At 47.9% G+C, this 49,211-nt stretch carries 52 protein-coding genes; 8 read left to right on the top strand and 44 right to left on the bottom strand.

The annotated features are described in order from the left end of the window. Positions 1-66: 66 nt before the first annotated feature. From glf to ACI32D_RS01810, 14 genes are all read right to left on the bottom strand, one after another. Entirely contained in the window at positions 67-1,182 is a 1,116-nt protein-coding gene (gene glf / locus ACI32D_RS01875; protein ID WP_439774963.1) for a UDP-galactopyranose mutase, read from the bottom strand. Positions 1,183-1,280: 98 nt separating this feature from the next. Continuing rightward, positions 1,281-2,441: a hypothetical protein gene (locus ACI32D_RS01870; RefSeq protein ID WP_439774962.1), complete on the bottom strand. Its 1,161-nt coding sequence runs from the start codon at positions 2,439-2,441 to the stop codon at positions 1,281-1,283. 30 nt (positions 2,442-2,471) lie between these two features. Continuing rightward, positions 2,472-3,218, bottom strand: coding sequence for a DUF4422 domain-containing protein (locus ACI32D_RS01865; protein WP_439774961.1), 747 nt, complete (start codon positions 3,216-3,218; stop codon positions 2,472-2,474). 29 nt (positions 3,219-3,247) lie between these two features. Beyond that, on the bottom strand, positions 3,248-3,892 hold the full coding sequence (locus ACI32D_RS01860; protein WP_439774960.1) for a DUF1919 domain-containing protein: 645 nt from the start codon (positions 3,890-3,892) through the stop codon (positions 3,248-3,250). A gap of 114 nt (positions 3,893-4,006) precedes the next feature. Further along, complete coding sequence (locus tag ACI32D_RS01855; RefSeq protein WP_439774959.1) at positions 4,007-5,002, bottom strand: glycosyltransferase family 2 protein; 996 nt, start codon at positions 5,000-5,002, stop codon at positions 4,007-4,009. A gap of 3 nt (positions 5,003-5,005) precedes the next feature. Next, complete coding sequence (locus ACI32D_RS01850) at positions 5,006-6,085, bottom strand: glycosyltransferase family 1 protein (RefSeq protein WP_439774967.1); 1,080 nt, start codon at positions 6,083-6,085, stop codon at positions 5,006-5,008. 31 nt (positions 6,086-6,116) lie between these two features. Continuing rightward, the gene (locus tag ACI32D_RS01845) at positions 6,117-7,223 is read right to left on the bottom strand and encodes a polysaccharide pyruvyl transferase family protein (RefSeq protein WP_439774958.1); all 1,107 of its coding nucleotides are present in this window, start codon (positions 7,221-7,223) and stop codon (positions 6,117-6,119) included. Between the two features lies 1 nt (position 7,224). After that, positions 7,225-7,728: a glycosyltransferase gene (locus tag ACI32D_RS01840; protein ID WP_439774957.1), complete on the bottom strand. Its 504-nt coding sequence runs from the start codon at positions 7,726-7,728 to the stop codon at positions 7,225-7,227. An 8-nt stretch (positions 7,729-7,736) separates the two neighbouring features. Further along, positions 7,737-8,186 carry a PssD/Cps14F family polysaccharide biosynthesis glycosyltransferase gene (gene pssD, locus ACI32D_RS01835; RefSeq protein WP_439774966.1) on the bottom strand — a complete coding sequence of 150 codons (450 nt, stop codon included), beginning with the start codon at positions 8,184-8,186 and terminating at the stop codon, positions 7,737-7,739. A 63-nt stretch (positions 8,187-8,249) separates the two neighbouring features. After that, on the bottom strand, positions 8,250-8,918 hold the full coding sequence (locus ACI32D_RS01830) for a sugar transferase (RefSeq protein WP_439774956.1): 669 nt from the start codon (positions 8,916-8,918) through the stop codon (positions 8,250-8,252). A gap of 30 nt (positions 8,919-8,948) precedes the next feature. After that, positions 8,949-9,725, bottom strand: coding sequence for a tyrosine-protein phosphatase (locus ACI32D_RS01825; RefSeq protein ID WP_439774955.1), 777 nt, complete (start codon positions 9,723-9,725; stop codon positions 8,949-8,951). Positions 9,726-9,728: 3 nt separating this feature from the next. Then, positions 9,729-10,508 (bottom strand): CpsD/CapB family tyrosine-protein kinase, encoded by a 780-nt coding sequence (locus tag ACI32D_RS01820; protein WP_439774954.1) that lies wholly within the window; start codon positions 10,506-10,508, stop codon positions 9,729-9,731. 9 nt (positions 10,509-10,517) lie between these two features. Continuing rightward, a complete protein-coding gene (locus tag ACI32D_RS01815) occupies positions 10,518-11,405 on the bottom strand; it encodes a YveK family protein (RefSeq protein ID WP_439774953.1) in 888 nt (295 codons plus the stop codon). Then, on the bottom strand, positions 11,405-12,445 hold the full coding sequence (locus tag ACI32D_RS01810) for an LCP family protein (RefSeq protein ID WP_439774952.1): 1,041 nt from the start codon (positions 12,443-12,445) through the stop codon (positions 11,405-11,407). The genes ACI32D_RS01815 and ACI32D_RS01810 overlap by 1 nt, the downstream gene beginning before the upstream one ends. A 329-nt stretch (positions 12,446-12,774) precedes the next feature. Here ACI32D_RS01810 and hflX point away from each other — a divergent pair, with 329 nt between their 5' ends. Continuing rightward, a complete protein-coding gene (gene hflX, locus ACI32D_RS01805) occupies positions 12,775-14,055 on the top strand; it encodes a GTPase HflX (protein WP_439774951.1) in 1,281 nt (426 codons plus the stop codon). Positions 14,056-14,103: 48 nt separating this feature from the next. Here hflX and ACI32D_RS01800 read toward each other — a convergent pair whose 3' ends face one another. Together ACI32D_RS01800 and ACI32D_RS01795 are read right to left on the bottom strand one after the other, a co-directional pair. Further along, the gene (locus ACI32D_RS01800; RefSeq protein WP_439774950.1) at positions 14,104-14,895 is read right to left on the bottom strand and encodes a C40 family peptidase; all 792 of its coding nucleotides are present in this window, start codon (positions 14,893-14,895) and stop codon (positions 14,104-14,106) included. Positions 14,896-14,940: 45 nt separating this feature from the next. Further along, positions 14,941-15,699: a C40 family peptidase gene (locus ACI32D_RS01795; protein ID WP_439774949.1), complete on the bottom strand. Its 759-nt coding sequence runs from the start codon at positions 15,697-15,699 to the stop codon at positions 14,941-14,943. Between the two features lie 450 nt (positions 15,700-16,149). Between ACI32D_RS01795 and ACI32D_RS01790 the strand changes: the two genes are divergently transcribed. Then, on the top strand, positions 16,150-16,353 hold the full coding sequence (locus ACI32D_RS01790) for a hypothetical protein (protein ID WP_439774948.1): 204 nt from the start codon (positions 16,150-16,152) through the stop codon (positions 16,351-16,353). Positions 16,354-16,768: 415 nt separating this feature from the next. Here ACI32D_RS01790 and ACI32D_RS01785 read toward each other — a convergent pair whose 3' ends face one another. The 6 genes from ACI32D_RS01785 to ACI32D_RS01760 form a co-directional block, all read right to left on the bottom strand. Then, positions 16,769-17,482, bottom strand: coding sequence for a C40 family peptidase (locus ACI32D_RS01785; protein ID WP_439774947.1), 714 nt, complete (start codon positions 17,480-17,482; stop codon positions 16,769-16,771). Positions 17,483-17,634: 152 nt separating this feature from the next. Next, positions 17,635-18,417 carry a C40 family peptidase gene (locus tag ACI32D_RS01780; protein ID WP_439774946.1) on the bottom strand — a complete coding sequence of 261 codons (783 nt, stop codon included), beginning with the start codon at positions 18,415-18,417 and terminating at the stop codon, positions 17,635-17,637. 188 nt (positions 18,418-18,605) lie between these two features. Then, the gene (locus ACI32D_RS01775; RefSeq protein WP_439774945.1) at positions 18,606-19,079 is read right to left on the bottom strand and encodes a C40 family peptidase; all 474 of its coding nucleotides are present in this window, start codon (positions 19,077-19,079) and stop codon (positions 18,606-18,608) included. Positions 19,080-19,248: 169 nt separating this feature from the next. Then, positions 19,249-20,295: a 2-hydroxyacid dehydrogenase gene (locus ACI32D_RS01770; protein WP_439774944.1), complete on the bottom strand. Its 1,047-nt coding sequence runs from the start codon at positions 20,293-20,295 to the stop codon at positions 19,249-19,251. Positions 20,296-20,577: 282 nt separating this feature from the next. Continuing rightward, positions 20,578-21,063: a C40 family peptidase gene (locus ACI32D_RS01765; RefSeq protein WP_439774943.1), complete on the bottom strand. Its 486-nt coding sequence runs from the start codon at positions 21,061-21,063 to the stop codon at positions 20,578-20,580. A 107-nt stretch (positions 21,064-21,170) separates the two neighbouring features. Then, positions 21,171-21,713 (bottom strand): guanylate kinase, encoded by a 543-nt coding sequence (locus ACI32D_RS01760; RefSeq protein WP_439774942.1) that lies wholly within the window; start codon positions 21,711-21,713, stop codon positions 21,171-21,173. A gap of 90 nt (positions 21,714-21,803) precedes the next feature. Here ACI32D_RS01760 and ACI32D_RS01755 point away from each other — a divergent pair, with 90 nt between their 5' ends. Both ACI32D_RS01755 and ACI32D_RS01750 read left to right on the top strand, forming a co-directional pair. Further along, positions 21,804-22,139 (top strand): hypothetical protein, encoded by a 336-nt coding sequence (locus ACI32D_RS01755; RefSeq protein WP_439774941.1) that lies wholly within the window; start codon positions 21,804-21,806, stop codon positions 22,137-22,139. A gap of 65 nt (positions 22,140-22,204) precedes the next feature. Next, positions 22,205-23,743: an O-antigen ligase family protein gene (locus ACI32D_RS01750; RefSeq protein ID WP_439774940.1), complete on the top strand. Its 1,539-nt coding sequence runs from the start codon at positions 22,205-22,207 to the stop codon at positions 23,741-23,743. A gap of 64 nt (positions 23,744-23,807) precedes the next feature. Here ACI32D_RS01750 and ACI32D_RS01745 read toward each other — a convergent pair whose 3' ends face one another. From ACI32D_RS01745 to ACI32D_RS01730, 4 genes are all read right to left on the bottom strand, one after another. After that, entirely contained in the window at positions 23,808-24,434 is a 627-nt protein-coding gene (locus ACI32D_RS01745) for an LVIS_2131 family protein (RefSeq protein WP_439774939.1), read from the bottom strand. 2 nt (positions 24,435-24,436) lie between these two features. Further along, positions 24,437-24,952 carry a hypothetical protein gene (locus ACI32D_RS01740; protein ID WP_439774938.1) on the bottom strand — a complete coding sequence of 172 codons (516 nt, stop codon included), beginning with the start codon at positions 24,950-24,952 and terminating at the stop codon, positions 24,437-24,439. 317 nt (positions 24,953-25,269) lie between these two features. Beyond that, positions 25,270-25,464 (bottom strand): helix-turn-helix transcriptional regulator, encoded by a 195-nt coding sequence (locus ACI32D_RS01735; RefSeq protein WP_439774937.1) that lies wholly within the window; start codon positions 25,462-25,464, stop codon positions 25,270-25,272. A 2-nt stretch (positions 25,465-25,466) separates the two neighbouring features. Then, complete coding sequence (locus ACI32D_RS01730; protein ID WP_439774936.1) at positions 25,467-25,964, bottom strand: hypothetical protein; 498 nt, start codon at positions 25,962-25,964, stop codon at positions 25,467-25,469. 177 nt (positions 25,965-26,141) lie between these two features. Here ACI32D_RS01730 and ACI32D_RS01725 point away from each other — a divergent pair, with 177 nt between their 5' ends. Both ACI32D_RS01725 and ACI32D_RS01720 read left to right on the top strand, forming a co-directional pair. Further along, the gene (locus tag ACI32D_RS01725; RefSeq protein WP_439774935.1) at positions 26,142-26,579 is read left to right on the top strand and encodes a cupin domain-containing protein; all 438 of its coding nucleotides are present in this window, start codon (positions 26,142-26,144) and stop codon (positions 26,577-26,579) included. A 117-nt stretch (positions 26,580-26,696) separates the two neighbouring features. Beyond that, positions 26,697-27,131: a hypothetical protein gene (locus tag ACI32D_RS01720; protein WP_439774934.1), complete on the top strand. Its 435-nt coding sequence runs from the start codon at positions 26,697-26,699 to the stop codon at positions 27,129-27,131. Between the two features lie 55 nt (positions 27,132-27,186). Here ACI32D_RS01720 and ACI32D_RS01715 read toward each other — a convergent pair whose 3' ends face one another. The 11 genes from ACI32D_RS01715 to ACI32D_RS01665 all read right to left on the bottom strand — a co-directional run bounded on the left by ACI32D_RS01715 (position 27,187) and on the right by ACI32D_RS01665 (position 37,616). Continuing rightward, entirely contained in the window at positions 27,187-27,318 is a 132-nt protein-coding gene (locus tag ACI32D_RS01715; protein WP_439774933.1) for a prevent-host-death family antitoxin, read from the bottom strand. A gap of 276 nt (positions 27,319-27,594) precedes the next feature. Beyond that, positions 27,595-28,086 (bottom strand): threonine/serine exporter family protein, encoded by a 492-nt coding sequence (locus ACI32D_RS01710; RefSeq protein WP_439774932.1) that lies wholly within the window; start codon positions 28,084-28,086, stop codon positions 27,595-27,597. Positions 28,087-28,088: 2 nt separating this feature from the next. Continuing rightward, positions 28,089-28,844 carry a threonine/serine exporter family protein gene (locus ACI32D_RS01705; protein WP_439774965.1) on the bottom strand — a complete coding sequence of 252 codons (756 nt, stop codon included), beginning with the start codon at positions 28,842-28,844 and terminating at the stop codon, positions 28,089-28,091. A gap of 53 nt (positions 28,845-28,897) precedes the next feature. Then, on the bottom strand, positions 28,898-30,442 hold the full coding sequence (locus tag ACI32D_RS01700) for an ABC-F family ATP-binding cassette domain-containing protein (RefSeq protein ID WP_439774931.1): 1,545 nt from the start codon (positions 30,440-30,442) through the stop codon (positions 28,898-28,900). 14 nt (positions 30,443-30,456) lie between these two features. Beyond that, positions 30,457-30,834, bottom strand: a complete 378-nt coding sequence (locus ACI32D_RS01695) for a hypothetical protein (RefSeq protein ID WP_296227260.1) — start codon at positions 30,832-30,834, stop codon at positions 30,457-30,459. Between the two features lie 112 nt (positions 30,835-30,946). Continuing rightward, on the bottom strand, positions 30,947-31,318 hold the full coding sequence (locus tag ACI32D_RS01690) for a hypothetical protein (RefSeq protein ID WP_439774930.1): 372 nt from the start codon (positions 31,316-31,318) through the stop codon (positions 30,947-30,949). A gap of 20 nt (positions 31,319-31,338) precedes the next feature. Beyond that, positions 31,339-32,088 carry a LytR/AlgR family response regulator transcription factor gene (locus tag ACI32D_RS01685; protein ID WP_439774964.1) on the bottom strand — a complete coding sequence of 250 codons (750 nt, stop codon included), beginning with the start codon at positions 32,086-32,088 and terminating at the stop codon, positions 31,339-31,341. Positions 32,089-32,102: 14 nt separating this feature from the next. Beyond that, on the bottom strand, positions 32,103-33,446 hold the full coding sequence (locus tag ACI32D_RS01680; protein ID WP_439774929.1) for a sensor histidine kinase: 1,344 nt from the start codon (positions 33,444-33,446) through the stop codon (positions 32,103-32,105). 248 nt (positions 33,447-33,694) lie between these two features. Further along, positions 33,695-36,184 (bottom strand): class III lanthionine synthetase LanKC, encoded by a 2,490-nt coding sequence (gene lanKC, locus ACI32D_RS01675; protein ID WP_439774928.1) that lies wholly within the window; start codon positions 36,182-36,184, stop codon positions 33,695-33,697. Between the two features lie 2 nt (positions 36,185-36,186). Further along, entirely contained in the window at positions 36,187-36,330 is a 144-nt protein-coding gene (locus ACI32D_RS01670; protein ID WP_201330044.1) for a hypothetical protein, read from the bottom strand. 146 nt (positions 36,331-36,476) lie between these two features. Continuing rightward, the gene (locus ACI32D_RS01665) at positions 36,477-37,616 is read right to left on the bottom strand and encodes an LCP family glycopolymer transferase (protein WP_439774927.1); all 1,140 of its coding nucleotides are present in this window, start codon (positions 37,614-37,616) and stop codon (positions 36,477-36,479) included. A 178-nt stretch (positions 37,617-37,794) separates the two neighbouring features. Here ACI32D_RS01665 and pepF point away from each other — a divergent pair, with 178 nt between their 5' ends. Beyond that, positions 37,795-39,597 (top strand): oligoendopeptidase F, encoded by a 1,803-nt coding sequence (pepF, locus tag ACI32D_RS01660; RefSeq protein WP_439774926.1) that lies wholly within the window; start codon positions 37,795-37,797, stop codon positions 39,595-39,597. Between the two features lie 69 nt (positions 39,598-39,666). On the opposite strand, the gene ACI32D_RS01655 is transcribed toward pepF, so the two are convergent. From ACI32D_RS01655 to ACI32D_RS01630, 6 genes are all read right to left on the bottom strand, one after another. Beyond that, positions 39,667-40,893, bottom strand: coding sequence for a lactate oxidase (locus tag ACI32D_RS01655; RefSeq protein WP_439774925.1), 1,227 nt, complete (start codon positions 40,891-40,893; stop codon positions 39,667-39,669). A 119-nt stretch (positions 40,894-41,012) separates the two neighbouring features. Continuing rightward, positions 41,013-42,551, bottom strand: a complete 1,539-nt coding sequence (locus tag ACI32D_RS01650; protein WP_439774924.1) for an L-lactate permease — start codon at positions 42,549-42,551, stop codon at positions 41,013-41,015. A gap of 252 nt (positions 42,552-42,803) precedes the next feature. Next, the gene (locus tag ACI32D_RS01645; RefSeq protein ID WP_439774923.1) at positions 42,804-44,255 is read right to left on the bottom strand and encodes a zinc-ribbon domain-containing protein; all 1,452 of its coding nucleotides are present in this window, start codon (positions 44,253-44,255) and stop codon (positions 42,804-42,806) included. Positions 44,256-44,392: 137 nt separating this feature from the next. Further along, the gene (locus tag ACI32D_RS01640; RefSeq protein WP_439774922.1) at positions 44,393-45,190 is read right to left on the bottom strand and encodes a metal ABC transporter permease; all 798 of its coding nucleotides are present in this window, start codon (positions 45,188-45,190) and stop codon (positions 44,393-44,395) included. After that, the gene (locus tag ACI32D_RS01635) at positions 45,190-45,843 is read right to left on the bottom strand and encodes a metal ABC transporter ATP-binding protein (RefSeq protein ID WP_439774921.1); all 654 of its coding nucleotides are present in this window, start codon (positions 45,841-45,843) and stop codon (positions 45,190-45,192) included. Before ACI32D_RS01635 ends, ACI32D_RS01640 begins: the two co-directional genes overlap by 1 nt. Before the next feature lie 19 nt (positions 45,844-45,862). After that, positions 45,863-46,663 carry an HAD family hydrolase gene (locus tag ACI32D_RS01630; RefSeq protein ID WP_439774920.1) on the bottom strand — a complete coding sequence of 267 codons (801 nt, stop codon included), beginning with the start codon at positions 46,661-46,663 and terminating at the stop codon, positions 45,863-45,865. A gap of 159 nt (positions 46,664-46,822) precedes the next feature. Between ACI32D_RS01630 and ACI32D_RS01625 the strand changes: the two genes are divergently transcribed. Beyond that, a complete protein-coding gene (locus ACI32D_RS01625; protein ID WP_439774919.1) occupies positions 46,823-47,197 on the top strand; it encodes a hypothetical protein in 375 nt (124 codons plus the stop codon). Positions 47,198-47,493: 296 nt separating this feature from the next. On the opposite strand, the gene ACI32D_RS01620 is transcribed toward ACI32D_RS01625, so the two are convergent. Further along, complete coding sequence (locus tag ACI32D_RS01620; protein ID WP_439774918.1) at positions 47,494-49,089, bottom strand: NERD domain-containing protein; 1,596 nt, start codon at positions 49,087-49,089, stop codon at positions 47,494-47,496. Positions 49,090-49,211 lie beyond the last annotated feature (122 nt).

The raw sequence follows: 49,211 nt of genomic DNA, 5'->3' as shown, positions 1-49,211 counted from the left end.
GTTACCAAGCATTTAAAAGCACCTGACCTCTGAGAATTATCAGAAGCAAAAAAAGCTACTTTCATCTTACTCTCCGAATTCTTCGCTAACTGCTTGCAAAGCACTAGCAATAACTTGATCCATATTGTAATACTTATATTGACCAAGACGACCACCGAAAATCACCTTAGCATTTTCATTAGCAGCTAATTCTTTATATTTAGTGTACAAGTTATTATTCTTCTCATCATTGATTGGATAGTACGGCTCATCGCCACGCTTCCATTTAGCTGGATACTCACGAGTAATAATTGATCTGTTAGGATCACCCTTGCCAAACTCAAAATGCTTGTGCTCAATCAAACGCGTATATGGCGTTTCAGCATCAGTATAATTGATTACCGCGTTTCCTTGATAGTTACCAACGTTAACCTCCTCAGTTTCAAAACGCAGTGATCGATATTCGAGTTCCCCTAACTTATAATCAAAGAATTCATCGATGGGACCAGTGTAAACAATCCTGTCAAAGCTCTTCAAGTATTCGCTTTTGTTTTTAAAGAAGTTCTTACCTGTTTCAACTTTGATATTATTATCCTTCATCATATTTTCAATCATCTTTGTATAACCACCTTTGGGAATTCCCTGATAGTCATCACTAAAATAATTATTATCATAAATTAAGCGCACCGGAACACGCTTAATAATGAACGGAGGTAATTCTGTCGCTTTTCGTCCCCATTGCTTTTCAGTGTAACCTTTAATCAACCTTTCGTAGATATCACGACCGATCAATGAAATAGCTTGTTCTTCAAGATTCTGAGGTTCCTTACCAAACATTTCTGCGCGCTGCTCATTTATTTTTTCCATTGCTTCTTGTGGGGTTCGAATACCCCACATTTCTGTAAAGGTATTCATATTAAATGGTAAGTTGTATATCTTCCCTTTATAATTTGCAACAGGAGAATTAGTGTAGCGGTTAAAATCAGCAAATTTTTGTACATAGTCCCATACTTCTTTGTTAGAGGTATGGAAAATATGAGCACCATACTGGTGGACTTGGATGCCATCTACTTCCTTAGTATAGGCGTTCCCACCAATGTGGTCACGTTTGTCAATAACTTTAACCTGATTCCCGCGAATAGCTGCTTCATGGGCAAAAACTGCACCAAAAAGACCTGCACCAACTACTAAATAATTTGGCATTTTTGCACTCCTAACGTTTTTTTAAAATTCTAAATTTCTTTACAATAACCACTTATTTACAAATAGAATTTCTGCTAAAAATATTAGCTTGAATACTCTTAACTAACATTAAGAGTATTCCTAAGCGAAATAATACTTGGAACGATTAACATGATAAAAGGATTATTTCTAATATCTACTAATTGCGGATCTGTCACACTATGCAGAGCTAATACAAATAATGCAATAAGCAAAAAGTAATTTTCGCTTGTTATTGCTTGCTTACTAACTTTATTTAAGAGCCAACATATACTTACCAATGCAATTATGCCACCAGTAAAAAGAATATATATATATGATGAGTCAAGATAAAAATAATTGCGACCAGTTTGATTAAATACTATTTTTTGTCCGAATATGGTTATTCTATAGTTGCTAAACGCTAACGCATTTAGGCCGAGTCTGTAATTTAAGGCCAAGTTTGCTTCTTTCATTATGCTCAAATTTGGATGAGAGTTATAAAATAATTGAAAAATAATAGTAAAAGCACATACTATTGAAAAAATATGAGTAGCAAGTTTCTGTACCACCCTATTCTTTAAAATTATTGATCTTACTGTGTTACTTTTACCGATAAGATCTAATATCAACGCCAAGTTTACGGTTAGATAAACAGCTGTAGTATTAGTTTTCAAATTAAACCAATAATTTATTGCAAAAAGAGTCAATAATTCCCACGCTTTTATGTTTTTATCTTTAATAACTATAAAAGCCATAATTGCACCAAAAAGCATATTTGGTCCAAACGTTGTCCAATTGAATCCTAAATATTCCCTTGTTTCTCCAGTTAAAATATTATGATAAACTATGTTCTGCAATATTCCTATCTTACAAAGAAAAATTATTAGAAAAATCGCACAAAACATAGATAAACAATACCTTCTCAAGATTTCTTTCTGATTATATCTATGTGTAACAAAGCTAAACGGAATCATTAAATAGAAACCGTTATCCCATCCATCTTTAAGGACTAAATACGATATAATCAAAAACATTCCAATCCATATTGATATTGCTACTTTCTTTATTTTTACCTTTTTAAGTACTTCCATAAGTACTGCCAAAAAAGATAGTGAAAATAAAGTAGTCATTATTATCGTTTTCACCGTCGGATATTGAATTGAAATTTCAGATTGAACAATTGCGTATAGAAAAACACATATCATGTATATATCTATTGATTTTATTGTTTTCACTCTCGGAGCTACAGCTGCTTCCATTTTTCTCCACTAATTCTTTACACTAAGTAGCTAATTAAATCGTTTCTTCTCACTTTTTAATATTGATTTCAATTTAGTATCCAATACAAAATATATTGGTAACTCTCTAACCTCTGAATTATATTCATTGTGCTTTAGCCAGACGTCCTCCAGTCTTTCTGACATAAACCCATACATACGTTGCTGATACTTACTTCTATCAGACAAGTCAGTTTCTTTTTCTAACTTGAATAAAATGTTAAACAGCCACTCACAATATTCATCAAAGATTGCCTTAGGCAAAACCATCATATTCAATCCATGCTGATCTCTACCGTTCATCACTTGATTAAAATCTGCCACATATTCAGGTTGCTCTTTAGCAATAATATTTGCCACATTATCTAAATCTTTACCAACGTGCCTTTCTCGATAAATATCACCTACAGACATGTGCCATTTTGTAATTGAGGGTAGGACTATTTTGCCTTTTTCTAGATACCCTTCAATTTTTTCTTTTGGGCATACCTTAGGAACCAATGCATTAGGATCCATAAAAAAGCGGCGATAGTGCTCAATAGAAATATACTTAGATGAACTATCATTTTTCCAGATCCAATACATAGCAGTCAATTCACAATAATATGGATTTTTCTCTGAGATGTTGTCACCAGTATTATCTCGTAGATAATCATGTATGTTGTCGCCATTTCCTACAAATATAGGCGTCCTACCTTCTGGTATAAAATCAACTGGTTTATGAGTTACCATATACATAGTTAAGTTATTTGAATTCATCGGATATCAAACCTCGGCGCATAATCACTTTAAATATTTTTTAAATAAAAATTTTGCAAGTAAGTGGCAATATTTTGGATATCATAACCACTTTCACGAACCTTGTTTGCGTATTTGAGACTTCTCGAAATACACTGCTTTTCCTTAATCATATGTTCAACCCATAGATTATCACTTGTCAATGATAATCTAGTAACTAAATCCACAACGTCTTTACGAGTACAGCCATTCAGGTCATTAAACTTAACCAACAGTCTGTCCCAATTAATTCTTTTGATTCTTCTATGCCACTTAGCCATAACTTCTTCTTCACTATGATAGTGTAGAAAGAAAATTTCTACATCTTTCAATTTGCCAACTGGATAATTTCCATAACGTTTATCCACAGAAACTTGACTATACCATTTTGAAGCTTTTGGATCAATAAAAGTTAACTCACTGTCCAAATATTCCTTCAAATCTTTCAAAAACTTGATATAGTCATCAGCCATAATGAACAGGCCGACTGTTGGAGATTCCTTCGGGAGATCATAACTTTCATACAACATTCCTCCCCAACAATTATTTGAAATTATCGTAAATTTCGTATCTATTAAATTTTGTTTGCGTTTAGCAGCAAACTTTTCTCTTCGGAACTTAAGAACCTTTAATCTCAATCCTTCATAAGTAGGCATACTGTACTCCTTTTTATTTCAGATATTTTTCAGTAGGCTACATGCACGCCAATGCTGACAATTTTTCAGTCAAACTTTGCCACCAGCTTTGTTTTGATGAATCCAAATAGCACCTCATTTTTGGGATTTTCTTGCTCTATATTTCATTGCCCATGGTATTAATCTAGGAAACAGCATCATTACTGTTGCTCGCAACCTATCTTGTTTACCTACAGGTGCATGAAATGCGGCTAATGCTTTAGCATGCACTACATGTTTACATTTCCTGTAATTGTCTGGATATTCTTTTTCAGCACCAGCTAAAGTCATCACATCATAAACATCAGAATAGGTACGCCAGTATGCATAATCCCATGCTTTACGCAATTCCTTAGAATTTCTTGGGTCTTGATCTAAATGTTCCTTCATCAAGTCAATAGCCTTTAACCCGTTAACCCATTTATCCATAGAAAATTTAGTGGTTGCACTAGTAGGATTATCCCGACGATAAAAATAAATTTTTTTATTGGATTCAACTACTTTCCCTGCCTTCATAAACGAGTCAAAATTAAAGTTAAATCCCTCACCAATATACAACTCCGTATTGAATTTTATTTTATTCTTCTTCAAAAATGAACTGGAAAACATTTTGCTGTAAACGCCTATTGGAATTTGGTAAGAAAGGATTCCAACAGCTGCATCTGTTCCTGAGACAATGCGTTCGGTTACTTTGTCTACTTGTTTCCCATCAAATGTACCAAACATACGAGTTGTTAGCGAGATATCAGCATTATTTTTTACGATTAAGTCAAGCAAGTATTCCACATATTCTGGAGTCAGCTTGTCATCGGCATCTGCGAAGCAAATATACTCACCAGTTGCTAATGCAATCCCAACATTTCTGGTATCACTTACTCCGGTATTTTTCTTATGATGAACCTTAATTCGTTTATCTTTGGATTGGTACTGGTCTAATATCTCAGATGTGCCATCAGTGGATCCATCATCTACAATAATGATTTCTATATTTTTATATGTTTGTTTGATTGCCGAATCCAAACACATAGAAATAAAATCCACGTCATTATATGCCGGAATTACCAATGATACCAATTTGGTTGCGTTGCTCATATATCAAATTCCTTCTCGATCCAAAATCTTTTCGTACGCTTTTTCTAAAAGCTCAACATCGTTTTTTACGTAATAATGCATAATTTCCTTCTGATGATTTTCGTAAAAAGAATTTCTGTCTTCAGGCCTAATGTCCAATAATTTTTGAGCCCAGTGCGCAGGCGTATCTTTTAGTGAACAGAATTCCAAATTATCAGAAAGCTTAACTTCCTCAGTGATAACATCCGATACCAAACATTTTAATCCTGTTATCTGACCTTCTATTAGAGTAACAGGCAGCCCTTCAAATCTAGATGGAAATAAAAATGAGTCCATTGCCATATACAGATCTGAAGGTTTGTTTGTTTCTCCATACAGTATAACTTTATCAGCTGCCGGACTTTCTTTAACCTTCTCCTTAAAATCCTCATAATCAGGGCCATCTCCAACCAAGAGCAATTTACTATCTGGCCTCTTATTCACTACTTCTTCAAAAACCTTTAGAATAAACTCATGGTTTTTTTGGTAGTTAAATCTACCTATATGGCCTACAATGTACTCTTGACTTAATCCCAAATCCTTTCGCACCTTTTCTCTAACTAGCTGATCGAATTTGAAATTTTCTACTTCAACACCATTTGGAATTACAACAAACTTTTTGTTTCCAAAAAGCCATTGTCCTGCTTTTTTTCCACAAGCAAAACCATCAGTATATGACATATTGAAAACTGGCTTCATAAGTTTATGAATTTTCATACTTGTGCTTGTCGTATTATGGCTGTGAGCTATTCGGATTTTAATTCCAGCAATTTTAGCTAAAAATAATTCTAAGCCAATAGACGCATTACTGCCATGGACATGAGCTATATCATATTTTCCTTTGCGAAACGCCTTAAGTAGTCCTAGATAAAAACCTTTTGAATCTTTTTTTCGATGAGGAAGTATTACTACCTTTATCCCCTTTTCATTGCAGATTCTCTGATACTTTGGTGCTACACTTTCACCAACAATAATCGTAATCTTAAAGCGATTTAAATCTAGGTATTGAACGTAGTTCATGATAACTGAACTAATCCCATTAAGTTCGAGGTTTGTTGCAACCATTGCCACGCTTACTACGCTCTTTTTTTTAGAACTATGCATCCATTTGTTCCTTCAAGTATTCTCTAGTTTTTACTCGTTCACTTTTTATGATATTATCAGTCTCTACATAATCAATGGGCTCTTTTAGTGTTGAGCCCAATGTGTTCAAGTTCAAAAGCTTTCTACTATTTAGGTGTAATCTGTCAAGCAAATCAGTTAATTTTTCACTATTACCATATCCACTACTTCTTACCACACTAGCAAACTGTCTATGAGTAATAATGCTCATAATTGTACCATGGAATGTATCAGTCACAACACACTTAGCATGCTCAAAATAAGCAATGACTGTAAACGGGTCGCAATCAATAAATTTATCACAACAATCCTGAACGCCACCAATACAGTAAACTTTCAAGTTATTTGCATCTGCATACGCCCGTATTTTCTGACATTCCGAAGCTGAAAATCTGCCAGAATAGCCATACAAAAGCATATAATCATTCTTTTCGTTTACTTTGCTAGGTATCTTACCACTGTGTTTGAAATCATACATCAAAACAGGATCCAAATTAATTTGCGGTTTTTGTCCTATCAGCTTTTCAACAGTATTTGAACTGTTATTATCTCTAACTGAAATTGAATCGAAAGACTTCAACCAACCCGCTACTTTATCAGCAACACCATACTTTTCCAATTTTTGATAATTGGTATTTCCAAAAGATGCTGCATATGAAATGATTCTATTTGCATTAGAATCTTGTCCAAATAGTTCTGGTGAAAATCCAACATTAGCATTACTTTGCACGCAGTTGAAGACTTCATCGCTTCCTATTATCAATAGATCAAGCTTAGGACTATAATTCATTTCCTCAGAAATTCCAAGGTACGGGTAATAGTTCTTAGCATAATTCTTCTTATACCAAATGAAACGAATCTTTTCTGACAAAGGTGCCTTACCATGAAACGCCTCTAATGCCTTTGAAAGCTTACGCTTAAAGCCTCTTCCACCATCAACAGGAATTAATGTTTTCCCGGGGTGATAATCAACAAATTGAACTTCTGCACCTAATTCCTCCATAATGCTTTTTAACCCATATGCTTGCAAAAAAGAGCCATAGTTCTTAATTCGTTGCATTGAAAGGATTCCTACTCTCATACTATTTTTCCCCCATTAGTTGATCCACAATCTTCTCTAGATTTGCATTGAATTTCTTATTATTGCTACTTTCACCGCTATTTTTAGTCTTAACAATATTATCGTAATTAGCAATTGTAGCAGCTAGATCAGCAATATCATAAATAGGAATGATGTTGTTCATTCTTTCAGCAATCAATTTGGTAAAGTCAACTTGGTGATTATTAACGTGTTCATTGAATTCCAACTGTCTTGGTACTACGATTGGTACTTTACCATACTGAAGAGCTTCAACAAAGCTAGATGGACCACCGTGAGTAATAACAATACGCGCATCTTTAAAAGCTTGCTGCATTTCATCAAAACTCATCATTTTGTGCATCTCACAGTGCTTGGCTTCATAAGTACTGAACCCGTACTGAATAACAACTTTTTCCTTAATTTCACCGCTTGCAACCAGTTCGTCCATCTTCTCAATTAGACGGTTAAAAGGCTGCTCGTGCGTTCCTACTGTAACAAAAATCATACAATCCTCTAGAAAATACTACCAAGGTTAATCGCTTTAGGGTAAACCTTCTTCATTTCTTCCCATTCAACAATAAACTTATCGGTAATCGGGTAGACAAGTTTCCCTGTTACAGTCGGCTTATCATAGCGGTCAAACACTTCAATGTAAACCAATTTTGCACCCATTAATTTCCCAATATAGAAGAACGGCGCCGCAACTGCAGCACCACTGGAAATGATTAGATCAGGTCTTTCTTTCCGAAGCACTTTTATTGCTAGAAAGGTATTCTTGATCAAATTCTTTAAATTACGGTTAGTAGGATAATAGCAGGGATAGAATTGCTCACCTTTAAGCTTGCTTCTAGCATCTTCTTTATCAAAAGTTACCCAGAAACGATCCTTGTTTTGCCAAAACGGCTTTAACATATACAAGTGTGTCAAGTGACCGCCACTTGATCCAACCAAACAAACTTTGATATTTTCTTTAGACATTGCTTGCTTCCTAATAAAAAAGCGAGGTTCTTTAATCCTCGCTAACTCTTACTCTTCATATATCCCGTTCGGGTGGAAGATAACACCGATTGTCTTAAAAATGATCCACAGATCAAAGAAGACGCCACTCCGGTTGATGTACTCAATATCGAGCTGCACCATATCCGCAAAATCAGCCGCATTCCGGCTAGTTGCTTGCCAAAGGCCACTGCATCCCGGCTTAACCAGCAATCTCTGTTTGTCATAGTCGGTATACTGGTCAACCTCATTTGGCAGAGGCGGCCGAGGCCCCACCAGTGACATATTCCCAATCAGCACATTCCAAAGCTGAGGCAGTTCATCCAAGCTGTGCGCTCTGATGAACTTGCCAATCTTAGTGATCCGCGGGTCGTCATGCATCTTAAACATGGCCCCTTCGACTTCATTTTGCTCCAACAGATCCTTCTTCAGCTTCTCAGCATTGACCACCATGGACCGAAACTTGTAAATCCGAAATGGTTTCTCATCTTTGCCAATTCGGATCTGTGAGTAAAAGACTGGTCCGCCGTCTTCGCCATGAATCTTGATCGCCAGCCACAGAAAAAGCGGCGACAACAGAATCAAAGCAACCGCAGAAGCCAGAAAGTCAAAGAGACGCTTGATCCCATGGTAGAGAGGACGGCCCTTGACTTTGGACTGCTTAACATATGCTGGACTACTGCTATATCCCATATCCATTTTTTCCTCTCCTTCATCCAAATTTCTACTTTAAAACAGTCCTAAGAATTTCTTCCGCTTCTTAGGCAATGGCTGCCAATTTAGGTAAACTGGATCGCCATTGATTACCGCTTGCGCATTGTCCAAGTACTTCTGCTTCTTTTCTTCACCAAATTCTTTCGCCAACTTGTCTAGCGCCTCACCCAATTGGTATTGCCGTCTTGGCAAGTCATGAGCATCGCTGGCAAAGAAGGCGCATTGTCCAGCCTTGATAAACTCCCGGCTGCAGTCTTCAATTTCTTTGCCAAACAAGCCGGTGTATGAGCTGGCAGTGATCTGTACCAAAACTCCCATTTCCAAGAATTCCTGCAGCTTCTGCGGATTTGCCAGAATTTCTTTATTCCGCTCTGGATGAACAATGATTGGCGTAATCCCCCTTCTAGTTAGTTCATACACCATATTCTTGGTGTAGTGCGGTACTTCATTGCTTGGCAATTCCAAGAGCATATAGTGACCATCTTCGTCGCAAAAGAGGATGTCATCATTATCAAGGGCTTCAGTTAAGCCACCTGACAATCTGACCTCTTGTCCTGGAAAGACCGTCAGCGGAATACCCGCTTGGTCAATCCGGTCTTGAAACTCTTCCGTCAACTTGATCACATCTTGTTTATGGTTGGTGTAGCGGCCATTCAATGTGTGTGGAGTACACAAGGCGTGGGTTACGCCATCAGCAACCGCGGCTCTAGCGAGATTGAGCGAAACCTCCCAGGACTTCGAGCCATCGTCGATCCCTGGCAAGATGTGACAGTGTAAATCAACTACCGGCATGAGCTACTTCTTTCTGCCGAAGAGGCCCTTCTTCTCCTCTTCTTCACCGTAGCCATAGCCGTAACCGTATCCATAACCATATCCATAGCCGTCATCCCCATCGGCATCAACATCGTTCATAACATAACCCAAGATTGGTGAGTTAGTCAGCTTAAGCAACTCAACTGCCCGCTTAACCGCTGACTTCTGTGACTTAGCCTGCCGCACAACCAAGATCGTTCCGTCCAAAGAACTAGTCAGTTGCTGGGTTTCAGCCGCGTCCAAAATTGGCGCCAAGTCAAGCACAACCATGTCGTATTCTTGCTTCAGGTCTTCAATCAAATCCAACATGTGCTTGGAAGACAGAAGTTCTGAAGGGTTCGGCGGGATCGGACCTGCCGTCAAAATTGACAGATTCTCTACGCCACTTTCCCGAATCACACTGTTTGCGTCCATTTCCTTTGCCCGGCTAGTCAACAGAGTCGTCAAGCCGTTGCTATTAGATACATTGAAAGTGGAGTGCAAGGTTGGCCGGCGCAAGTCCGCGTCGATCAAGATCGTCTTCTTGCCAGCTTGTGCCATGGTAATAGCTACATTAGCGCTGACCGTTGACTTGCCGGCGCTAGCCATAGCTGAAGTAAAGGCAATCGTCTTTACTTCCTTATCAACGTTCATGAAGTTGATGTTGGTCCGGATGTTTCTGAACTGTTCTGAAATGACACTTTGCGGGTTAGCCAGAGTAATCAGCTTGGCCCCGTTCTTCATCGTTTCGTTGTCTAAATGCTTCTTTCTACCGAATGCCATGCTAACCTCCTAAACCCGTCTTCTGGAACTGCCGCGCTTTTCAGCCGTATTAGCCGTAAAGGTCCAGTCCTTCGGCATCGTGATGCTTGAAATCTCACCCAAGTTGGTCAAACCAAGTTCGTTAGTCATAAATGAATCTTCCCGAACAGTCGTGTCTGACAAGTCCTTGATGATGATGATCAACAAGCTGATTACCAAACCGGCCAAAACACCAACCATAGTAATCATCTTTACCTTTGGGTATGACTTAGTCCCCTTAGAAGCTTCCGCAACGATAGTCACGTTGTTAACGTCCATGATCTTTGGAATCTGTTCTTTGAATTCCTTGGCAACCGCATTGGCAATTGCCTGTGACTTGGCTGGAGTTTCAGCCGTGGCTGACAAGGTGAAGACCTGAGAAGAAGTCGTAGTGGTTACTGAAACCGCACTGGACAATTCACTGGCTGAAACTGAGTAGCTCTTGCTTTCACGCTTGTAAACCGCTGGCTTGGCCTTAACAGCCTTCTTAACCAGGGTTCTAGTCCCATCATCATTGGTCTTGTAGACGGCCTTCTTGGCTGGAGTAGCCTTCTTAACCAGGGTTACTGGGTTGGCCAGGTACTTGGAGGCACCCTTTAAAATGACGTTACTAGTGATAATGTCCTTGTAAGTGGTAACGGCATTAACGTCAGCTTGTTGGTTGGCATAAGCCTGGTTGGCATCTGTTGACTTACGGTTGACCAGGAGCTGAGTGCTGGCTGTGTACTTTGGCACCAGAACATATTCTGAAACCCCATAAGCGATCAAGCCCAGACCAATCATCCAAATCAAGATGCTGATGATGTGCTTTCTGATTAAGATGAAGAGCCTGCGCAGGTCAATGGTTACTTCTTCATTATTCTGTTGTTCAGCGCTCACTAGTTGTCCTCCTTATAAACGTTGACATTCTTAATTCCTAAAGTTTGCCGGATGTTGTTGGAAATCCGCTGTCTTTCCTTGGTAGACATGATTTCAACTTCCATGTTGCCAAATCTTTGATTGTTGACGCTGCTGCTCGTCCCTTGAGCGTAGTCTGACTTAACATTGTCAGTCGCGCCTTGGTAATTCATGGCCAACTTGATCATATCGTTCAGACTCAAGTCGGTCTGCAGGCTGTCACCCAATGACTGCATGAATGAGCTGTTCAAGATAGTCTTGTAGGACACGCTCTTCTTAATCGCAGCCATCATCACCAGACGCTCACGCTCCTGGCGGCCGTAGTCTTGCCGCGGGTCACCGTGGCGGAGCTGAACGAAAGCCAAAGCCTTCTTGCCGGAGATGTGGTATGCTTGCCCCTTCTTAAAGGAGTAGCCCATATTGTCAAAGGTCAATGGGGAGATGACATCCACCCCGCCCATCTTGGTAATGATCTTCATGGTGCTTTCCCAGTTGACCAGGACATAACCATCAATTGGCACGCTGTAGTACTTGTCCAAGGTCTTGATTGACTCGCTGACCCCGCCCAAAGAGTAGGCACTGTTCAGCTTGATCGGTGAAACCTCCGGGTAGTCCGGCAGGTTGACCTTAGAGTCCCGGGCAATAGTGGTTACCCGCGTCTGTTTCTTGCTTGGGTTGACCGTAATAAACATCATCAAGTCAGTCAAACCGTGATATTTCTTCACGCTCCGGCCTTCAGCCCCGGTGTCAGTCCCCAGAATTAAGAGGTTGACTGGCTTCTTGGCATCCAAGATCTTGTCTAAGCTAGACCGGTTCTTGTTTGACTTGGTGTTCTTCGAGACCGGCGTGTACATCGTCGTCGCTGCATCCCTGGCATTCTTATAAGCATAACCAGCTACTAATAATATTGCAAGTAGCAGCACTCCAACAATCCCCGCGATCCAGCGGCCGATATGGCGCTTGCGGCGGCGGTGATGGTGGTGATGATGATGATGAACATGCTGTTGATCAGGTTCCGTCATAATACTCTTTTCTTACTCTCCTTACATTCCATACCCATTTTTTATCTCTATCTTTTCAAGAAATTAATTATTCTTGTAGGATAAGCTTCGCTACTAAACCAAGCACAATCCATGATATTGTCCTATTATACATCACATCTCGTTCACAAAAAAGGTCTAAACCGTTTCCAATCTATTTCCATGAATCAAATTTTCTTAACATTTATCTTGTTGATCAGTCTCTGCCTAAATTTAGGCAAATTCAGCGATTTTTCTTGTCAGCTTCTTTACAATAGATAGTAAATAGATGGACAAATTCTAAGTCTTGCAATATAGAAAGGAAGCTATAGATGATCGACAATCAAAATCATACAGTCAAGGCCTATTTGGCCGGAGTCAACCTTGACGATCCCAACTTTGACTACTCCATGACCGAACTGGCCAATTTAGCAGAGGCCAATAATTTCACCGTCGTTGGCTCTAGCCAGCAGAAGGCGGAAAACATCGTCGCCTCCAGCTACCTGGGCAAGGGCAAGGTGGCGGAAATCAAAGACCTGGCCCAGGGACTCGGGGCCTCCGTCCTCATCGTCAACGATGAACTGACCCCAGTCCAGATCCGCAACCTGGAACACATGACCAAACTCCGCGTCATCGACCGGACCGAACTAATCTTGGAAATTTTCTCTTCCCGGGCCCGAACCAAACAAGCCAAGCTGCAGGTCCAATTGGCGCGCCTGCAGTATGAACTGCCCCGCCTCCACCCTTCTGAGAACAGCCTCGACCAGCAACGCGGCAGCGGCGGTTCCACCGGCGGGGGCTTCGCCAACCGCGGGGCCGGGGAATCCAAACTGGAAATGAACCGGAGAACCATCGGCAAGCAGATCTCCGCTATCAAGCATGAATTAAAGGAAATCTCGGGCCAGGAGGAAATCAAGGCCGCCCGCCGCAACCAAAGCCACCTGCCTAAGGTTGCCCTGGTCGGCTACACCAACGCCGGCAAGTCCACCACCATGAATGGCCTGCTCAAGGCCTTCGGGGCTGGCAATGAAGACAAGCAGGTCATGGCCAAGGACATGCTCTTTGCGACCCTGGACACGTCGGTGCGCCGGATCGACCTGGACGGCTTCTCCTTTATCTTGTCCGACACAGTCGGCTTCGTCTCCAAGCTCCCTCACAAGCTGGTCGACTCCTTCAAAGCGACCCTGCAGGAAGCCAAAGACGCTGATCTCTTGATCAATGTCGTTGACGCCGCTGACCCGAACATGAACCAGATGATCAAGACTACCCTAGAAGTCTTAGACGAAATCGGGGTCAAGGACCTGCCAATGATCACCGCCTACAACAAGGCTGACCTGACAGACCGGAACTACCCGCAGATTGAAGGGGGCGACCTTCTTTACAGCGCGGTTAACCCAGCCTCAATCCAGGCCCTGGCCAAATTGATCACGACCCGCCTCTTCAGCAATTACCAGATCACTGACCTCCGCCTGCCACTGACAGCTGGTAAAGACCTAGCCTACCTGCACCAGCACTCCCGGGTCTTAAAGGAAGACTACCAAGCTGACGGAATCGAAGTTTCCGCCCGCCTGTCACCCCAAGACCGGGCCCGTTTTTCCGCTTACCAAATCTAGACCGCATAAAAAGCCAGACTCTATCTCTAGAGCCTGGCTTTCCTATTGCTAGAGGACTCTTCTTGCCCGACTAGGCCAGAAGTAGGTGGACAGGCTGGCTTGTACGACCCCTTGCTGGTCTCCAGCAGCGGTAACATACTTCCCGTCCCCCACGTAAATAGCTACATTGTATGGTTTGTTCTTGGAACCCCAAAAGAGCAGGTCCCCTTCCGCAAAGCCAGAACTTGGATCTACCGCGATCCCCTTCTTGACCTGGCTCTTGGTGCTGGAACCTGTGTTGACGCCAGCTGCCTGCTTGTAGACGTAAGCAACCAAACTGGCATTGTCAAAGGCATTTGGGCCCTTGGAACCCTTGACATAGGCCTTGCCGACCTGCTGCTTGGCTAAGGTTACGACTGCCTTAGCCCGGGCCTTAGACCCCATCGGAGCAGACCAAGAAGCTGCCAGACTGGCAGCACTGCGGGCCTTCTTGACCGTCTTTTTCTTGGTTTTGGCCTTGGTCTTCTTGACCTTCTTTGCCTTCACGGCCTTCTTGGCAGACTTGACCTGGTTAAAGTACTTGGCCATGACCCATTCCTTCTTGCCAATCCGGTACCACAGATTGCCCATGGAGTCAGTTGCCGTCTGGTAGACAAAGTGGCTGCTGCCCTTCTTTAAATGAGTCGCAACATGCCGTCCCTTCTGGTAGTTGGTCCAGACGGTGACGTATTGCTTGCTGATAACTTTGATCCGCTTGCTGGCGGCCTGGGCCGGCTGCTTGACCGGCTTGACCCCTGTCGCTGAGATCCCTAAGAAAGTCAGCGCTGCAGCAGAAAATTTGATCATATTAGACTTCTTCATGCTCATTTCCTCCCTTACACCGCTAACTCTATTTTAACACGGAAACTAGAGAATCCGCCGGGCCGTTGACGGCCAGAAGTAACTGCTGATGGTTGCCAAGATGACCCCTTGCTGCTCATCAGCGGCGGAAACATATTGACCATTGCCCACGTAAATTGCAACGTGATATGGCGCTGCCACATCCCCCCAGAAGAGGAGGTCGCCTGGCTGCAGGCTGGCCGTTGATACCGGCACAGCCACGCCTTCATTAACCTGGGTATAAGTAGTCCGGGAAACGGTCTGCCCGATCGCGGTCTTGTAGACCCATTGGACTAAGCCGGAGCAGTCAAAGCTGGTCGGGCCAGTCGCACCCCAGACATAAGCCTTGCCGACTTGCGCCTTGGCTAAGGCTACCACGGCATTCTGCCGCCAAGATGAACCAACGGGTGCCTGAGAAGAAGCAGCTTGCGTCAATTGATTGGTGTTTAAGACCGGGTTGGAAGGAGTCTTGGATGCAGTCTGCTTGGTCGTCGTCAAGACAACCGTGTACTTGCTGGCAATCCACTTTTTATTTCCAACCTTCAGCCAGACCTTGTGCTTCTTGTCAGTAGCTGAGGCCTTGACCTGCTTGACCGTACCCTTCTTAAGGTACTTGTGGGTCTTCTTGCCCTTCTTGTAGTTGGTCCAAACCGGAGCCTTCTTGACTACCTGGACCTTGGAAAGGTGACCCTTAACTTGCGCGTTAGCTGGCTGGCCGCCTAGGCCCAGTCCCCCGAAAAAGAGCGCCGCCGCGCCCATGAATTTAATCCATCTTGCATTACCCATATTTTTTCCTCCAGCGGAAGCAAAATTTATACCTAATATTAATAATAAGCGCTTGCCCCCCTGGCCCGCAAGCCCCCTGATGATTACAAAATGATTACAAAAACGGGGAAGGCGCTGTCGCCCTCCCCGCTGGAAATATGCAAGTGTTGAATAATCGCTGTAGCTTGTCCTAGTGGAACAAAAAAGCCGTCGTAATGACGGCTAAATAAAAACCAAAAATTTTAAAATCGGCCGTCACCGGCTCAATTTTGGGTGTTCCAGCACAAGTTCATTCTACGCAGTTTGAGAGAAAATAGCAAGCAAAGTTGCTAGTTAATACTAGCCTTTTGCCAAACACACGTGCTATAATATTTCCGATTGAGCATAACGGTGGCGGCCTCTACGGAGGGAGTGATGCCCTTGATCTTTTCATCGGCTCCTTCCTATCATTACGGAAAGGAGCCACCGGTAATGGTTTATGCGATCGAAATCGTAAACGAGCTTACCGTGTTTCTGTTAGGCCTTGGCTGTCTATTTGAAGCCGGTGCTTTTGCGTCAGCGAAAGCTTGCAAGTTTATTGATAGCCTACGAGGACTGCGTGGAAAGTTTCACCGGAAGAAGCGCCGGAAGAACAAGAAGCGTAAGAATCAAAAAAGCCGTCGTAACGACGACTAATTTCTTAATTTAACTAAATTGAAAATTGGCCGTCACCGGCTCGATCAATGAAAGGATGGGTGTTCCCGCACTCGTCCTTTTTCTATTGCCTATTTTACGCAGTTTAGCGGAAAAATGCAAGCAAAGTTGCCGGCAAACAAAAAACCGTCGTAACGACGGCTAATTCAAACGTGTAAACTTTTAAATTGGCCGTCACCGGCTCAATCAACGAAAGGATGGGTGTTCCCGCACTCGTCCTTTTTCTATTGCCTATTTTACGCAGTTTAGTGGAAAAATGCAAGCAAAGTTGCTGGCAATCAAAAAAGCCGTCGTAACGACGACTAATCAAAAGATTTAAATAATTTTAAAATTGGCCGTCACCGGCTCAAGTTCATTCTACTTAGACTGAAGGAAAATAGCAAGATAAGAACACGGCTTAAATTACTCTCCGCGCGCTGGATGGGTAGAAAGCACTGGAGCGGTTCGTGCTTACCTTGGACTTGATCACCCCAACCGTCGGGCTGGAGGCGTGGACGAACTTGCCCCCGCCCACGTAAATCCCGACGTGGCTTGGAGCTGACTTGGAACCAAAGAAGAGCAAGTCACCCTTAGCCAACTTCTTGGTTGATACCGCCTTGCCGTAGTAGAGCTGGCTGACTGAGTAGTGCGGCAATGACAAGCCAGTTGCCTTCTTGTACACGTACATAGTCAAGCCTGAGCAGTCAAAACTGTAAGGGCCAGTTGCCCCCCAGACGTAAGCCTTGCCGACTTGCGCGTTTGCCAATGCAACTACCTTCTTTTGCTTAGCCGTCTTAGCCGCGGCTGCCTTGATTGAAGCGTACTTGCTAGTAGACACCGTGTTGGTGCCCAGAATCCACTTGTTGCTCTTGATCCGGTACCAGGTCCGCCCCTTGTACTGGGCTTGACCCGTGGCCGTAAACTTGTAGCCGGACTTAACCTGGCCAACATTCTTCTTGCCGGTCCCGTAAGTATTCCAAGTGTTGACCTTGTTGCCCTTATTGTAAGCAACCATGGTCTTCTTCACGATCGTAATATTGCTGTCCTGGCTGTCACTTGCCGCGTAAGCCGGCTGCGCCCCGCCCAGCCAAGCTGCCAATAACAAAAGCACTAAACTGAATTTCCGTTTCATCTTTCTTTTTCCGCTCCTAAATTGAATTCGCTTTTTCTAGTTTAAGCAAGTTGTGTTACAGAAAGGTTACAGAAAAAATACAGTTGTTTTTTAATCGCCAGGCAAAAGAAAAAGGACGCCAGCTGGCGTCCCATATAAAGGATATTTCTCGATTAAATCAAGCGCTTGGCGGTTGATGGCCAGAAGTAGTAGCTCAGGCTCTGCTTGATCACGCCCTGGCTTGGAGTAGCCGCGTGAACAAACTTGCCGCCGCCCACGTAAATCCCGACGTGGTATGGGGAAGACTTGGAACCCCAGAAAAGCAGGTCCCCCTTCTTCAAAGTTGCAGTAGAAACAGCAACCGTCTTGCCTTGGTGCACTTGCGTGTAAGTGGTCCGGGTAATGTACTTGCCCAGAGCGTGGCTGTAAACATAGCTGGTCAAGCCTGAGCAGTCAAAGCTGTAAGGACCAGTTGCGCCCCAAACGTAAGGCTTGCCTACTTGCGCCTTGGCCAAGGCAACAACCTTGTTTTCCTTAGCCTTCTTGCTCTTGGACAGCTTCTTAGCCGCCGCAGCCTTCTTAGCTGCCTTGGCAGCGGCCTTCTTAGCTGCGGCTGCCTTCTTGGCCCAAGCTTCAGGACTCAAAGTGTAAGAAGCCAGAACCCATTCGTTGTCAGCGATCTTGTACCAGGTTTGCTTCTTGTACTTGACTTCGCCGATTACCGTCAAAGTGGTCCCGTGCTTGAAGCTGATGCCAGTATCATTGGCCGCGCCGGTCTTGACCTTGTAATTCTTCCAGGCCTTAACGCTGTAGCCGGCCACGTAGTTGATCACTACTTGCTTGTTGACAGCCTTAACAGTAGCTGCCTGGGCTGCCGGAGCTTGGGCAGTAGCTGCTGCAGGAGCAACCAGGGCCAGGGCCAGTAAAACTTTGACTAATAAACTCTTGAACTTCAAAACTTTGATATCCTTTTCTATTCTGATTTTTTACGCAAGATCTATAATAGGTTACCAATGTTACAAGAATGTTACAAAAAGAATACTAGACTGTTAAAATTAAGCCCATTTTAAAAAGGCCAGCGATTTTTGCCTCGCTGACCTTCTTTTTTATCGTTGTTATCGTAATTTTAGCAGGTAATGGTAATTTAGATGACCCGCTTGGCGGTTGATGGCCAGAAGTAGGAGCTCAGGTACTGCTTGCGGACCCCTTGGCTTGGAGTAGCCGCGTGCACGTACTGGCCGCCGCCCACGTAAATCCCAACGTGGTATGGAGATGACTTGGAGCCCCAGAAGAGCAGGTCGCCCTTCTTCAGCTTGGCAGTTGAAACCTTAACGGTCTTGCCCTTCTTTACCTGGGTGTAAGTGGTCCGGGAAATGGACTTCTTGATCGCCTTCTTGAAAACGTACTGGGTCAAGCCTGAGCAGTCAAAGCTGTAAGGGCCGGTAGCGCCGTATACGTAGCGCTTGCCAACTTGCTTCTTGGCCAAGGAGACAACCTTGTTCCGCTTGGTCGTCACACTGGCTGCCTGGGCTTGGTGGCTGTTTGCCTGGATTGCGACAGGAACAACCAGGGCCAGGGCTAAGGTTAATTTTGCTAAGATCTGCTTAAACTGCTTCATTACGTTGTAACTCTCTTTCTCTTTTCTCGATGCTTATATCATAGCCGATGAGTGTTACAGGAAATTTACAGACCGTTTGCAGTTTCTTTAATAAGCCTTTGCAGTTTTTTAACATCCGGCAATTTTTCCGTAAAAAAAGGCCCTGGCAAAGAGCCAGAACCTTAATTTATTAAGCCCGCAGCTTCTCAGAAGCAGCTGAAGAGCTTTCAGGCGCGGCCACGACTTCATTGCGGGCATCAACTGCCCCCTCAGTGGCCATGTTGTGGAAATTGTTAAAGGACAAAGAGATCATGTCTTCCAGGGCTGGTTCAGTAAAAGAGCCCATGTGCGGAGTCAAAAGCACCCGCGGGTAAAGGTCCATCAAGGACTGAACTTCTGAGTCCGGCACGTCGCTTTCAGAGGCGAAGTTGTGGCCCATGATCTTCTTTTCATTGGAAACCACGTCAGCGCCGTAGCCAGACAGGTGGTTGCTGGAGACAGCAGCGGCAATAGCGGCTTCATCAGCCAGTTCGCCCCGGGCCGTGTTGACCAGAACTGCTCCTTCCTTCATCTTAGCGATGAATTCAGCGTTCATCAGCTTGTCGTTCTTGCCTGGGAAGTATGGCACGTGAACAGAAACGATGTCACAAGTTGCCAGTAATTCGTCTTCACTTACAAAAGTGCAGTATTGCTTGGCAAAGTCAGATGGGAATGGGTCATAGGCGTAAACTTCAGCGCCCAGAGCCTGCCACATCTTGCCTTCTACCGCCCCGATCTTGCCGGCCCCGTAGATGCCAACCTTCAAACGGTTGAATTCCGTAGCGAAGTAGTCCGGGTGCATCCCAAAGTCCTGTTCATGGACATGATGGGCAGCTTCACCAACGTGTCTTGACAAAGTCAAGCCCAGGGTAAAGGCCAGGTTGGCTACAGCGTATGGGGAATAGTTTGGCACGCGGGCAACGGAGATCCCCAGGTCTTTAGCAGCTTCCAAATCAAAGTGGTCCACGCCGACTGACCGGGTAAAGACCCAGGAGATCCCGTAGTCCTTGAACTGCTGCAGGTTGGTCCGGTCACAGAGGCAGTTGCCCCGGACCAGAACAGCGTCGCAGTCAGCAGCTTGCGTGACGTTTTCCCGGTTCAAGTATTCAGGAATGAGCTTCAAGTCGTAGTCGTACTTGTTCAGTTTTTCAAAATAGCTTCTTTCAAGCGGCCTAACGCCGTAACATGCAATTCTCATCTTGAATACCTTCTTTTCTAGGACTTCACTTTACTTGTTTCAATAATTGCCCCTATTTTATTTAATTCCTTTCTCATTTACAAGCCCTTAGCTTAACTTCTTAACTATTTAATTTTCTCCCGCCTCCTTAAGGCAGGTAAGGGCTGACAGACTTTGCTTTCCGTAAATTCTTCCCTTAAAAGTCCAACTTTTCTTTTTAATCTAGCAGAAAAAAGGCAAAGAAAAGCGCCCCTGAGGCGGGTGCCTCAAGGACGCTGATTTGGTCATTTTGAAGTTTGCTAATTAGATGATCCGCTTGGCAGTTGATGGCCAGAAGTAGGAGCTCAAGTATTGCTTACGCACGCCCTGGCTTGGAGTAGCGGCGTGAACGTATTGGCCGTTGCCGATGTAGATACCTACGTGGTATGGGGAGCTCTTGGAACCCCAGAAGAGCAGGTCGCCCTTTTGCAGGCTGGCAGTTGAAACGGCAACCGTCTTGCCTTGGCGAACCTGGGTGTAGGTGGTCCGGGTGATGTACTTGCCAATAGCGTGGCTGTAAACGTAACTAGTCAAGCCGGAGCAGTCAAAGGAGTTAGGACCGGTTGCCCCGTAAACGTAGCTCTTGCCGACTTCCTTCTTGGCCAGGGATACGACCTTGTTGCGCTTAGTGGTCTTAGAAGCAGCTTGCACAGTGCTGTTTTGAGTATTTACAGTGTTGACTACAGCGAAACCGGCGAAGGCCAGGGATACGGCTGCTAAAACTTTGGCTAATGACTTCTTGAACTTCAAAATGATTTACTTCCTTTTCTTAACTTGATGTTTAACATCTTACAGGAGAAATATTTCAATTCTGTTTCAAAAAGGTCACGCCTTTTTTACAGTTTATGAGAAAAAGCTTAATCTTGCATTTTTTTGACCAAGGCAGCCAAGCTGGCATAGGTCGCTTCCAGGTCGTCGTTGACCAGGACATGGGCGCGATTTTCCAGGTCTGCCGGTAATTCGTTTAGTTCGCTGCCGGCCAGGCGCTTCTTGATCTGGTCACTTGAATCGCCTCTGTCAGCCATTCTTTTGGCCAAAGTATCCAGGCTGCAGGTCACATAAAGGAAGTAAACCTGGTCACCTAAGGCCTTTATGTAGGACCTGGCCCCCTCGATGTCCACGATCAAGCTGACCAGGTCGCTTTTTGCCCAGGCTCTTTCCAGCCCTTCTTTACTGGACCCGTACTGGTAGTCCCCGTATTTGACATGTTCAAAAAAGTGCAGCTTGGCAAAAGAGGCATCGTCTTCAAAGTAGTAAGCTGACTCGCTTTCCCCAGGCCGCCTTGGCCGGGTGGTGTGGGTAATCACCCGGGGGATCTGGTAGCGGTCAGCCAGGTATTCAGATATGGTTGTCTTGCCAGCCCCGCTGGGACCGGCGATCAAGATAATTTTTTTAGCCAAAAAGAGAGTCTCCTAACTTGAATTTTTTCGCTCTATACTATATCATAGCCTAGTTGAAATTTTAACCGTTTGAGAATTAAGGAGATTGCCATGAAGAAAGCCGATGTTGAATTAGGTGCCGTCGTTAACGCCAAGTCAGAAGAAGAACTGAAGAAGCAGTTCCAAGGCACGGTGGAAAAGATCTATGAAAACTCCGCCCTCCTGGCCATCACTTCCTTTGACGACGTTGACGCTACTGCCGTCAGCGACCTCAACTACAAGCTGGTCGTCAACTTCAAGAACATGAAGCCGGCCCGGTCAGCCAAGAAGGCCAAGGCCCTCTCCACCAACAACATTACCATCGAAAAGGTGGCCCCGACCATGAAGGCTGACGACAAAGATAAGGACAAAAAGGAAAAGAAGGCTCCGGCCAAGAAGAGCAAGTAAGAGAACTCCGCGGTTATCCCGCGGAGTTTTTTGTTAAGATAGTAGGGAAAGCGAGTTGACTATAAATGAAAGAAAAAACTAAAAGCCTGCTCTACTGGTTCATCATCCTCCAGCCTTTCCTGGATTTGGACTTCTTCTACCGGGGGAAATTGGCGACCATCCTGCCCTTCACCATCCCGACCATCATCCGGATCGCCGGAGTAGTCGTCCTGGTTGGCCTCCTTGTCTGGGGGCAAAAGAAATTGCCCCCGGCCTGGCTCTGGGCCTACCTGGCTATTCTGGTCCTCTATGGGATCTTCCACCTCTGGCACATGCAGAACTTTAAGAGCCTCAGCCCGAACGACTACGGCTACTCGAATTTCGGGGAGATTTTTTACCTCTTCAGAATGCTCCTGCCCCTGGCCTTGATCTGGGTGACCAAGAATCTGGAAATCAGCCAGGACTTCTTGTTAAAAGCCTTCGCCTGGGTCAGTGGCCTCTTCACCGGCACTATTGTCTTGAGTAACCTCTTCGTGATTTCCCTGAAGTCCTACGAAACCGGGGTGATCTCCGGCAACATCTTCACCTGGTTCATGGGGCCGCTTTACGGCTACTCCCACAGCGCCTCCAAGGGTTTCTTCTACTTTACCAACACCTTGAGCGCCATCCTCTTGATGCTGGCTCCGGTCGTCTTCTACCTGCTGCTTGAGCGCTTCTCCTGGAAGAGTGGCCTTTTGGCTCTCAGCCAGACTTTGGCCATGCTGGAAGTCGGCACGAAAGTCGCCCTCTACGGCTTAGCCGGGACCCTGACCGTCAGCTTGATCGCCTGGCTAATCCACCTGCTTTTCTTAAAAAACGTCAAGTTTTCAAAAGGCGGTCTGGTCACCCTCTTGGCCTTAGCCGGGATCACCGGGGTCTGCTGGCAGGTCTCCCCGGCTGTCCAGCGCTACAAGTACGAGATCTACTGGGCAAACAGCCATGACTCCCAGATCGACAAGGAAAACGCGATCTTAAAGGCGGGCCTGGCCAAGTACAAGAATGACCCGGACAAGCTGAAGGAGTTTGAGCAGGACTTTTTGGCCAAATATTACCAGAAGTACGCCTTAAACAAACGCTTCATCACTAAGTCCTACCCATATAAGTACGACCCGCAGTTCTGGATCGACTTGCTTAAAGAGCCGGCCAGCGTCCGTTTAGCCAACCGCAAGGTCGAAGAAGCCATGCTTAAGCAGGTGGTCAAGTACGACAACGATCCTTTGGACAAGTGGCTGGGGATCGGTTATATGCGGCAGACCAACATCTTCAACCTGGAGCGGGACTTTACGGCCCAGTACTACTCCTTAGGGATCATCGGCGCCTTTCTTTACCTAATCGCCTATCCAGCCATCATTCTTTACGGGGCCTTTGCCTGGCTGAAGGAAAAAGCCTGCCGGACCTTCTATTTAAGCAGCCTCTTGCTCGCCAGCGCCCTTTTATTGGGGGCCAGCTACATGTCCGGCAATGTCTTGGACTTCCCGACCTCTAACCTGCTTTTGGCCTTCCTCGATGGCGGAATTTTGTCCTATATCAAGGAAGAAAAAGGCCGAAGCACAGGACTCCGGATAGTCAGATTTGAGAAAAAGTAATAGCAAACCAAAATAAAAAATCGTCTTCTAACTTAGAAGGCGATTTTTGCTTTGTTTTCAATTCTTACTTGTTTTCCTTGTCAATAAAGGAACTGTCCGGCACCCGGATCAGGTAGAAGCGCTTGGCCTGGCGGCCAGCGTGCAGGCCCAGGCCGTTAACCGCGGTGTTCTTGTACTTGGCCGTATAGATGGCCACGTAGGCCTGCTGGTAGCGGGAATCTTCCTTCTTCAGCTCCTTAGTGCTGAAAGGCAGAGCCGAGGCCGTTACATTGATTGGATCCTTGCTATAAGATACCGTCGCCAGGTGGCTGGGTACGGTGTACTTTTTGCCCTTAACGTAAAAAATGTACTGCTGGTTCAAATCCCGGTTCTTGGTGGACTTGACCTTGACATAGTAGCTCTGGCTGGCGCTAGGCTGCAGGACCAGGGGCTGGTAGGTCACGGATGAAGTAATCCGGGAAGTATCCGTCAAGTTCGGGTCGTCAAAAAGGCTGATGGCCAAGAGCCAGCCGGCCAGAAGGCAGAAGCTGACGACTTCCAGCAGGCTGATCAGGGAGTTGCCCCATTCAAACTTGTGCTGGCGCTGGATAATCATCTTCAGCCGCCGGCGCCGGATATTTTGCACGATAAAGACCAGGTAAACGATGGCTCCCACCCAGAGGGCCACCCCCAGTACGTTCCAGCTCCACATAATTATGCCTCTTTCTTAGTCTCGGCCTTGGCTTCTTTGGCCGCTTCCTTGGCGGCTGCTTCGCCTTCCTTGACCTGCTTGATCTTTTCACTCATGGCGTCAGCCAGGCGGTCGGCTGCTCCTTCAAGGTCAGCGACTAATTCGTCGCCATCCATGAAGAGGTCGATCCGGAAGTGGGAAGCGTTCAGGTATTCGCTGGCCGTTTCAAAGTAAACCTTGACCGGCTGGGCTTCTTCTTCGTCAAAGAAGTTGATCAGCTTCTTGTAGTTGGCCAAAGGCAGGTTGATGATGTTGGTTTCCAGGGCAAAAGTGATGGGGTTCTTCCCTTCCAAAACCAGCTGGACCTGCATCAAGCGGTCCTTCTTCAAGGCCGTGGCCACTTCCTGGACCATGGTCAAGGCGTGTTCTCTGAGCTTCTTTTTGCTCCGGGAGACTTCGGAATACTTGATGGTCTCCATGTCAGACAGGTAGGTCTGTTCTTCGATTGCTTTAGTTAAGTCTTTCAGGTTGATCTGCATTTTTTCTCTCACCGTCCATTTATGTCTGTATCTACATTAACTAAAAAAGTCCCCGGGTGCAAGCGAAAAAAGAGCCGGCCAGGGGGCCGGTTCTCATTAGGATTAATAGGAAATGTAGGTTGTCACCAGCACTCGACTGATTTATAACCTCCGGGGCGGCGAAAACATGGGGAAAACACCGCCGCTCCGGGAAATAGAGCCTGCCGCGCGGCAAGTTCTCTATTACTCTGCTATTTTACCATATCTGCCCGCATTAATCCTTTATCATGTGCGATTAACGCGAAAAAAAATCTAACTATACTTGAATTATTAAGGGCTTATTCTGGCCAGAAGAGATCGTTCAAGGTTTTGCCAAGAGCCTGGCAGATAGCTATGCAAAGGTTGACGGTCGGATTGTAGTTGCCTTTCTCAATAGCACTTATGGTCTGCCGGGAGACCCCGACGATATCGGCAAGTTGCTGCTGGGAGAGGTCTTTTTCTGCCCGGGCCGCTTTAAGGCGCAGATTTTTCACGGCTAATCCTCCTCCCGGCGGTCGATCACGGCCTTGATCAAGAGACTGCCCACGATTGCCAGGTAGGCAGCTAAGATCATCGGACCAACTGCCGCGTCAGTTGCCGCCCCATTCTTAAAGTAGACGATTCTGCCGCTCATCAGATCGTCAATCTGGATCATGAGCTGGGAAAGGAAGATAAGGGTCCAGGCAACCGCCAGGCTCAAGCGGCCCTTAACTGGGAAGGCATCCTGGAAGATGCAGTAGCAAGTCAGAACCGTGCCGCCCAGCATGATGGTCGCCAGGCTGGATGCAAAAGGCGTGGCCAGGGGCCGGTCAAAATTGATGCAGGCCAGGCTGTAAAGGATGTTGGCGACGAGCACTGTCCAGAAGGCGTATTTGTAGCCCCGCCCCCGGAGCAGAAGCTGGCGTTCGTCCAGCCGCTGGCGATTCTGCTGGTCTTTAATGGCAAAGTAGACAGCTAAACAGATAGTCAAAGCACAGATTAAGAAGAGTGTCATGATTTTTCCTTTCATAAGTCCCGATGTCAAATATACTTTACATTGAGTATCAACTATCTTAGCTAAAATGTCAACTATATTTGACATTATTTTTTGAACAAAGTGGAGAAAAGTGTTACACTTAAGTCGTCAGCAAATGATAGCGATTACATTTTTATCTATAGAAAGGTGATTGTCATGTTTGATTTCAAGGACTACGGACCGGATCCATGTGCTTTGGACTTAAAGCAGGCGGCCTTAGAGAATGAGAAGTATCGTGAAACTTTGTGGACGGGGGACCACTTCCAGGTAACCTTGATGTGCATCCCTGCTGGTGGCGGCGACATCGGGCTGGAGATCCACCACGACAACGACCAGTTCATCTATCTGGTCAGTGGGACTGGCCGGGTGCAGCTGGGCAAGGAGAAAGACAACTTGACCGTGGACAAGATTGTTCACGCTGGTGAAGCTGTCTTCATTCCAGACAACACTTGGCACAATGTCACCAATGCCGGTGACGAGCCGATGAAGTGCTTCAGCTTGTACGCTCCGGTAAAGCACGCGCATGGCACGACCGAATCGACCAAGGCCGACGCGATCGCCCAAGAAGGGCCACTGGAAGGGTCTAACGAATAATTTTTAAGCACGTGAATCTTTCACGTGCTTTTTTGCTGGAATATGCTGATTTTTTTGATAAGGGATTATAATCGGAAGGAGAAGATGTTTGTCTTTTTTTATCAGGAGGAAGAAAAAATGAAGGCAATCAAGCAGCTCTACCATGAGCACAAGATCATCACACTGATTCTAACCTCGCCAATCTGGCTCTTTGCCCTCTTCTCCGTATTGTTTACGGCCAACGAGATCTACAAGTCGACCCAAGAAGGCGTGGTAACTGAAGTTCTGAACAAGACCCTGCCCCAGCATGGCTACAGCGACATCTACTATCTGAACCAGGTCAAGGCTGACAGCCATTTCGGCATGGGGACCACCTACGTCAGCAGTTTCTCAACCAAGCGGACGGTTAAAAAGAACCAGGCCCTCTTCGCCAAATCCGGCAAGAAGATAGACAAGGGCGATGCCAATCTCCCTTATTACAAGGAAGTCACGGTTCGCCGGAACGGGATGGGCTGGAAAGTTACCGTTTCTGATTCGATTGGACAAGAGGAAAACAGTTACAGCGTGAAATGACAGCAAATAACAAAATGGAGTAAGGTCATCCCTGCTCCATTTTTCATCTGCTTATCTATTTAAATTGTTCCCAGTAAGCATCATCTGCTTTAACTATTGGGTCCTCCGGCAAAAGTCCCTGCCGGATCAACTTGTCCCTGGCAATCGCGTAGTCCAGGGATTCCTTTTGCCCTTTTTCTGAATCCATAAGGCATCCCTCCCCTGCTGTTATCCTACTTCATTTTTTACCCAAAGCCAACAAAAAAGCCGCCAGAAGCAATTAAGCTTCCAGCGGCTTTCTTACTCAAGGCACTTGCCAAACGGCAAATGTGACTCCTTCTCGTTCACATCAAGGGTGTGTCAGCATCGACGCTTCCCGCGTCTGGCCAAAGGCCTGATGCCCTCTATCTCAAAAATACGCACCTTTGCGTTTTCCTCGACTCGTCGATATTCGATTATACGCTCTTTCCCAATCCTTGTAAAGCTACTTGCCCAGCTTCTCCCGCAGCTTGAGCCGCTTGATGTACTTGTTCCAGGCTTCTTGAAACAGGGTCGATAGCAAGAAGCCCAAAGCGATCGACACCGTCACGATAGCCACCCGCATCATCATCTGCTGGGCAGCGATATACTTGCCGTCAATGAGCCGCCTGACCACCATATAAGCCGGCGCTCCCGGCACCAGCGGCACCAGACCCGGTACACTGAACAGGGTGACGGGACACTTTTTCCACTTGGCCAAAACAACAGCGACCAAGCCCACGGCAAAAGCGCCCAGGGTGTTGGAAATCATCCGGCCACCTGACGCCTCCGTCACCAGCCAGTAGACCATCCAGCCCGCGCAGCCGCAGATCCCGCTCCAGTGAATCACCCGGTGGGGGATATTCACCGTCAAGGCAAAGCCGACCGTGGCAATGTATGAAAAGACCAAGTTGATCAAGACGTCCCAGATGTTGAAACTAACCTGCATCCCCAGCATGACTATGCTCCTAAAAATCTAATCATGATCCCGACGCCGCCGCCCAGGGCAATCGCCGTCATCGCCGCCTCACACATGCGCACGATCCCTGACACCCAGTCGCCCATGAAGAGGTCTCTCAAGGCGTTGGTCAAGGCCAGCCCTGGCACCAGAGTCATCAAGGCCCCGATCAAAATATTGTTCACGTTGCAGGCCGGGAAAATCCGGCTGATGATAATAGTGAGCAGGCCCATCTCCATGGCCGCGATCAGTTCAGCCAAAAAGCGGACCTTGGTGTGACGTTTAAGCCAGGAGTCCATTAAATAGCCGCTGGCCCCGATCAGGCCGGCAACCGGGAAATCGGCCCAGTCATAGACATCCAAAAAGAGGACCATCAAGGTGGCACTCAAGATCCCGGCCCCAATGACCTGCAGCCATAAAGGGAAAGTCGGGGTCTGCTCCTCGACTTCCCGCAGCTTTTCTTCCAGCTGCGCCAGGTCAATCCGCTTGTCGGCAAATTCCCGGGAGAACTCATTGACCCGGTCAACCAGTTCCAGGTTGATGGCCCGCTTCTTGACCGATTCCAGTTCCGTCACCGTGCTGCATTCCCCATCATCCAGGCTGACGAAGATCCCGGTTGGCATGGCAAAAACGTTGACCTCCTTGATGCCGGCGTTGATGGCGATCCTGCGCATGGTGTCCTCCACCCGGTACATTTCGCTACCGCCGGCCAGCATGAGGCGGCCAGCCTTCAAACAAGTATGAACGACTCTTTTCATGTACGCGTCTGTGCTCATTTTTTTCACCGCGAGCCTGCCTAAAGGCAGCTAAATCAATTATTCATGGCTTCAATATCGACGACCTTGTCGACCCAGTCACCTCTGAAGAAGTCCCGTTCGTGACTGACGACAATGACCCCGCCTGGGAAGTTGACGATGGCCTTTCTCAGGCTGTCCTTAGTTTCATTGTCCAGGTGGTTGGTCGGTTCGTCAAGGAAAAGCAGGTTGGCCGGCTCAAACTGCATCTTAGCCAGCTTCACCTTTTCCTGCTCGCCCCCGGACAGTTCCTTCAAAGGACTCATGACCAACTGGGCCGTCAGCCCCATCCGGGCTAAAGCCTGGCGGAGTTCCTTGGGCTTCTTCTGGTCAAATTCACTCTCTAAGTACTGCAGAGGAGTCATATTCTGGTTGGGCCAAGTCAAATCCTGCTTAAAGTAGGCCAGCTTAGCCGTGGCCGACAGGTCAAAGCCCCCGTAGATAGGCGGAATCTGCCCCAAGAGGGTCTTAAGCAAAGTGGTCTTGCCGATCCCGTTAAAACCGGTGATGGCCACCTTTTCCCCATTGCCTACGGAGAAGTTGAAGGCTTCCTTAACCAAAGCCTGGTCATAGCCGATCACCAGGTCCTGCGTTTGCAAAAGCAAGTTGGAGGCTGTTTCAACGTATGGGAAGTCAAATTTAGCCTTCTTGCCGTTTTGCGGAGGCGTCAAAATTTCCATCCTGTCCAGCTGCTTTTGCCGGGACCGGGCGCTTTTGGCCCGGGTGCCGGCCTTGTTTTTTCTGATATAGGCTTCAGTCTTGGCAATCTGCCGCTGCTGGTTGGCATAGGCCTTCAGGTAGGTCTGCCGGTTGGCTTCCTTTTGCCGCATTGCCTGCTTTAAGGTCCCGGTATAGCGGGTAATGGTCCCGAAGTCGATGTCGATAATACAGTTGGTGATCCGGCCCAAAAAGTCATAGTCGTGGCTGACGACGATAAAAGCACCGGTAAAATCATTCAGGTAGTCGACCAGCCAGTCGATGTGGCCGACGTCTAAGTAGTTGGTTGGTTCGTCCAGGACCAAGACCTGGGGCTGCTCTAAGAGGAGCTTGGCCAGGATCAGCTTGGACCGCTGGCCCCCGGAAAGCTTGGAGACGTCCCGGTCAAAGCCCAGTTCGGCCAGGCCCAAGCCACTGGCCACCCGGTCGATTTCAGTGTCCAGGTCGTAGAAGTTGTTTTCTTCCAGGTAGGTCTGCAAACGGCCTGCTTTGGTCAACAGGGCCTCATCGCCGCTTTCGCTGTAGTCGATGTAGAGCTGGTTCAACCGGGCTTCATCTTGGTAGAGCTGGTCAAAGGCAGTTTTTAAAAAGTCCCGCATGGTCAGGCCGGGCGTCAGTTTGGCGTACTGGTCCAGGTAGCCGACGGAGAGCTTGTTTTGCCACTTGACGCTCCCTTCATCGGGGAGGATTTCCCCGGTCAGGATTTTGATCAAGGTGGACTTGCCGACCCCATTTTGGCCGGTGACCCCCATGTGGTCTTCCTTGTTTAAAACAAAATTGGCGTCTTCATAGAGGGTCTTTTCCGCAAAGCCCTGGGTCAAGCCGCTGACGGTCAGTAAACTCAAAATTTTTTCCTTTCTTACAGGTGGAAGTCTTCCGCCTGCTTGCGCTCACGGTCGTACTTCTGCAAGGTCTTGAGGATCCGCGGCCAAAGATAGCGCGGAGCGGTCAAGTGCAGGTGGTCGTCAGCCACCCGGAAGTAGCTGGGACTGAGCTTGGTCAAGCCGGAGAGGAATTCCTCATCCAGGTGGTACTTGTCAGAGATCCGCTGGATTTCGGCAATGGCGTATTCGGTGTAAGACGAGCTCACGAAGACCAGGATGGCGCCGATGATGCCCCAGACCAGGGACTGGGTATTGGTCAAGGCGAAAGAGTGCCGGCAGATGTAGAACATGGCGATGAAAGTCATTACGCCGGCGATTCCGCCATAGATGTATGGATAGTAGCGTTTTTTCACGAAAATCCCTCCTAATTCTATCAACTATCTTAACGTATTTTGCCCCCTGGTTAGTAGGAAAATTATTGCTGAAAAGGAAAAAATAAGAGGGATCCAGAATCCCTGGACCCTCTTATTCAACCACAATCTTTACCTTGTCATGCTTTTGGGCAGCTTGGGCAAACATTTCAATGAGCCGGTCACAAAGCTGCCGGGACTGGTCAAAGCGGAATTTCTTCTTGCGATAATTCAGCAAGTCATTGTAATACTCTTCCGCGTCCACGTAGCAGTCAGGCTCTTCTGCCCAAGGGCCTTGCTCAAAGAAATAGTCACGGCTCATTTTTCCCCATTCTGACTTAGGAATTTTAGGATATTCAAAAAGGTCTTCCACAAATCCCTCCCAAACCCGCAGTTTAGTTCTGCCATAGGAAAAATCAACTTCGGGTTCATCTTGTAAGTCTCCATTATAAAAAGTCTCATCAACTTTGGTCTGGCCAGTGTCCATTTTTGAGCAGCTCCTTATCACTATTTCTCTTGAAAAAGCTGGCGGACCTTCCGGCTGTTTCTTACCGAAAAATATTGGACGTCGCCAGTGATGAAGGTCAGCTTTTTCTCCTTCAAATCCACTTCTTTAACGTTGGCGGGGTTGATGACGCAGGATTCGCTGACCTGCACCAGGGCCGGGTACTTCTCTGGCAGTTCCTTCAGCTTGCCGATGAATTCCGCCCAGCCGGTCGTCTTGACCAGGCGAAGCTTGTGGGGAACCGACGTCGTCTCCACGTAAACCACATCTCCCATGCTCATGTTTCTGACGTCATGGCCGAATCTGTAGCTGAAGGTGTTTTTCTGGATATAGCGGTACTTGGCGATCGCGTCCACCGCCTGCTCCAGGGAATAAGTGACATCCCGGCGCAAATCGTCCACGTTGCCGTTTTTGACGATAAAATTGCTGGCCCCCAGCCGTCTTTGGAAGGTCAGGAAAGCCATGTCCTGGTGACTGGTCACAAAAATCAGCTGGGCCTTGGGGTCCTGCTTCTTGATGATCTCGCCCAAGTCCAGGCCGTTTTGCTCGTCCAGCTTCTTGCCGATTTCAATATCCAAAAAATATATGCCGGACGCGAGCGGCTTTTTGGTCAAAAAATCCAGGGCCTCATCGTAGCTGCCTGCCGCCTTGACGACAGCAAAGTCCAGCTCTTCTTCATCGCTTAAAATAATCTGCGCCCGCTTGATGCAGTCCTTGACCAAATCGATCTGGTCTGGCTCATCGTCGCAGATAAAAACTGGATACTTTATTTTTCTCCCTCCTTCAGAACCATCAGACTAAATGTAAAAGTGTTGCCTGTCGTATCTATATCAACGATCATTTGCCCGGCATACTTGTTCACGATCTCCAAGGCGTTGCTTAAGCCCAGGCCGGCATGCTGGTCCTTACTCGTGTAGCCTGGCTCAAAAATCCGCGGAGATGGGATATCGGCGGTCTTGTTTTTGATGACAAATTCGAAATCGCCGTTTTCTTGGTAGAACATAGCTTCAATCCGGCCGCCTTTTAGGCCGTTGCTGGCCTCAATAGCATTGTCAAAAGAAATCCCGATGACCCGGACCAGGTCCATTTTTTCCATTTCAGAGACCAAAGGCAGGTGGTCGATGTCCTTCTGGCAGCTGAAGCGGTAGGGAATCCCTTGATCGTAGATTTTCGACAATTTGGTAATCACGATGCTTTTAAGCAAATCGTCATGGATATGGTTGACATCTTGAAACTTGGCCAAGGCATGCTCATCAAAGTTTTCCCTTGAGTACTCATTCAGCTTCTCCAAAAGCTGCTGGGAGTCGTTTTGGGCCGCTGCCAGCTTGAGGCTGCTCAGAATATTGCGGTAGTCGTGCTTGAAGCGGCGGAGGCGGTCCTCATCCTGCTCCAAAGAAGCCGCGTAGCTCTTCAGCTGCTGGTTGGACTCATAGAGCTGGCGGTTCTGCGCTTGCAGGTGCCGCTCTTCTGCTTCGTTTAAAAGGGCGGTCTGATTTTTGATACTGAGACTAAAGCTGAGCACGGCATAGATGCCTTGAACGGCCAAGATGCCCAAGAGGATCACCAGGCCAACCGACATCTTCTTCACCTGCATCCCGACGACGTAGGCAAAAATTGTCGAGACATACAGGTAGGACAGCAGAAACAAGCAGTTCGTCTGATAGCGGACGTCGCTGATATATTTGCGGATTTTTGGCAAAAGCGGCCAAGCGAGCAAAAAGCCAGCCAGCAGGAGACCAAGATCAATCCACAAGCTGGCCGCAAGAGTTTCCGGAAAAGACCAGCTGATGATATTTACTATGATGTCTTCTAGCAAACCAATAATACCAATAATTAAGGCCGCGCTTACTGCCTGCTTGACCTTTTTGCCTTTGATCTGGGTTAAAACCAAGAGGGTCAGCTCAAAGATTTTTAATTGCAGGTCAATGAAATAGGACGGAACCGACTCAATTGTGATCCCGTCAATCACACCAATGAGCCAGATGCCAAAAAACATGGTCCAAGCTCGGCGGCTAACTAGCCGCTGGTCAAGCAGCCGCAAAAAGCAGGCAATATCAATCATAGGCGCCAGCATCATGGTGCCGGCATCAAGCAGATACAATAAAATCATCTATCCATCCTGTTTTCGCTTCGTTCCCTTTTCAGTCCTCATGATACAACAAAAAGCGCAACTGAGTTGCGCCTTTATGCCTTAATATTAACCAAAAATTGCCTTAATTCTGTTCCAGCAAATGAGTGAAATCTTGTAAGTACTACCTCGCTTATGACTCTTTCTCTTAATAAAGCTAACCGTTGGATCTAAGCCTTGTAAGCCTAAAATATCCTGATTACTGTTTTGCATCTTCTTTCACCTCTTTTCTAATCCGCAAACAAGAACCTTTCATTCCCAATGACTGGCAGCCACTTGCCCCAATTGTGGTCCCTGGCGCCCAGCAAGATGGCCAAAAGTCCAACGGCACCGGTGGCCAGGTCCAGGGAATTTTTCAAGCCATAGACTCCAGGAAGCAGAATCCTGTCTTCATCAAAGACCAAGTAGTTGGCCAAGTGCTGCAGTTTTTCTTCCAAAAAGCCATCATAACCCAGACTTTCTGCCGCGATGTCGCCCAGCATAAGTCCCGCGAAGCCGTCAAAGAGGCCATTCATGTAGGCTAATTTGACCCGGTTAGTCGCGATCAAGCCCTTGATCATCCTGCTGTCGCCTTTAACCTTGACCCCGTCTTTCGCGAAGTCCAGCAGGACCAGGAGCAAGCCACAGGAACCCGAATTAAGATAGGGCAGATAGCTTTCCTCGCCATTGACTTCCCCTTTTAAAAAAGTTCCGCCTTTTATTTGACTGACTTCCTGCTCTAAAAAAGTACTCAGCCTTTCTTCTGCAGCTTTTAGCAAGTTATTCTGGTCCAGGTACTTGCCAGCTTTTTCAAGATAAAGAAGCATCCCTAATTTTCCAGTAAGCAAGCCAGCTTCCTCCCAAGCATCATAGCCAGCTAATAGCTCTTGGGCAATTTTTACCAGCTCCTGCTTTCTAGCCTCATCTGGTTCAAGCAGCTGCAGGGACAATTTGGCCAGACCTATCCCCGCCAGGCCGCTCTCTAGCGACAAGTCTTTCATCTGATCAACTTCAATTCCATCGATCAGCTTTTTGCCTAATTCCTGGTCAACTTCTGAATACAAGACTGCCCCCATCCCGGCCGCGCCGGTAAAGAGGCCATGATCCATTTCACTTGCCTGGCAAATTGCCTTTTGATTTTTCAAGCACCACTTTTTAAAAGGCTCCCGGTCTTCCGGCAAAGCGGACAAGACAAGGCCCAGGCCCAGCGCTCCATTTTCAATATTCAGCATCCCTGCCGGCTCAATAAACTGGGCAATATCGCCCTTGATCAAACGCTGACTTGTCCAATCGATATTCGCGTCGATCCCTCTCTTGATGCCCGCAATCAACTGGTCCAGAGACTTCTGCTCTACCGCTGGCAACTTTGGCAAAGTTAGGTCAGCTTTTTCAAAACACTCTCTTTTGAATTTCCGCAAAAAATCTCCCGCTGCCGGGTCCAGATTTTCCAGCCTAACTGCTTCGCTTACTTCCGGCTTTTTGGCCAAATGACTGACGTCGATGACCGGCAAAAGGGTGTATTCAATCATTTTGTATAAAGATAACCAATCCTGCTGGCCCATGGTTTTGGCCTGCAGGTCGCTGAAACCTGGCGTGGACAAGCCTGGTTCATAAGTCTGATCAAGTGGCCCTGCCTGTTCAAAATCAATCAATACCGGTCCCTTTTTGCCCAAAAGAACATTGCCTGGCTGCAAGTCACCAATGGCTATCCCTCGCTGGTGGATGTCCTCTACCGCCGCAAACAGCTGCTTGGCCAGCTTTTTTACCATTTTCAGATAGCGGCCATGATCTTGCTGGAAAGGATACTTTTCCTTGATCAGCTGGTCCAAGTTTTCTGCTGGCAGATAGTCCTCGACCAGATAATAATGAATCCAAACCTGGAAAGAATCCCGCAGCTTAATGACATATGGGGAGTCTTGCAGCTGCCTTAAGAGCTCTGCTTCATGCTTGATCCGGCTGAAGCCATCCCGCAGGTTCGCGTCGATCCCGGCTCCCTGCCGGCCTTCCTTGATCAAGTACTTCTGCCCGGATTTTTGCCCCAGGTAAATCCCGCCGGCATTGCTAAAAAGCAAGGCTGACGAAATATTGTACTGACTCAAGCGGGAAAAATCGCCGCGGCCTGCCCTTTTTTCAGCTGGAAAAGGATCTGACACAAAATCTGGCTGCTGGTAATAAGGCAGACGCTGGTCTGGCACTAACTGACCTTGCTCGTCCCTTATGCAATAGTTGCCTGCCTCATCGCGGAGCTCCTTAAAGGCTCCATAGCGGTAATAGACGTTGCTTCTTTTATACCGCTTGTCAGACAGGATATAGGGCCCTAAATCATACTCACTCGTTAAAGCCGCCAGGTCAGCCGCGGCCTGCTTGAACTGCTCCGTATCCTTTGGATAAGCCGTGATAAACTTGCCCGACTCAGTCCGGTCAGCGTTTTTGGAGTTTTTGACGATCCATTCGCCCCGGCTGACCGTGAACTTGAAGCTGATTTTTTGCTTAAAAAGATAGTCAGCTGCTGCCCTTAAAAGCTCTCCTTCGTCCTTGTATCCGGCTGACAAGTGGATCTTCCAGCCCTGCGCCGGCAGCTCGCCAGGCGCCAACATATAGGTCCAGTGGCGGTCACTCCAGGTCTGCCAAGCTGCTGGCTTAGTTACTTGACAAGGCTGCATTTTAGGCGCCGCGTCTTCAAAAAAGCTGCTCTTTTCAGCCAAGAGAAAGGGCACATAGTCCTCGATCGCGTACTTCATTTTTACTTGAACAAGTTGTCAAAAAAGCCGTAGAAGCTGCCATAAATGGTGTGAAAGCAAATCAAGCTGCGGCGGACGTCACCATTTTTATCCTTCTTTGCCTTCTTCAGCTGCAAATTCAAAACTTCTTCAATCAGGTTTTCCATTTTTCCCTGCCTCCTTTTGCCTATTAGTTTAGTGCCTTCCCTCTTATTTTTTTCAAGAAGTCATTATCGGGCAAAAAAGGCTCATAAGCGCAAAAAAATACCCCTAGCTGAGCTAGAGGCATGATTTGCTGTCTTTTTTCCACTTCCTACCAAGAATCACTGCTTCTTGGCGTAATTGAGTTGGCTTCATAAATCGTGTAGTTGGTGATGGTCTCATTGCTGGAGAAGTCGACCCCGTTGTAAGTCTCGTTCAGACTGTTCTGCCGGGTTTCCTGGTTGGTCAAGGTCTGCGTCGGCAGCCCCAGGCTCTTTCTCAGCTTGTTGGACCACTTCTGCAGTTCTTCAGTTGACGCGATCTGGAAGCTGGTCCCGGAAATCGTCGCGTCGTGGCCCTGGATGTAGCCGCTGGAGATGTTGCTTGCCGCGCTTCTGTAGTTGATGGCCAGGCTGGTCATGTCGCCAAAAGTCAAATTGGTCTTGACATACTTGGCAAAAACCTTGAGCAGCTTCTGGTAGTTGGCTAAACCGTTGACGGACATGCCCTTCTTGACCACGGCCTGGATGATCTGCCGCTGGCGCATTTGCCGGCCGTAGTCCCCCCGGGGGTCGTCATAGCGCATCCGAGCATAAGCGATGGCGTGGCGGCCGTCCAGGTGCTGCTTGCCCTTATGGAAGTCACACCAGTCATAGCTGAAGCTGAAAGGCACGTTGACGTCAACCCCGCCTAAAGCGTTGACCAGGCTCTTCAAAGCCTTCATGTTAACTTCCACATAATAGTTGATCGGCACGTTGAGCATGGCCGAAACCGTCTTGACTGACCCGCTGCTGCCACCAAACTGGTAGGCAGAATTGACCTTGAACATGTAATAGCTCTGGCTGCTCGTTTCACCCAGAATCTCCGTCAAGGTGTCCCGAGGAATCGAGGTCATGGTCGCCTTCTTGGTCGTCGGGTTGACGGTCACCAGGATGATGGTGTCTGAATTCCCTTGATCATGCCGCCCTTCCAGCCCCTGGTCGACCCCTAAAACCAGAATCGAGATCGGCTTCTTGGCCGCGATCCGGGCACTAGTCGCGGTATTGCCGTTATTGCCGTTCATGCTCACCAGGGCTGAATGCAGGGAGAAGTAGGCATGCGCCCCCCAGGTCGCCGCGATCATAACGACAAAGGTCACTAAGAGACCGATAATCGTTGGCACGGGGCGGCGGGATTTTTTCAAAAGGCCGGCCTGGACGAGCGTCACATTGCGAAATATTTTCTGTTGTCTTCTACTGTGTTGCTCTTCCATGGATTGACCCCTTTAGTAATTTGCTATTATTTATTTTCTCATTAAAAAGCCGTTTAATAAACCAGACGGGGGAATATTTAGACTATCTTATTTTTTTGGCAAAAAGCCGCTTTGAGAGTAGAATATCAAGTATCGTAAAATAGAACGTAAAGTAATGTGAAAAAGAAGAGGTACTTGTATGGAAATCCCTTATCGCAGCGAGGTTCCCAAAGAGCAGACCTGGGACTTGACCCGGGTCTTCAAGACTGAGGCGGACTGGGAGTCCGCCTTTAAGGCAGTCAAGCAGGAAGTCAAGGCCCTGCCGGACCTGGAAGACGGCTTCACGGAAAGCGCGTCTGTCCTCTATGACCGCTTGACCCAGATTTTCGCCGTTGACCGCCGCTTGTCCAAGATCTACGTCTATGCCAGCATGGCTAGCGACGTCGACACCAGCAACCAAAAGAACTTGGCCCTCAATTCCCGCGGCCAGAGCCTGGCTGCTGAATACCAGGCCGCTGTTGCCTTCATCCAGCCGGCTGTTTTAGCCTTGGGGAAAGAGGCCCTGGACGCCTTTTTCAAGGAAGAGCCAAGGCTGGAAAACTACCGGCACTACTTGGAACAGATCGTCAAGCAGGAAGAGCACGTTTTGCCAGCTGAAGAGGAGAAGCTGGTATCGGCGGCCGGGGATGCCCTGTCAGCTTCAGCCAACACCTTCAACGTCTTGACCAACTCTGACCTGCAATTCCCTTACATTGAAGATGAAGACGGGGAAACAGTGGAACTGACGGAAGCCAACTACGACATCTTGATCCAGTCCCAAAACCGGGAAGTCAGAGAGGATGCCTTTGACGCCCTTTACGCTGGCTATGGTCAGTTCGCGTCAACTTTTGCCTCAACTCTGGCCGGCAATGTCAAGGCCCACAACTTTGACGCCCAGACCCACCACTACCAGGATGCCTTGGCCGCGGCTCTGTCTGAAAACAACATCCCTGTCGAAGTCTACAACCAGCTTTTGACCAGCGTCCACAAGCACCTGGACCTTCTGCACCGCTATGTCAACTTAAGAGAAGAGATCCTGGACCTGAAGGGCGACCTGCAAATGTGGGACATGTACGTGCCAATCACGGGCAAGCCAAGCCTCAGCTATACTTTCGATGAAGCCAAGGCCCAGGCAAGAGAGGCCCTGCAGGTTCTGGGTGAGGACTATGTCAAGCACGTCGACTACCTCTTCAACAACCGCTGCATCGACTACGTAGCCAACATGCACAAGCAAAGCGGAGCCTACTCCGGCGGGGCTTATGACACCGACGCCTATGAGCTCTTGAACTGGCAGGGAGACCTGGATTCCCTCTACACCCTGGTCCATGAAACCGGCCACTCCGTCCACAGCATGTACACCCGGGAAAACCAGCCATACGTGTACGGGGACTATCCGATTTTTGTCGCGGAAATCGCCTCAACGACCAATGAAAACCTGCTGACCAACTACTTCCTGGACCGGGTGACGGATCCAAAGACCCGGGCTTTCCTGCTCAACTACTACTTGAGCTCCTTTAAGGGAACGATCTACCGGCAGACCCAGTTCGCGGAATTCGAGAAGTTCATCCACGAAAGCGACCAGGCGGGTGAAGCCTTGACGGCTGACTACCTGTGCGGCTTCTACGACCGGCTCAACCAGCAGTACTACGGCCCGGCGATCAGCCTGGGCAGCGACATCGACCTGGAATGGGCCCGGATCCCCCACTTCTATTACAACTTCTACGTCTACCAGTACGCGACCGGCTTTGCCGCGGCGACTGCCCTGGCTAACAAGATTACTTACGGCAGCCAGGAAGACAAGGAGAAGTACCTGGACTTCCTCAAGTCCGGCTCCAGCGACTACCCGATCAACATCATGCAAAAGGCCGGCGTCGACATGACCAAGTCCGACTACCTGGAAGATGCCTTCAAGGTCTTCGAAGAAAGACTGGACGAATTTACTGACTTGATCAAAAAATTATAGAAAGCAAAACGAAGCTGCTCAAAGAGAGCAACTTCGTTTTTTGCTGTTAAATTTGATACATGTTCAATCTTAGTGGTGTGAAGCACCAGTAGCCGCGTCTGGTTCAGCCTTGATTTGGTTAGCCGCGGTAACTGGGTATGGCTTGCGCACCCGCGGGTCAGTGCTGGATGGCTTGGTGTCGCCAGCGTACTGGAAGTCAGTCAAGCGGGCGTGCTTAACGTCTTCAATCGTCTTGCAGCCAGTCAGTTGCATGTCGATCTTCAATTCATCGTTCAATTCGTTGATGACTGAAGCAACCCCGTGCGGGCCACCCAAAGCCAGGCCGTAAAGGTAAGGACGGCCAATGCCGACCAGGTCAGCACCCAAAGCCAAAGCCTTGAAGACATGGGAACCCCGGCGAACGCCACCGTCGAAGATAACCGGGCAGCGGCCGTTGACTGCTTCAACGACTTCTGGCAATACGTCGATAGTTGCCGGAGCACCATCGATTTCCCGGCCACCGTGGTTAGTCACGTAAACGCCGTCCGCGCCGGCAGTCAAAGCAACTTCAACGTCTTCAGCACAGTTGACCCCCTTGACGATAACTGGCAAGCCGGACATTTCCTTAATCCGCTTGATGTCGTCCGGGCCGATGTTCTGGGCGCTGGAAGCGTACATTTGCGCAACGGTTTGCCCTTCACCCTTGGCACCTTGGAAACGGGTGAAGAAGTCAAGCGGTACCGGGAAGGCAAAGTTGGTCCGCAGGTTGGCTTCCCGGTAGCCTGATACCAAAGCGTCAACCGTCAAAAGGATGGCCTTGTAGCCGGCCGCGTTGATGGCGTCAAAGACCATCTTGTTGAAGTCCCAGTTCTTTGACAGGTAAAGCTGGAACATCCGCGGAGCATCTGGCGCGGCAGCGGCGATTTCTTCAACCGGCTTGTTGCCGTAAGTGCTGGAAGTGAACATGGCCCCGGCCAAAGCAGCACCCTTTTGGGTCGCTACTTCAGCATCAGCGTGGGAGATCCCATGACAAGCAATTGGTGAGATCATGATCGGCGTCTTCAGCTTCATGCCCAAAAATTCAGTTTCAGTTGACGGGTTGTCCATCCCAGTCAAGGCCCGGGGAACGATTTGGTAGTGGTTGAAGGCAGTAGTGTTGTTTCTCCAAGTCCATTCGTATTCTGAACCTGAAGCCACGTAGTAGTAAGCCCCTTCCGGCATTACTTCCTTGGCTCTTTCTTCAAGCTCATCGACGTTAACGAATTTTAAGTCTTCATCTGCTTCGCTTTGCGGGAAGCCCTTGATGTAATGTGTCATGGAAATCTCCTCAATCATTTAAAAATTACTATCAATTACTGTTTACTTACAAGATTTATCATAGCATTAATCGCTTACTTTTGGGCCAATCTTTTACTTTTTAGGATCAGCTTAAAAAATTAAAAGTGCAATTGCCCCGTGGCCAAGCCGACCACGTACAGGAAGACGCAGATGATGGCGGTGTAGATCCCGCACCACTTGAAGGCCTGCTTCAAAATCGTGCCTTCACTGCCTTCCTGGCCGATAGCCGTAGACGCAACCGTGATGGACTGCGGGGAAATCATCTTCCCGGCAGTGGCCCCGACCATGTTGTTGGCCACGACCCAAGTCTGGTTCACGCCCAGGCTTTGGGCTGCTGAGGCTTGCAATTTGGCGAAAAGGATGTTTGAACTGGTGTCTGACCCGGTCACGAAAGTACCTAAAGCACCAATGATTGGCGCGATCAATGGGTAAACCGGACCCATGATCTTGACCAGAACGACCGCGATGGCGCTAGTCATGCCGGCGTAGCCCATGACCTTAGCCAGGGCCACGATAGCGGAAATAGTTACCGCCGTCTTGCCGATTCCTTTAATCAGGTCCCAGAGGATGCCAAAAGTTTCCTTAACGCTCAAGCCCTGGATCAAGGCCCCGATAAAGGTGGCAACCAAGATCAAAGTCCCTGGTGAAGACAGCCAGTTGAGGCTGAACTGACCAGCATTTTTGCCAGTGTAAACCTGGAATTTGACAGTCGCGGAGTTGAGCAGGCTGTTAACGGCTGGGAACAGGGAGGAAGCGGCCAAAACGAAGACGAAAACCAAAATGAATGGCGCGCAGGCCTGGAGCAGTTCGCCAGCTGAGTGCTTGGCGATTTTTTCAGTTGAAGCCGCGTATTCCGGAGCATCCTTGTGCTTTTTTGCTAAAAAGGCAGTGACCAGGATGCAGATGATGGAGCCGGCGATGGCTGGCAATTCTGCCCCAACGTACTTGGCAACCAGGATCTGCGGCAGGGCAAAAGCCAGACCGGACATGAAGGTAATGAAGCCTACCCCCTTGATGGCCTTGGCGCCCCCGCCGACCAGGCCAACCAGGATGTAAGGGATGACCAGGATCAAGACGCTCAGCTGCAGAGAAACCACGAAGGCCGTGTTCATCACGTCCAGGCCGGCAGTCTGGGCCAAGGTAATGACTGGCAGGCCGACCGCCCCGAAGGCAGTTGGCGTGGTGTTAGCCACCAGGCAGATAACGGAAGCTTCAATCGGGTCGATCCCGAAGGTCATCAAGATGCTGGCCGGGATGGCAACGGCAGTCCCGAAGCCGGCGATGGCTTCCAGGAAGCCCCCGAAGCCCCAGGCGATCAAGAGGACCAGGACCCGCTTGTCGGTCGTCAGACCACAGAGCATGTCCTGGATTTTTTGCATGGCGCCGGATTTAAAAGTTACCTTGGAGGTGAACATGGCGGCCACGATGATGTAGACAATCGGGAACAGGCCGCCCAGGATCCCTTCCAAAGTCCCGGTCAAAGTATCAACGACTGGCAGCTGGAAGGCCGTAATGGCCAGAATGATTGCCAGGATAAGAGAAATAACGGCTGCCTTGGCCGCAGGCATCTTCAAGGCTGTCAGAGAGACGATCAGCCAGACGATCGGGATCAAGGCAAAAATGAATTTAACCCACATTCATGTAGCTCCTTCTATAAGTATTTTTCACAAAGATTATTGTACATGAAAGCGCTTAAAAATTCATGTGAATATTGATTTAAAGCCTTGATATATCAACGTCCGTGCTTGAATTTATTTCACAATGTTTTTGCTTGCTAAAAGAAGGATCCAAAAAAGCCCCGTTATTGCGGGGCTCTATATATTTTTTCACAAACTTGTTTGTTAACAAAGTTCTCTCGATTGATCGCGAAAAAAGATTTAAAAAAATTGCTATTTAGCGTTGGGAGTGCCTAATTTTTCCAAAACGTAGTCGCCGTTGCTGTCCTGGCTGATAATCCCGTTTTGGTAAGTATCGGTCACGCTGGTGTCATCCCTGTCGCCGGTGTAAGAAAGGTTGTGGGTTACCGTGTAGTTGACATAAGTCTTGCCGCTGCTGGCCGGGCTGGTGGACAGGACACTGACGACTTCGTTGTACTCAGAGACTGAGTCAGAGTCATCCCAGTTGTCGTGCAGTTTCTTGATGCTGAGGTAGCCAGTATTGCTGCTGCCGTTGACCCAATCTTCGCTGTCATTGTCGTCCCAGATCTTCTGAAGGAGGTCTTCAGCGTCTTCGGTGCTTGCCAGGCCTGGCCAGGATGGAGTCAGGACCCAGCTGCCGTTGACGGCCTTGATTTGGTCGCTGCTTTGACTGTCGTCATCGCTAAAGTCATAGTCGTCATCGTCGTTGGCATTTTCCTGGTCAGCTGGGGTAGTCACGTACTGGTCAAAGTCGTGGATCGTGTCTGACTGGCCGATGCCGGACTTTTTCACGTAGAGGCTCATCCCTGACGTAATCTCATAGTCCTTGAAGCTGGCCTGGCCCTTGTCGTCCAGGTCGGCTACCTTCTTGTCATTGATGTAGACTTCCCCATTAGGCACGCTGCTGACCGTGAAGCTACCAGTCAAGATGTTCAAGCTGACTTGGTGATTGCTAAAGAGGTCCAGCTTAACCGGGCTAGGTGAAATGGTCTTCCCACTCAAGTTGGCTGAAACTGAGAAGGTGTAGCGGCCGGCGATTACCGGGTCCAGCTTCTTTTGGTAGTAGTCACCAGACGCAGACAGCTTGCCCACGTTTTTCCCGTTCATCTTGATCACGGAATTCTCGTGGTTGGTCACAACAGTTGGCGAGTAGGTTTTGACCATAAGCTTGTATTTCGGGAAAAAGAAGAAGTAGTGGCCGTCTTCGCCTAAAGAAACGGTGTCCTTGAAGATATCGTCAAAGTCGTCTTCCCTCTTCCACTCGCTGCCCAGGTTGTTGGCCTTGGTCTGGTTGGCCTTGTAGTATTCCTGCAGGGGCTGCACGCTCTCCTTGGTCAGCTGGAAGCTGCTGTCATCGGTCTTAACGTAAGGGGATAGGTCTTTCTTTGGGTCCTTCATCCGGGTCACGATTTCGTCGATTTGCTTGTCCTTGGCGTAGTGGGCCTTGCCAAAGCCGTAGCCGGCCAAGAGGACCAACAAAACAGCCGCGGTGATCAAGATTGGCTTCTTCCACTTCTTGGCCTTTTTGAGGTCAGCCCGTCTTTTGACTGTTTTAGCTGGCTGATCAGGTTGGACTTGCTGAACCTGTTGAACTGGTTGAACCTGCTGGACTTGCTGAGTTGGCTTAATTAATTTAGCCCCGCATTTGGCGCAGAAAGTGGCATCGGCCTGGTTTTTGGCGCCGCATTTAGCGCAGTAGATCATTTTTACATCCTCCTCTTTGATAAAAAGCCTGTATGCTTAACTGGCAAAAAATACTCTCAAGGCAAGTATAGCATATAAAAAAACAATTTTAGCCAAAAGAAAAAGGAGCCAAAAAGCTCCTTAAATTCTATATTTGCTTATGCCCGCTTCTTTCTGGCGTGGGTGAAGTAAACCAGCAGATAAGCCGTTACCTCAATTAATGAAATGAAAAAGGTCACTGGCCAGTTGGTGACGTAGCCCAAGCACAGTCCGGTCCAGACCCCCAAAAGGGCCAGGCCGACCGACCAGGCCAGCATGCTGGGAATCGACTTACCCAAATAGCGGGCCGTTGAGGATGGCATGGTCAAAAGAACAAAGACCAGCATGGACCCGACCACCTGGGATCCGATTGAAACCGCCATGGCCAAGGCTACCAGGAAGACCACCCCGACAAAGCCGGTGTTGATGTGGTGGGCCGCTGCCCCGATATGGTCAAAGGAGTCATAGTTTAGGGGCTTCTGGATGACAAAAATGATCAGCAAGACAACCACTGACAGGCCAACCAGCTGGTAGACGCTGGATCTGGACACCCCGATAATTGACCCAAACAAAATGTTGGTCGCATAGCTGCTGGCCGAGCTGGACAGGGACAAAAAGAGGATCCCCAGGCCGATAAAGAAGGCTGAAATCGCGGAAATCGACGACTCCTTCTGCTCAGTCCGCATGGACAACTCCCCGACCCCGATCGAGCCCAGGAGGGCAAAAATCAGCATCCCCGTCAAAGGCTTCAGCCCCATCAAAACGGCAAAAGCCGCCCCGGCAAAGCCGATTTCCGACAGGGTGTGGGCCAGGAAACTGAAATTGCGGGCCACGACATAGACGCCCACCACCCCGCAGGTAATCGCGATGAAGGTGGCCGCCCAAAAGGCATTGCGCATGAATTCGTAGGCAAACATCAGTTGAAACTCTCCTTAAAATCTTCCATCTTACCTTGGCGGACTGTCCCGTCGCTTAAGTAAAGATAGTCCTTCATATAGCGCTTGGCCAAAGGAATATCGTGGGTGACGAACAGGACCGTCATCTTGTGCTCATGGTTAAGGTGGGCGATCAAGTTCATCAACTCTTCCTTGGCCTTGGGGTCCAGGCTAGCCGTGGCTTCATCCAAAATAATGAAGTTTGGCTGGTCCAAGAGAGCCTGGGCCAGATAGGCCCGCTGCTTCTGCCCGCCGGAAGCCTCCCCCATTCTGGTATTCGCCAGGCCCTTTAAGTGGGTCTCCTGCAAAATATGGTTGACCTGGTCCTTAACCTTCTGGCTCTTCCAAAAAGGCGTGTTCAGCTCGATAAAAGACTTGATCGACAAGGGATAGTCCGGGTCGATATTGCGGAACTGGGGCACATAGCCCACCTTCACGTCGTCAGCCAGCTCAAAATAGCCATGGGTCGGGCTCAGCATCCCCATCAGTATCCTGACCAGGGTGGTCTTCCCGGCCCCGTTAGGGCCTAACAGAGCCGTCATGGACCCGGTCTCCAGGCTGAAATTAAGCTTTTTAAAAATCTCCTGGTCGTCGAACTTCATGCTCAAGTCCACGACCCGCAAAGCTTTACTCATTTACTTACCTCTAGTTTCTCTATTGCTTCTTCAGCAAGTCCAGCATCTTGTCCTGGACGGCACTTTCATCGCTTGAGCCGATGATCCCGTTAGCCGCCCGCTTGGCTTCCGGCAAAGCAGTAGCTGTCGCGTAGCTCTGGCCTACATATTGCAGCATGGCCACGTCGTTGCCCCCGTCGCCGAAAGCGACCATTTCGTCAGCCGGGATATTGTAGCGCTTGCCCAAAAGCTTGAGCCCAACCGCCTTGTTCATGCCCAGCTTGCTGATGTCAACGGCTGAGTCGCTGCCGGCCACCATGTCCAGGTTCGGGAATTCCCGCTTGAGTTGCTGGGCAAAGGCTGATGACTCCCCTTCCTTGGTCGCCACGGTGAACTTGAAGATCCGGTCCTTGACGCTTTCGTAGTCATCCACCACTTTCAGTTCCTGGTAAAAAAGGTGGAGGTAGTTGCAAAATTCTTCCCCGTAGCTCTTCAAGGTGTAGGCGCTATTCACCCCGGCCAAGACAGTCGGGTGGTCCTGGCCGTACTTTTCCTTGATCTGGTGGATCGTGGCCAGTTCATCGCTGTTTAAGTCCACGATGTTGAGGATTTCCCGGCCTTTGAGGACATAAGCCCCGTTTTCAGCCACGAAGTAGAGCTGGCTGAGGTATTCTTTCGGAAAACGGGTCACCAGGTTTTCATACTGGTTGCCGCTGGCGATGACGAACTTGACCCCCTTTTCCCTGGCCAGGTCCATGATTTGCGCGAACTTGTCCAGGTCGTAGGTTTTCTTGGAAGTCAGCCAAGTTCCGTCCATGTCAGTTGCAAACAATTTAATCATTTTTTCTTCCTTCCTAACTGCTTTTTCGCTAACAGATCTTTAACGTTATAGAATACCAAAATTTCGTCCTCCTTGCAAAATTGCGGGCTCACGGGGGGCGGTGCGGGAGTTTGGCTGTGGCTACGGTAAAAACGGGGATGAGTTTTGCGAGATTTGGACGTGGCTACGGTAAAAGCGGGGACAGTTTTGCGGGATTTGGACGTGGCTACGGTAAAAACGGGGATAGTTTTGCGGGATTTGGACGTGGCTACGGTAAAAACGGGGATAGTTTTGCGGGATTTGGACGTGGCTGCGGTAAAAATGGGGATAGTTTTGTGTAATTTGGATGTGGCTACGGTAAAAACGGGGATAGTTTTGCGAAATTTGGCCCTGGCTACGGTAAAAATGGGGATAGTTTTGCGGGATTTGGACGTGGCTGCGGTAAAAACGGGGATAGTTTTGTGTAATTTGGACGTGGCTGCGGTAAAAACGGGGATAGTTCATCGCTTCGAGCCCCGCTTTTTACTGAGCCACAGCCTTTTTCAAAAATTTTAGCCCCGCTTTTTACTGGGCCACGACCTTTTCCAATAATTTTAGCCCCGCTTTTTACTGGGCCACGACCTTTTCCAATAATTTTAGCCCCGCTTTTTACTGTACCACGGCCTTTTTCAATAATTTGAGCCCCGCTTTTTACTGAGCCACGACCTTTTTCAATAATTTGAGCCCCGCTTTTTACTGAACCACGACCTTTTTCAATAATTTTAGCCCCGCTTTTTACTGAGCCACGACCTTTTTCAATAATTTTAACCCCAGTTTTTACTGAGCCACATGAACCTAAAAAAATAGAACACCTACTTCAAACAATCTCCGAAATTCTTTTCTAAAATTTCCTCAGCTTTCACTTGCTCGGTTAGAGATAAATGCGAATTAGCAGAAATATTGGTTGAATATTTGTGCCATTCTCTTAAGGTCAACAGTTCCTCCGGCGAAAACTTATCAAAAGTGAAAGTTATCCCAACAATTTTATTCGCTTTGCCGCTCTTGACCACTTCGTAGCTCAAATTGCCAAAAAATGGCACCAGTTGAAGTACAGCGGGCTTAATCTTATTCCTCATTACCTCATAATTCGAATAGCTATCCGGCACTGCCAGAATTTCCCGCAGCTGCTCAAAGGACACCTGGTAGCAGCCGGCTGCTGAAGCTTGCAGCAGCTTGCGGAACAAAGTCTTGGCGTTGTTCAGGCTGATTCGGCGCAGCAATTGATAATTCCAGCAGGTGAAGTCCTTCGTGCAGCCGTTAAACAGGAACGAGTACTTCTTGCTAACGCTGACCGTCAATTTCTTGTCTTCATACTTAGCCTTTTGAAAAAGCTTGCTCTGTTGCATGAACTCAGCCAATTCGCTTAACTGCTGATCAAGCCGCAAAAAATCACGCCCACCATAGCCAGCCCCAGTCCGCAACTCACTTCGGGTCAACTGGAGCGTGCCGCACCCGAAACCATAAAGCCGGCCCACGATCAGCCACAACATATTCTGCTGCTTTCCGGTCAAGCCTGTGAGCGGATAATCATTTAACCGCCCATGATACGTCACGTTCTGCGCAAGCGGAATTCCAAGCCTGACAGCCTGGCTGATCTGTCTGGCTTTATCCAGATGCGCCTGCGTCAACTTAAAACGGACATTGGCTGGATAGGTCCGCCGATCAGGCAGGCGCTGGCTTTGAATCGCCTGCTCAATTGCCTGGATCTGCTGCTGATTCAGCGAGGCGAACCCGTCATTGCTCAAAAACAGATTCAAGACCGACAGCTTGACCACCTGCGAACCAGCCCGCTGCAGATCCTCCTGGTTCTTCAGCTTGAAGTCATCATTCCCCAGCCGGTTGATCACCACCACAATCGTCTTAATAAAATTGGGACTGATCCCCATTGGCTGCAGGACTTGCGCCAGCGCCTCCTTGTGGTAGCTAATCTGATCATAAATGCCCCGGCCCAGCCGGTTAAAGTCGAAAAGCTTCCCCACAATTTTGCGCACCTTGACTTCAATACAATAAATGCCGGTACTGGTAATCACCAAATTATCAATTTGGTTATCGCCAACTGGCCGATTTCTATCATATTTGCAGGGCAGAATCACATTATGAAAAACTGCCGCCGCGACGGACTTGACCGCCTGATCGACTAGCCACTCACCCGCCGCGCCCGCTAATAGATTTTCCGCATTCACCAACTGCTCTTGCGTCAAAGTCGCTGCCTGGTCCGCCCCCAGCTGGTTATAGCTGACCAGCAAGCCGTTCAGCTCGCGCACCCCAGCCAAATTCTGATCAGACAGCTGCCGGGTGTGGTCATAGTCCGGATTGATCAGCTGCTCAGCTGCCTGGGCCGATTGCACGACGGCGTCATTTTCAACTTCTTCACTGGCCAGGTACCAATTTGTCCACATTCGTTCCATAAGATCGCTCCTTTGCTTAGTCTCTCTACTGACTATTACACGAAAGAAGCGATTTTTACCTAAAATAAAACGAAAACGGTCTTCTGAGACTGCAAGTCACAAGAAGGCCGCTATCGCATCGA

The organism is Lactobacillus sp. (genome assembly GCF_051873315.1).
GTDB lineage: Bacteria > Bacillota > Bacilli > Lactobacillales > Lactobacillaceae > Lactobacillus.
Note: the sequence above shows the minus strand (reverse complement) of the source record. Positions and strands in the feature narration are given on the sequence as shown.

Excerpts from the sequence above, each read along its gene's own strand:
- glf (WP_439774963.1), bottom strand. The coding sequence starts at position 1,182 with ATGCCAAATTATTTAGTAGTTGGTGCAGGTCTTTTTGGTGCAGTTTTT.
- ACI32D_RS01870 (WP_439774962.1), bottom strand. The coding sequence starts at position 2,441 with ATGGAAGCAGCTGTAGCTCCGAGAGTGAAAACAATAAAATCAATAGAT.
- ACI32D_RS01865 (WP_439774961.1), bottom strand. The coding sequence starts at position 3,218 with ATGAATTCAAATAACTTAACTATGTATATGGTAACTCATAAACCAGTT.
- ACI32D_RS01860 (WP_439774960.1), bottom strand. The coding sequence starts at position 3,892 with ATGCCTACTTATGAAGGATTGAGATTAAAGGTTCTTAAGTTCCGAAGA.
- ACI32D_RS01855 (WP_439774959.1), bottom strand. The coding sequence starts at position 5,002 with ATGAGCAACGCAACCAAATTGGTATCATTGGTAATTCCGGCATATAAT.
- ACI32D_RS01850 (WP_439774967.1), bottom strand. The coding sequence starts at position 6,085 with ATGGTTGCAACAAACCTCGAACTTAATGGGATTAGTTCAGTTATCATG.
- ACI32D_RS01845 (WP_439774958.1), bottom strand. The coding sequence starts at position 7,223 with ATGAGAGTAGGAATCCTTTCAATGCAACGAATTAAGAACTATGGCTCT.
- ACI32D_RS01840 (WP_439774957.1), bottom strand. The coding sequence starts at position 7,728 with ATGATTTTTGTTACAGTAGGAACGCACGAGCAGCCTTTTAACCGTCTA.
- ACI32D_RS01830 (WP_439774956.1), bottom strand. The coding sequence starts at position 8,918 with ATGGATATGGGATATAGCAGTAGTCCAGCATATGTTAAGCAGTCCAAA.
- ACI32D_RS01825 (WP_439774955.1), bottom strand. The coding sequence starts at position 9,725 with ATGCCGGTAGTTGATTTACACTGTCACATCTTGCCAGGGATCGACGAT.
- ACI32D_RS01820 (WP_439774954.1), bottom strand. The coding sequence starts at position 10,508 with ATGGCATTCGGTAGAAAGAAGCATTTAGACAACGAAACGATGAAGAAC.
- ACI32D_RS01810 (WP_439774952.1), bottom strand. The coding sequence starts at position 12,445 with ATGACGGAACCTGATCAACAGCATGTTCATCATCATCATCACCACCAT.
- hflX (WP_439774951.1), top strand. The coding sequence starts at position 12,775 with ATGATCGACAATCAAAATCATACAGTCAAGGCCTATTTGGCCGGAGTC.
- ACI32D_RS01800 (WP_439774950.1), bottom strand. The coding sequence starts at position 14,895 with ATGAAGAAGTCTAATATGATCAAATTTTCTGCTGCAGCGCTGACTTTC.
- ACI32D_RS01795 (WP_439774949.1), bottom strand. The coding sequence starts at position 15,699 with ATGGGTAATGCAAGATGGATTAAATTCATGGGCGCGGCGGCGCTCTTT.
- ACI32D_RS01790 (WP_439774948.1), top strand. The coding sequence starts at position 16,150 with ATGGTTTATGCGATCGAAATCGTAAACGAGCTTACCGTGTTTCTGTTA.
- ACI32D_RS01785 (WP_439774947.1), bottom strand. The coding sequence starts at position 17,482 with ATGAAACGGAAATTCAGTTTAGTGCTTTTGTTATTGGCAGCTTGGCTG.
- ACI32D_RS01775 (WP_439774945.1), bottom strand. The coding sequence starts at position 19,079 with ATGAAGCAGTTTAAGCAGATCTTAGCAAAATTAACCTTAGCCCTGGCC.
- ACI32D_RS01770 (WP_439774944.1), bottom strand. The coding sequence starts at position 20,295 with ATGAGAATTGCATGTTACGGCGTTAGGCCGCTTGAAAGAAGCTATTTT.
- ACI32D_RS01755 (WP_439774941.1), top strand. The coding sequence starts at position 21,804 with ATGAAGAAAGCCGATGTTGAATTAGGTGCCGTCGTTAACGCCAAGTCA.
- ACI32D_RS01750 (WP_439774940.1), top strand. The coding sequence starts at position 22,205 with ATGAAAGAAAAAACTAAAAGCCTGCTCTACTGGTTCATCATCCTCCAG.
- ACI32D_RS01745 (WP_439774939.1), bottom strand. The coding sequence starts at position 24,434 with ATGTGGAGCTGGAACGTACTGGGGGTGGCCCTCTGGGTGGGAGCCATC.
- ACI32D_RS01740 (WP_439774938.1), bottom strand. The coding sequence starts at position 24,952 with ATGCAGATCAACCTGAAAGACTTAACTAAAGCAATCGAAGAACAGACC.
- ACI32D_RS01730 (WP_439774936.1), bottom strand. The coding sequence starts at position 25,964 with ATGACACTCTTCTTAATCTGTGCTTTGACTATCTGTTTAGCTGTCTAC.
- ACI32D_RS01725 (WP_439774935.1), top strand. The coding sequence starts at position 26,142 with ATGTTTGATTTCAAGGACTACGGACCGGATCCATGTGCTTTGGACTTA.
- ACI32D_RS01720 (WP_439774934.1), top strand. The coding sequence starts at position 26,697 with ATGAAGGCAATCAAGCAGCTCTACCATGAGCACAAGATCATCACACTG.
- ACI32D_RS01715 (WP_439774933.1), bottom strand. The coding sequence starts at position 27,318 with ATGGATTCAGAAAAAGGGCAAAAGGAATCCCTGGACTACGCGATTGCC.
- ACI32D_RS01710 (WP_439774932.1), bottom strand. The coding sequence starts at position 28,086 with ATGCTGGGGATGCAGGTTAGTTTCAACATCTGGGACGTCTTGATCAAC.
- ACI32D_RS01705 (WP_439774965.1), bottom strand. The coding sequence starts at position 28,844 with ATGAAAAGAGTCGTTCATACTTGTTTGAAGGCTGGCCGCCTCATGCTG.
- ACI32D_RS01690 (WP_439774930.1), bottom strand. The coding sequence starts at position 31,318 with ATGGACACTGGCCAGACCAAAGTTGATGAGACTTTTTATAATGGAGAC.
- ACI32D_RS01680 (WP_439774929.1), bottom strand. The coding sequence starts at position 33,446 with ATGATTTTATTGTATCTGCTTGATGCCGGCACCATGATGCTGGCGCCT.
- lanKC (WP_439774928.1), bottom strand. The coding sequence starts at position 36,184 with ATGAAGTACGCGATCGAGGACTATGTGCCCTTTCTCTTGGCTGAAAAG.
- ACI32D_RS01670 (WP_201330044.1), bottom strand. The coding sequence starts at position 36,330 with ATGGAAAACCTGATTGAAGAAGTTTTGAATTTGCAGCTGAAGAAGGCA.
- ACI32D_RS01665 (WP_439774927.1), bottom strand. The coding sequence starts at position 37,616 with ATGGAAGAGCAACACAGTAGAAGACAACAGAAAATATTTCGCAATGTG.
- pepF (WP_439774926.1), top strand. The coding sequence starts at position 37,795 with ATGGAAATCCCTTATCGCAGCGAGGTTCCCAAAGAGCAGACCTGGGAC.
- ACI32D_RS01655 (WP_439774925.1), bottom strand. The coding sequence starts at position 40,893 with ATGACACATTACATCAAGGGCTTCCCGCAAAGCGAAGCAGATGAAGAC.
- ACI32D_RS01650 (WP_439774924.1), bottom strand. The coding sequence starts at position 42,551 with ATGTGGGTTAAATTCATTTTTGCCTTGATCCCGATCGTCTGGCTGATC.
- ACI32D_RS01645 (WP_439774923.1), bottom strand. The coding sequence starts at position 44,255 with ATGATCTACTGCGCTAAATGCGGCGCCAAAAACCAGGCCGATGCCACT.
- ACI32D_RS01640 (WP_439774922.1), bottom strand. The coding sequence starts at position 45,190 with ATGTTTGCCTACGAATTCATGCGCAATGCCTTTTGGGCGGCCACCTTC.
- ACI32D_RS01635 (WP_439774921.1), bottom strand. The coding sequence starts at position 45,843 with ATGAGTAAAGCTTTGCGGGTCGTGGACTTGAGCATGAAGTTCGACGAC.
- ACI32D_RS01630 (WP_439774920.1), bottom strand. The coding sequence starts at position 46,663 with ATGATTAAATTGTTTGCAACTGACATGGACGGAACTTGGCTGACTTCC.
- ACI32D_RS01620 (WP_439774918.1), bottom strand. The coding sequence starts at position 49,089 with ATGGAACGAATGTGGACAAATTGGTACCTGGCCAGTGAAGAAGTTGAA.